Source organism: Streptomyces sp. NPDC101237 (assembly GCF_044767465.1).
GTDB lineage: Bacteria > Actinomycetota > Actinomycetes > Streptomycetales > Streptomycetaceae > Streptomyces > Streptomyces gramineus.
Genome location: NZ_JBIWNY010000012.1, coordinates 56819 through 113881 on the forward strand (window position 1 = coordinate 56819; position 57063 = coordinate 113881).

Below are 57063 nucleotides of genomic sequence, written 5' to 3' on the forward strand. Positions count from 1 at the left end.
GAGGCGGGGGCCCGGTCACGACGGGGGTGCGTCAGCCGCTGCCGACGAAGAGCACCAGCAGCAGCCACACCACCGGAGCCGTGGGAAGCAGCGAGTCCAGCCGGTCCATGATGCCGCCGTGGCCCGGGAGCAGGGTGCCCATGTCCTTGATGCCCAGGTCGCGCTTGATCATGGACTCGCCGAGGTCGCCGAGGGTGGCGCTGGCCGCGACGGCGAGGCCCAGCAGCAGGCCCTGCCACCAGGTGCCGTCGTCGATCAGGAACTCCATGCACAGCGCGCCCGCGGCCATGGCGAACAGCACGGCGCCGACCAGGCCCTCACGGGTCTTGCCGGGGCTGATGCGCGGGGCGAGCTTGTGGGTGCCGAAACGCCAGCCGACCGCGTAGGCGCCGGTGTCGCTGACCACGGTGAGGAGCAGGAAGGTGATCACCCGGCGCGGGCCGTCGTCCGCGGTGAGCATCATGGAGACGAAGGTCGCCAGGAACGGGACGTAGAACGCCGCGAAGAGGCCCGCCGTGACGTCCTTGAGGTAGCCCTCGGGGGGTTCCGTCATCCGCCAGATCAGGACCGCAAGCCCGGTGAGCGCCAGGGCGACCCAGGCTCCCTCGGCCCCGCGGGCGTAGCCGGCGACCACCATCGCGGCTCCGCCGAGCGCCAGCGGGACCAGCGGCGCCTTGATGCCCTTGCGCTCCTGGAGCCTGCTGGTCAGTTCCCACAGACCCACCACGACGGCGACCGCGACGACGCCGACGAAGACGGCCTTGACGACGAACAGGGACGCCACGATCACGACGCCCAGTCCGACGCCGACGCCTATGGCCGCGCCCAGGTCCCGGCCCGCGCTCTTCTTCTGCGGCGCGGGCGCCGGCTGCGGGGCGTCGGGCATGGGCTCCGGATTCTGCGGCGCCGCCGCAGAGGGCAGGGGCTGCGCCGACGAGGTGTCGTTGCGGTATGTCCCGTCGCGGGACGTCCCGTGCTGGAACGTATCGTCCTGGAACAGGGGGCCGCTCAGCCGAGCGGCCCCCCGGTCGTCGTCCTGGTCTCCGCCGTACGCGGGTACGTCGTCGGGCACGATGGGCATGGGGCGAGTCTGCTGCGCGTCATGCGCATCGTACGCGGGACCCGCCGGGGCGGCTCCCTGGACATGACCCTGGCCCCAGCCCTGCGCGTAACCGTGGTCGTACCCCTGGCCGGGAACCTGGCCGTACCCCTGGCCGTGCCGGGAACCGTCGGCGTGACCCGGGCCGTACCCCTGGCCGTGGACCGGACCGTGGTCGTACCCCTGGCCCGGCACGGGACCCTGGCCGTACCCCTGATCGTTCGGTCCCCAGTGGTCGGCCGGTGATCCGGCCTGCGGACCGGCGTGCGGCGGCGCTCCCCAGGATGAGTCGTTCATCAGACTTCGAGAAGCTCCGCTTCCTTGTGCTTGAGGAGCTCGTCCACCTGCGCGACGTACTTCGCGGTGGTGTCGTCGAGCTCCTTCTCGGCGCGACGGCCCTCGTCCTCGCCGACCTCGCCGTCCTTGATCAGCTTGTCGATGGCGTCCTTGGCCTTGCGGCGGACGGAGCGGATGGAGACCCGGGAGTCCTCCGCCTTGCCCTTGGCGACCTTGATGTAGTCGCGGCGGCGCTCCTCGGTGAGCTCCGGGAACACCACCCGGATGATGTTGCCGTCGTTGCTCGGGTTGACGCCCAGGTCCGAGTCGCGGATCGCCTGCTCGATGTTGCGCAGCGCGGTCTTGTCGAACGGGGTCACGACCGCCATGCGCGGTTCCGGCACGGAGAACGAGGCCAGCTGGTTGATCGGCGTCGGCGCGCCGTAGTAGTCGGCCACGATCTTGTTGAACATCGCCGGGTGCGCACGGCCGGTGCGGATCGCGGCGAAGTCCTCCTTGGCGACCACGACGGCCTTCTCCATCTTCTCCTCGGCCTCGAGGAGGGTCTCTTCGATCACCACTTGCTCCTGCGTGTCTTGAGTAAGGCCCGGCTGCGGATCCCGTGCGGGCGGCGGCCGGCTGCGTCGCGTCTTGTTTCCTGCACGGTTCCCGACCGGCAGGACATTGTCCATCCCCCGGCCGGGGTGCGTCAGGCGGTGCGGGTCAGGCCCGGCCGCCCTGGTCACCCACCAGCGTGCCGATCTTCTCACCCTTGACGGCCCGCGCGATATTGCCCTCCACGAGCAGCTCGAAGACCAGGATCGGCAGCTTGTTGTCGCGGCAGAGCGTGATCGCCGTGGCGTCGGCGACCTTGAGCTCGCGGGTGATGACCTCGCCGTAGCCGAGGGAGTCGAACTTGACGGCGTCCGGGTTCTTCTTCGGGTCGGAGTCGTAGACCCCGTCCACGCCGTTCTTGCCCATGAGCAGTGCCTCGGCGTCGATCTCCAGGGCGCGCTGGGCGGCGGTGGTGTCGGTGGAGAAGTAGGGCATGCCCATGCCGGCGCCGAAGATGACCACGCGGCCCTTCTCCAGGTGGCGCACGGCGCGCAGCGGGATGTAGGGCTCGGCGACCTGGCCCATGGTGATCGCGGTCTGCACGCGGCTGTCGATGCCTTCCTTCTCCAGGAAGTCCTGGAGGGCCAGGCAGTTCATCACGGTGCCGAGCATGCCCATGTAGTCCGAGCGGGCCCGGTCCATGCCGCGCTGCTGGAGCTCGGCGCCGCGGAAGAAGTTGCCGCCGCCGATGACGACGGCGATCTCCGCGCCGTCGCGGACGACGGCCGCGATCTCACGGGCGATCTTGTGCACGACGTCGGGGTCCACGCCCAGGCCGCCGCCACCGGCGAACGCCTCCCCGGACAGCTTCAGCAGAAACCGGCCGCGTACTTTGCCGTCGTCGCTCTTCTGAGCCTTGGTGGTCATGGAGATCCCGCCTCTTTCACGTGGTGCACATACGAAGAAGGCCATTGCCGGTGGGGTCGCTTTTCGCTGCCCGTGCGCGGCAATGGCCTCCTCGTCAGATCTGCTGCCGTCCGTCACGACCCTGGGTCTGGCCGGGTACCTGACGGCTGCTGTCGACCGACCCTATCGGGATTTCCCCACGGGTCGCGCGTCGATCGCGGTACGGACTCAGATGCCGACCTTGATGCGCGTGAAGCGCTTCAGGGTGACACCGGCCTCGTCCAGGACCTTCTGGACCGACTTCTTGTTGTCCAGCGCGTAGGGCTGGCCGAGCAGCGTCGCGTCCTTGAAGAAGCCGTTGAGGCGACCCTCGACGATCTTCGGGAGCGCGGCCTCGGGCTTGCCCTCGGCGCGGGTGGTCTCCTCGGCGATGCGACGCTCGGACTCGACGACGTCGGCCGGCACGTCCTCCTTCGCGAGGTACTTCGGCGCGAAGGCGGCGATGTGCTGGGCGATGCCCTTGGCGACCTCGGCGTTCGGCTTGTCCAGCTCGACGAGGACACCGATCTGCGGGGGCAGGTCGGGCATCGTGCGGTGCATGTACGCGAGCACGAAACCGTCGGCGTACTGCGCGAAGCGCTCCAGGACGATCTTCTCGCCCAGGTTGGCGTTGGCCTCGTCCACGAACGCCTGGACGGTCTTGCCGGGCTCGATCTCGGAGGCGAGCAGGGCGTCCAGGTCCGCGTAGGTGGACTTGGTGACGTGCTCGGCGATCGCGTTGGCGGCGGCCTGGAACTTCTCGCCCTTGGCGACGAAGTCCGTCTCGCACTTCAGCTCGACGAGGACGCCGGAGGAGTTGTCGTCGGCGATGATCGAGACGACGGCGCCGTTCTCGGCGGAGCGGCCCTCGCGCTTGGCGACGCCCTTCTGGCCCTTGATGCGGAGCGCCTCGACAGCCTTGTCGACGTCGCCCTCGGCCTCGTCCAGGGCCTTCTTGCAGTCCATCATGCCGGCGCCGGTGAGCTCGCGGAGCTTCTTGACGTCAGCGGCGGTGTAGTTCGCCATGAGTCGTTAAGTCTTTCTCGAAGTCGGGAGATCTGCCCGATCCACGCACCACACGTAGATGTGGAACGCGAACCTATGGGTGAACGGCGGGGGCGTACGGGATGTCGCCGCCCCCGCCGTCAACGCTGACGGGTCAGGCCTGCTCGGCGTCCGCGGCCGGAGCCTCGGCAGCGGCCGGCGCCTCGGCAGCGGCCGGCGCCTCGGCAGCGGCGGGAGCCTCGGCAGCGGCCTCCGCGGCCGGAGCCTCGGCCTGCTCGGCGTCGGCGACCTTCTCGGTCTCGGCGGAGGTCTGGACCTCGGGCTCGTCGGCCTTCTTCTCGCCCTCGAGCAGGTCGCGCTCCCAGGCCGCGAGCGGCTCGCCGGCGGCCTTGTCGCCCTTGCCCTCGGTGGCGACACCGGAGCGGGAGATGAGGCCCTCGGCCACGGCGTCGGCGATCACGCGGGTGAGCAGGGTGACGGAGCGGATCGCGTCGTCGTTACCCGGGATCTTGTAGTCGACCTCGTCGGGGTCGCAGTTGGTGTCGAGGATGGCGACGACCGGGATGTTGAGCTTCCGGGCCTCGCCGACCGCGATGTGCTCCTTCTTGGTGTCCACGATCCAGACGGCGCTGGGCACCTTCTGCATCTCGCGGATACCGCCGAGGGTCTTCTCCAGCTTGGCCTTCTCGCGCGAGAGCACGAGAAGCTCCTTCTTGGTCAGACCGGACGCGGCGACGTCCTCGAAGTCGATCTGCTCGAGCTCCTTGAGGCGCTGCAGACGCTTGTAGACGGTCGAGAAGTTGGTGAGCATGCCGCCCAGCCAGCGCTGGTTGACGTAGGGCATGCCGACGCGGGTGGCCTGCTCCGCGATGGCCTCCTGCGCCTGCTTCTTCGTGCCGACGAACATGACCGTGCCGCCGTGGGCGACGGTCTCCTTGACGAACTCGTAGGCGCGGTCGATGTACGACAGCGACTGGAGCAGGTCGATGATGTAGATGCCGTTGCGCTCGGTGAAGATGAAGCGCTTCATCTTCGGGTTCCAGCGACGGGTCTGGTGACCGAAGTGGACGCCGCTCTCCAGCAGCTCCCGCATCGTGACGACGGCCATGGCCGTATCTCCTTGAATTTCTCGGTTGTGCCGCGGGGACCGGACGGCTCCCGCGCCTGACGCCCGTCTGCGCTGTGCCACGAAGGACCGAGAAGCGCTGACCCAGACCGTTTGACCGACCTGGTGTCGGGGCGTGCGAAGTCGACCCGGTGACCCGGATCGCCAAGGGAAGTGTACGGGACCCGCGAGGCACCGGGTGACGCCGCTGTCCACAACCGGTGAGTAATCCACAGGTACCGGCCATGATCGGCGGTTTGCGGGACGGTTCGGTCATGTGCGTGATGCGACGAACGATGCGGTGGCTGCCGCTGCTCCTCACGGTGACCTGCGCCTGGGTCTGGACCTGGTGCCGGCCGGCGGCCCGGGCGGACGACGCCCCGCCTCCCCCGGCCATGGTCCCGGCGGTCGGCCGGGCCTGGCCGGTGGGGGCACGGCCGCCGGTCCTGCGCGGCTGGGAGCCGCCGGAGACGGTGTACGGCCCCGGGCACCGCGGGGTCGATCTGGGCGCCGCGCCGGGCGCGGAGGTCCGGGCGGTGGCGGCGGGCCGGGTCTTCTTCGCGGGGCCGGTCGCGGGCCGGGGCGTGGTGTCGGTGCTCCTCGCGGGGACGGACCTGCGCACCACCTACGAGCCGGTGACGCCGCGGGTGGAGAAGGGGCAGGAGGTGACGGCGGGGCAGGTGGTGGGCACGGTCGGGCCGGCGGGCCGGCACTGCGGGGCGAGTGCGTGCGTGCACTGGGGCCTGCTCCGCGGCGACGTGTACGTGAATCCGCTGCTGGTGTTGCCGCCGTGGCTGCTGAACGGAGGTCCGGCCAGGCTGCTGCCGGTGCTGGGGGTGCCGGTCCCGGAGGGACGGGGATGAGGAGGGCCGGTCGCGGGCCGCCTCGACGCCGGACGCCGGAGCCGTGGCCCCGGTGCGGCCCGGCGCCGCAGGGGCGCTGTCGTCAGCCCCGGACGCCTCGCAACGCCATGGCCACGGCCGCCTCGGTGATGACCGTGGGATCCTCCGCCGCGCCCAGCTCGATGCGCCGTACCGCCGCGTCGACGACCCCCTGCACCAGCATCGCCGCCAGCCGCGGCTGCTCGTGTCCCAGCTCCGCCAGCGCCTCCACGATCATCGCCACCAGTCCGCCGTGCGCGGCCCGGATCTTCTCCCGGGCCCCCGCGTCCAGCTCGCTCGCGGAGATCGCGACGACCGCGCGGTGCCGTCGGTCGCCGACCAGCGCCAGCTGGTGCCGCACGTAGGCCTCGACCTTGCCCTCGCCGGAGGCCGCGCGCTCCATCGCCGTCTCGACCTCCGCGGCCCACACCGGGAAGTCGACCTCGCACAGTTCCTCGACGACCGCGGCGCGGGAGCGGAAGTACTCGTACACGGACGAGCGGGCGAGTCCCGTCCGCTCGGCGAGCGCGGGGAACGTCAGCGCCTCCGTCCCGCCCTCCGACAGGAGGGACCGCGCCGCGTCCAGCAGGGCGGCTCGCTGCATCGACCGGTGCTCGGCCACGGAGGCCGCTCGAATCCTTGGCACGTCAACCACTCTACGGACGCACCGGGCAGGACGGGAGACAGCACGACCGGGACGCGGGTCACTCCGGCGGTCACGCCCGCGCAGTCCGCAGCTCAGCGGCTGCGGGGCGGCGCTCAGCGGCCGAAACTCGCCAGCTTCGCGCGCAGCTGGAGCACGGACTTGGTGTGGATCTGGCTCACCCGGCTCTCGGTGACCCCGAGGACGTTGCCGATCTCGGCGAGCGTGAGTCCCTCGTAGTAGTAGAGGGTCACCACGGTCTTCTCCCGGTCCGGCAACGTGTTGATGGCCCGGGCCAGGAACCGTCGCAGCTCCCGGTCCTCGGCCACCTCCACGGGGTTGTCCGCGGCGGTGTCCTCCAAGGTGTCCATGACGCTCAGACCGTCGCCGCCCTCTCCCCCGACGTGCAGCAGCTCCTCCAGCGCCACCACGTTGGCCAGCGACAACTGGCTGAAGACGGCGTGCAGTTCTTCGACCTCGATGCCCAGCTCGGCGGCCACCTCGGTCTCCGAGGGCGTCCTGCGCAGCCGGGCCTCCAGCGTGGCGTACGCCCGCTCGACGTTGCGGGCCTTCTGCCGCACGGAGCGGGGGATCCAGTCCAGCGCCCGCAGCTCGTCGATCATCGCGCCCCGGATCCGGGTGATCGCGTACGTCTCGAACTTGATCTCCCGGTCGACGTCGAACTTGTCGATCGCGTCGATGAGCCCGAACACCCCGGAGGAGACGAAGTCGGCCTGTTCCACGTTGGGCGGCAGACCGACACTCACCCGTCCCGCCACGTACTTCACCAGCGGCGAGTAGTGCAGGATCAGCTGTTCCCGCAGCCGGTCGTCCCCCGTCGCCTTGTACGACCGCCACAGCTCGTCGAGCGTCGAGGGAGCGGGCGGCCGCACGCTGCCACCGTCACGGGCGGCTGGGGGGATCGCCGCCCGGTCGGACCCGGAGGTGTGCTGGGGCATTCGTCGCCTTGTGCCGTTCTGCCGTGAAGTGCCAGGAAGTGCCGTGATGTGCGCGGAGAGGACGAGTGGGGGATGTGTGCGGATCGGGTGAGGTGTCGGTCCGGTGTCGGTCGGCGCGTTCTGCGCCAGGGCTTTCGTGAGCGTAGCGTGACTGAGGAGTCGCGGTGTGCGAACACCGAGGCTCCACCCCCGCGCGAACCCCCTGGAGGGCACGTCCGGCCGCGCCCGGCGGATCGCTCTGCGTGATCGGCCCGAAGTGTCAACTCCGGGAATTGGCAAGGGCGTCGGGGGTTCCCCCGGACGGCCGAACACTCTCGGTCAGCACGGACTCCGACCCTCTCGGACCGAGATCATCGCCTGGCGTGTCAACTTCCAGCCGTCGCCGTGTCGTTCGACGTAACCAAGTGCTCGGAGTTCGTACAGCCTGGCGACGGCTTCGTCCTCGGACGTCCGGGCGCCCCGTGCCACCTCTTCGGGTGACGCCGGCCGGTTCCCGGGCAGGGCGGCCAGGACCTGCGCCGCGGCCGGTTCCAGCAGGTCACGCGGGAGGACGGGACCTCGTCTGACCGGTGCCAGCTCGCCCATGTCGCCCACGAGTTCGACGACCTCCGCGGCGTCGGTGACCAGCGCGGCCTCTCCTCTCAGCAGCTCGTGCACCCCGGCCGAGAGGCCGCTGGTGGCGGGTCCCGGCACGCCCATGGTGAACCGGCCGAGCCGCTGGGCCGCCCGGGCGGTGACCAGCGACCCGCTGCGGTGGGCCGCCTCCACGACGACCGTCCCCCTGGTCAGCGCGGCGATCACCCGGTTGCGGAGCACGAACCTGCTCTGCGTCGGATGCTCGCCGGGCGGCAACTCCCCTACCACCAGGCCCTGTTCCGCGATCCTGCCGATCAACTCGGTGTGCCCGCGCGGGTAGGGCCGGTCGACCCCGCTGGCCAGCACCGCGACGGTGGCGCCGCCCGCGCCGAGGGCCCCGCGGTGGGCGGCGCCGTCCACGCCGTAGGCGCCGCCGGAGACCACCACCCAGCCGCGCTCGGCGAGCCCCGCGGCGAGGGCGGCCGCCATGTGCGCCCCGTACTCCGTGCAGGCCCGCGCCCCGACCACGGCGACGGCCCGCAGCGCCCACATCCGCAGGCTGGCCGTCCCCCGCACCCACAGGCCGACGGGACGGGTGTCACCGAGGTCGTCGAGCTGGGTCGGCCACTCGGTGTCACCGGGGGCGACGAAGCGGGCCCCGGCCTGCCGGGCGAGGACGAGGTCGGCGCGCGGGTCGGCCCGCTCCGCCCGGGCGAGCAGACCCGCCCAGCGCTTGTAGCCGACGCCCGGCAGCGGCTCGCCGCCCCTCTTGAGGCGCCGCGCCACCTCGTGCGCGCCCCGCTCCCGGATCCACCGTCCGGCCACCTCGTCTCCTGGCTCCACGACCCGGGCGAGGAAGACCCGGGCCAGCAGGGTCAGCTCGTCGGTCATGTCAGCGCCCCCAGGGCCATCGGCACGCCCCGTGGGACGCCGGTGCGCAGTTGCAGGGCCAGGGCCACGTCCATGGCGTCCGGGCGGTCGTGTCCGACCAGGTCGGCCACGGTCCAGGCGACCCGCAGGACGCGGTCGAGGCCGCGAGCGGTCAGCGCCCCCCGTTCCAGGTTGCGCTCGGCCTCGTCCATGGCTCCCGGGACCGCGTGCCAGCGGCCGCGCAGCTCGCTGCCGGGCACCTCGCCGTTGGTCCGCCAGGGGGTACCGGCCAGGCGGAGGGCCGCGCGCTCCCGGGCCGCCCGCACCCGCTCGGCGACCACCGCCGTGGACTCGCCGCGGACGCCCCGCTCGGTGAGCTGGGCGCGGGTCACCCGGTCCACCTGCACGCGCAGGTCGACGCGGTCGATCAGCGGGCCGGAGAGCCGGGCCTGGTAGCGGCGGACGGCCGAGGGCGGGCACTCGCACAGGGCGTCGGCGAGCGAGAAGCGCCCGCAGGGGCACGGGTTCGCCGCGAGCACCATCAGGAACCTCGCCGGGAACCGCACCACGCCCGCGCTGCGCGCGATCACGACGTGGCCGGCCTCCAGGGGCTGGCGCAGCGCGTCGAGCGCCCGGCTGCCGAACTCCGGGGTCTCGTCGAGGAAGAGGACACCGCGGTGCGCGAGCGAGACCGCTCCGGGGCGGGCGATCCCGGGGCCGCCGCCGACCAGGGCCTGCATGGTGGCCGAGTGGTGCGGGGCGCAGTAGGGAGCGGCGTCGACCAGGGGTTTGCCCGGGGGCAGCAGGCCGGCCACCGAGTGCACCGCGGTGACTTCGAGCGACTCCTCGCGGGTCAGCCGGGGCAGTACGGCCGGGAGCCGCTCCGCGAGCATGGTCTTGCCCGCGCCCGGCGGACCCTCCAGGAACAGGTGGTGGCCGCCGGCCGCGGCCACCTCGACGGCGGTCCGGGCGGAGAGCTGGCCGACGACGTCGGCCAGGTCGTGGCCGTGGTCCTGGTGCGCGGCTCCCGCGCCGTGCAGGGCGGCGGCCGCGCCCGAGCCCGGTACCCGCAGGCCGGCGAGGAGCGGATCGGGGCGCCCCGGGTCGTCGGGCTCCTCGTCGGGCACCGGCTCGTCGGCGAGGATGGCGATGAGCTGGCGCAGGGTGCGCACGCCGAGCACGGAGACGTCGGGCACCAGCGCGGCCTCGCCCGCGGCGCACTCCGGCACGACGACCTGCTCGTAACCGGCGTCGGCGGCCGCCAGCACCGCCGGCAGGGTGCCCCGGACCGGGCGGACCCGGCCGTCCAGGCCCAGCTCGCCGATCATCACGATGTCGGCCAGCACCCTCGGGTCGATCCGTTCGGCGGCCCCGAGCACGGCGCACGCGACGGCGAGGTCGAAGCCGGAGCCCGCCTTGGGCACCGACGCCGGGCTGAGTCCCACCGTCAGTTTCTTCGAGGGCCAGGCGGTCCCGGAGTTCACCACCGCCGCCCGCACCCGGTCCCTGCTCTCCGTCAGGCTCTTGTCCGGCAGCCCCACGAGCGTGAACGCCGCCACGCCCGGCTCCAGGTCGGCCTGGACCTCGACCACCACGCCCTCGACGCCCACCAGCGCCACCGAGCACGTCCGCGCGAACCCCATCTCAGGCCACCCCCCGCGCGTGCTCGACCACGGCCGCGCCGCGCCGCGGCAGGACCACGCCGACGACGTCGATGCGGACGCCGCCCGGCGGTGCTCCTCCGTGGGTGTGGATCCAGTGCGCGGCCAGGCCCCGCAGGCGTTCGGCCTTCCGGGGGGTCACGGCGGCCATGGGGTGTTCGAAGTGACCCGCCCGCCGGGTCTTGACCTCGCAGATCACCAGGACGTCCCCGTCCCGCGCCACGATGTCGATCTCGCCCGTCCTGCCGCAGCGCCAGTTGCGCTCCAGGATCGTCAGACCGGCCTGCGCCAGCCGTCGCGCGGCCAGCGTCTCGCCGTACGCACCGAGTGCCTTGCGTGCCCGATGGGTGTTCATGTCGGCACCACCTCCGGCGCCAACCGTCACGCACCGCCCACCCAGAAGTGGATCTTGGTGGGTTACCCGGTGGTTGTGGACAACTCCGTCACTCGGACGGGTGAGGCTCAGCCGCCCGGGAGCTCCAGATCGGTCTTGTTCAGCTCCTCGATGTTCACGTCCTTGAACGTCAGCACGCGGACCTGTTTCACGAAGCGGGCCGGCCGGTACATGTCCCAGACCCAGGCGTCCGCCATGGACACCTCGAAGAACACCTCGCCCTGAACCGAGTGCACCTGCATCTCGTAGTCGTTGGTGAGGTAGAAGCGCCGCTCGGTCTCGATCACGTATTTGAACAGACCGACGACATCGCGGTACTCCCGGTAGAGCTTCAGCTCCATCTCGGTCTCGTACTTCTCGAGGTCCTCGGCGCTCATGGCATGTTCCCCTTCAGCCGTGCGATCCCACCATTGTGCGCCAGTCCCGCTCGCCCCTAGACGATTTCCGTGTCAAGGGTGACGGGCCTGACGGGGGGACCTTCGTCGAGCAGCCTACGGAACAGCTCGGCGAGTCTGGTCGGATACACCGTCTCACGGGCCCGGGTCAGTTCTCGGCACGTCCACCAACGTGCTCCCGCCACACTGCGCCGCTCCAGCTCGGTCAGGTCGCCGGCACCGGGCGTCACCTCGACCGTACGCGCCGTCCGGGCCAGGTAGTACCACTCGTCCTGGTACCAGCGGCGGCCGGCGAACGGGAAGGAGCACGTCCGGCGCCACAGCAGCGGGCCGAGTTCCACGTCCGTGATGCCGGTCTCCTCGGCGAGTTCCCGCAGAGCGGCCTGCTCACGGGTCTCGTCGCCCTCCAGTCCGCCGCCCGGCGTGAACCACCAGTCGTCCGCCGGGTCGTCCGGTTCGTGGCCGTGCAGGAGCAGGATGCGGTCGTCCGGGTCGAGCAGGACCACCCGGGCCACCTTGCGCGGAGCGCCCGGGACGGCCTCCGGCGGCGCCTCAGCGGGCACCGGCGGCCTCTGTGCGGCCGCGGGTGGGGGAGCGTCCCACCAGGCCGGCGACCGGGCCGTACGCGCCGCCCGCGAGGACCAGCACGGCACCGGCGACGATCATGGACTCGATGAGGCGCACCGGGCCCGGCTGGGAGAGGGCACCGAGCGCCTCGAAGCCGGTCGGGCGCCTGAGCAGGCCCTTCATGGGCCAGACGACGGAGTCCACCCGGGCCGTCACGGCGCTGCGGGCGACGGTGCCCTTCGCCGCGTCCGTAAGGTGGGCGGTGGAGTCCAGGGAGCCCTGGCGCTCGTCGCCGAGGAGGAAGAGACGTCCCTTGGGGACGGTGACGGTCGGGAAGCCCTGGAGCTCGGCCTGGCTGCCCGCCGGCAGGTAGGGCTCGTCGATCTGCTTGCCGTTGACGGTCAGCTTGCCGTCCGTGCAGCAGGCGACGGTGTCACCGCCGACGGCGACCACCCGCTTGACGACGTCCGCGTTGGTGACCCAGCTCGTGTCGTGGAAGACCACCACGTCGCCCCGGCGCACGTCACCGCCGTCGATGCGCTGCCCGAGGACCCGGTCCCCGGCGTCGATCGTCGGCGTCATGGAGGTGGTGGGCACGGTGTACGGCCGGTAGACGACCGCCCCCCAGGCGAACCCGCCGAGGAACAGCACGATGCCGAGGGCGACGGCGATTCCCGACAGGCGGTCTCCGAGCCCGCGGCCGGCCCGCGCCGTGCCGGTACTGCTGCCTCCGCCGCGCGGGGCCGTTCGTATCGTGCTCTCGCCACCCATGAGGCCGCACCCTACCCGGCGGTACCGGGCAGGGGCAGCCCCTCTTCTCCGGCCCTGGTCACAAGCTCCCCAAGGCTTTCACACGGGCAGGTCAGCGCTTGCCCGCGGCGGCCGGGCGCCGCTCGAACTTCGACTGGATCCGCTCGCCCCGCCGGCGGCGCCACACGGCGACCGGCACGACGGCCGCGACGGCGACGCCTTCCGGGGCCACCGACAGGGAGGCCGCGGCCGAGGTGTGCGTGTTGATGCCGCTCTGGTCGAAGGTGTCCGGGACGGGCAGGGTGCCCCAGCGGTTGATCGGCCAGGCCTTGACGATGGCGCGGCCGACGACATCCTTGACCGGGACCATGCCGTGGTGGCTGTCGGACTGGTTGTACCGGGAGTCACGGGAGTTCTGGCGGTGGTCGCCCATCACCCAGATGTAGCCCTTGGGCACCTTCACCGTGAACTGGCCGCCCTGGTCGTCGACGCTGCACGGGGTGTTGCCCGGGTACACGTACGGCTCGTTCAGCGCGTGGCCGTTGACCATGAGGGGGCCGCTGTTCTTGCAGGAGACGGTGTCGCCGCCGACGCCGATGACCCGCTTGATCAGGTCCTTCTCCTCGGCGGACGGCATCAGGCCGATCCAGCTGAGGAACGTCTGGATGGCGTTCGGCTGGGCCGCGGGCTCGCCGGCCAGCCAGTCGTCCGGGTCGTGGAAGACCACGACCTCGCCGCGGTCCGGCTCGGAGCCGAACCACGGGGTGAGCTTGTCGACCAGGACGCGGTCACCCTGCTGGAGGGTGTTCTGCATCGAGTCCGACGGGATCGAGAACGCCTGCACGAGGAACGTCTTGATCAGCAGCGCCAGTACCAGCGCGATACCGATCAGGATCGGCAGCTCCTTCCAGAAGGAGCGGGGCTTCTTCGGTGCGGACGACGCCGAGTCGCCCGCGCCCCCGTCCGTGTCCCCGCCGCCACCGCCGGGGTGAGGGCCGTCCACGGGACCGCCGCTCCCGGCCGGACCACCGTCATAGCCGGAAGGGGAACCACCGTCGACGGGGGTGACATTCTCCTCGGGGCGCCCGCTGTGCTCCTCGCCGTCGTGTCCCGACCGTGCGCCAACCGCCACATCCCCCACGCCAACTCCTTACTCCGTGCCGCCGCCCGCGCCATCCCCGGCGCAGACCCACCACTCCCATAACGAGCGGGAGTTCCGCAGGGCTCGGGAGTTGGATGTATCCGTTCGGATCGTCGGAGGCAACCCTATGCGACAGCCGGGGAGCGGCGGTCGACCCCGACACGGAGTTGGAAACGCTTGCGAAGGTTTTAGGTTCGTCCAGCGAGGCCCAGTGCCCGAACGGCCACCCGATCCACTTGGCCCGGCCCACCACCAGACTCACCGGGACCGTGCCGCCGTAGCCGGTGTCCTGATGGGCCCGTGAGTCGGCTGAGTTGCCACGGTGGTCGCCCATCACCCACAGCCGTCCCTGCGGGACGGTGATGTCGAACTCGGTCGCGGACGGCGCGTTCCCCGGATAGAGATAGTCACCTTCGGTCAGCGGCACGCCGTTGACGGTGACCCGGCCCTGGGCGTCGCAGCACTTGACGCGGTCGCCGCCGACGCCGATGACCCGCTTGATGAGGTCCTTCTCGTCGGCGGAGGGCAGCAGGCCGATGAAGGTGAGCCCTTCCTTGATCTGCTTGACGACGATCGGGTCGTTCGCCTTCGTGGTCTGTTCGCCGTCGAGCCAGCCGCCCGGGTCGTGGAAGACCACGACGTCACCGCGGTGCGGCTCGGAACCGAACCACGGGGTGAACTTGTCGACCAGGACGCGGTCGCCGATACGGATCGTCTCCTCCATCGAGCCGGAGGGGATCACGAAGGCCTGCACGAGGAACGTCTTCAGCACGAGGGCTATCAGGACGGCCACGCCGACCAGCAGCGGTATCTCCCGCACCGCGCTGCGCCGGCGCTTGCGCTTGACCTTGCGCTGCAGCTTGCGCCGCTCGGCGCGGGAGCGGCCGCCGGTCGGTCCGGTGGACCGCCGCAGCCCGGTGGGCAGCAGGTTGGCGGTGGTGTCACTGGACACGCCGCGCGGTTTGCCGCGGTTACCCATGGACCGCTCCCGCCCTCCGCGGCCGCTGCGGGGCCGCCGCGCTCGCCGGCACGCGCGCGTAGGCGGCGGGACGGGTGAGGTGGGTCCGGTGGGCGTACGGCCAGATGATCCAGTCGGCCCGGCCGATCACGTCCCCCACGGGGATCATGCCGCCGCCGGGCGAGCCCAGGTGGTCGCGGGAGTCGCTGGAGTCGCTGCGGTGGTCGCCGAGGACGAAGAGCGTGCCCTCGGGCACCTCGACGTAGAAGGGCACGGTGGACGGGGTGTCCCCGGGGTAGAGGAACGAGGTCTCGTCGACCGGGCGGCCGTTCACTTCGATCCTCCCCTTCTTGTCGCAGCAGACCACGCGGTCTCCTCCCACACCGACGACGCGTTTGATGTAGTCGGCGTCCCCGAAGTACCCGGAGCCGTCGAACACGACGACGTCGCCACGGCGCGGCTGGGCACCGAAACGGTACGCCAACTTGTTTACGAGAACCCGGTCCCCGATCCTCAATCCCTGTTCCATGGATCCGCTGGGAATCTCGAACGGCTGCACCACGAGAGCGTTGAGCACGAGCAGGAACGCCAGGCAGGCGAAGAGGGTCAGGGTGATCCAGCCGCCCGGCAGCCAGTCGGTGACCCGCGTCAGGAACGCGAAACGCGACCGGTCCTCCGTGTCCCCGGGTCCGGGGCCGGAGGAGCGGTCGCGCTCCGTCGGTTGTGCTTCGGTGTCCATCGGAGCCCGATGGTATCCGGCTCCGGTGGGACGCTTTTCCGGCGGCTCGCTCACCGGGGGTTCGCGAGCGCGCGCCGGATCAGTTGTCGCGCTTCTCCTTGATCTTCGCGGCCTTGCCGCGCAGGTCACGCAGGTAGTAGAGCTTGGCGCGACGCACGTCACCGCGGGTGACGAGCTCGATCTTCTCGACGATCGGGGTGTGCACCGGGAAGGTGCGCTCGACGCCGACGGAGAAGGAGACCTTGCGGACCGTGAAGGTCTCGCGGACACCGCTGCCCTGGCGGCGGATCACCACGCCCTTGAACTGCTGCACACGGGAGCGGTTGCCCTCGATGACGCGGACGTGGACGTTGACGGTGTCACCCGGGCGGAAGGCCGGGACGTCGCTGCGCAGCGACGCGGAGTCGACGGTGTCGAGCAGGTGAGCCATTTTTTCTTCTGCTTTCTTCGCTGATGCCACAGGTCATCAACGGAACTAGAGGTTCTCGGGAGGTGGGCCGTGCCGTCGGGGTGGGCGTCGTCTCCCCCTGTGGCAGGGGCGCACACCGGACGGTTCACAGCACAACAGCGGCCTATTCTTCCACGGCGTGGGCCCGGCGCCAAAATCGGCCGTGGGCCGCCCCGTCCGCGTCGGGTTCCCAGCCCAGGATGGAGAGCATCTCGCGGTCCTTCTTGTCGAACGCCTTGGGCTCGCAGCGCTCGATCAGGTCGGGCCGGTGCGCGGTCGTGCGCTTCAGGGCCTCGTCGCGGCGCCAGCGGGCGATCTTGCCGTGATGGCCGCTGAGCAGCACCTCCGGGATGTCACGTCCCCGCCACTCGGGCGGTTTGGTGTAGACGGGACCTTCCAGGAGGTTGGCCATGGCACCGGGCGCGAAGGAGTCGTCGCGGTGCGACTCGGCGTTGCCGAGGACGCCCGGCAGCAGCCTGGCCACGGCCTCGGTCACGACGAGCACGGCCGCCTCGCCGCCGGCCAGCACGTAGTCGCCGATGGACACCTCGTGGACCGGCATCCGGGTGGCGTACTCGTCGATCACCCGCCGGTCGATGCCCTCGTAGCGGGCCGGGGTGAAGATCAGCCAGGGCTGTTCGGAGAGTTCGACCGCGAGGTCCTGGGTGAAGGGCCGGCCGCTGGGGGTCGGCACGATCAGGGCGGGGCGGTGCGCGCCGGTCTCGTAGCCGTCGGCGAGGACGGTGTCGAGTGCGTCGCCCCAGGGGTCGGTCTTCATGACCATGCCGGGTCCGCCGCCGTACGGGGTGTCGTCGACGGTGTTGTGGCGGTCGTACGTCCAGGTCCGCAGGTCGTGCACGCGCACGTCGAGCTGTCCGCGCGCGCGTGCCTTGCCGACGAGCGAGACGTTCAGCGGTTCCAGGTACTCCGGGAAGATGGTGACGACGTCGAGGCGCATCGCTTACGACTCTTCCCGCGCGGACGCGATCTCGGCCCGGTCGTCGATCAGGCCGGGCGGCGGGGTGATGACCGCCCGCTGCTCCTCGAGGTCGATCTCGGTGACGATCTCCTCGACGAACGGGATCATCACCTCGCTGCCGTCGGGCCGCTCCACGATGAACAGGTCCTGCGAGGGCAGGTGCGAGATCTCGGTGATCCGGCCGACCTCGGTGCCGTCCGCGGTGACCACGTCCAGGTCGATGAGCTGGTGGTCGTAGTACTCGTCCTCGTCCTCGGGCAGCACCTCGGGATCGATCTCGGCGATCAGGAGGGTGTTGCGCAGGGCCTCGGCGCCGGTGCGGTCCGCGACGCCCTCGAAGCGCAGGATCAGCCGGCCGCTGTGCACCCGTCCCGTCTCGATGGTCAGCGGCCCCGTCGAGGCGGGATCGGTGGCGAGTACGGCGCCGGGCGCGAGCCTGAGTTCCGGCTCGTCGGTACGTACCTCGACGGTGACCTCGCCCTTGATGCCGTGGGCGCGGCCGATCCGTGCGACTACCAGCTGCACTGTGCCTGTTCTCCTGTTCTGGGACGCGTACGGCCAGCCATACGACTGCGGGCCGGGGACGGCCCAGTGGCCCTCCCCGGCCCGAGCCGGTTGCGATGAAGCGTCAGCGGACGTGATCCACGTCGACGAGGTCGACACGGACACCACGACCGCCGATGGCGCCCACGACGGTGCGCAGGGCGCGGGCGGTGCGGCCGTTGCGGCCGATCACCTTGCCGAGGTCGTCGGGGTGCACCCGGACCTCCAGCACGCGCCCACGGCGCAGGTCGCGCGAGGCGACCTGCACATCGTCGGGGTTGTCGACGATGCCCTTCACGAGGTGCTCAAGCGCCTCTTCGAGCATGGTGCTCAGGCCTCGGTCGACTCGGACTCAGCCGCGGCCTCGTCCTTCTTCTCAGCCTTCTTCTTCTGGGTGATGGCCTCACCCTTGCCCTCGTCGTCACCGCCGAGCGCCTCGAACGTCGGGCGGGTGGCCTTCGGCGCGGCGACGAGCAGCGGCGCCGGGGCGGGCTCGCCCTTGAACTTCTGCCAGTCGCCGGTCTTCTTCAGGATGGCGAGCACGGGCTCGGTCGGCTGGGCGCCGACGCCGAGCCAGTAGGCGACGCGGTCGGCGTCGACCTCCATGACCGACGGGTTGTAGGTCGGGTGGTACTTGCCGATCTCCTCGATCGCACGGCCGTCACGGCGGGTGCGGGAGTCGGCGACGACGATGCGGTAGTGAGGCGAACGGATCTTGCCCAGACGCTTCAGCTTGATCTTGACTGCCACTGGAGTGGGTTCTCCTGGTTTTGACGTGTTTGGGCACGGCGAGATTGCCGCGTGGGGTTGCGGTACCCGAGTGCCCGATGGACGCGTCAGCCGGAGGAGAGAGGGGTCCTGTGCGGCTGTCGAGTACAGCTAGCCATTGTGCCACACCCCGAAGGCCGCTCCGCCCGGCGGCGGGCGCGGGGCGGAGGGCATGCCGCGGGCGCACCCGGCGCGGAGGTGAGGTGCGTCGGGTGCGCTGACGGCGGGCGGCCGGGGTGCGGCGACGGGCCAGGGCTACGACTGCCACGAGCAGCCGTGTGCTCAGCTCGCCGCCGCCCCCACGACCTCCGGGATGCGGAACGGCTTGCCGCAGCCGCCGCACACGATGGGTGCCTGGGCCAGGACCGACGGCACCACCCGGACGTTGCGGCCGCAGTCGCACACCGCCTTGACCCGGACGCCGCCGCCCGAGGAGCCGTGGCGGGCGGCCGGGCCGCGGAAGGTGCGGGAGGTGTCGGCGGAGGTCGCCACCGTGTGGGCCTTGAGCGCGCGCTGCAGCCGCTCGATGGTCGGCCGGTAGCGGCGCTTGGCCTCGGGGTTGAGCGTGACCAGGGAGAAGCCGCTGCTGGGATGCGGCTCGTCGGGGTGGTCCAGGCCCAGCTCCTCGGCGATCGCGAGGAATCTGCGGTTGTGGTAACGGCCGGCCCGCGAGGTGTCGCGCACACCGCGGGCCGCGGCGATGCCGTGGACTGCCTCATGGAGCAGCCGTTCGAAGGAGAGCTCGTGTCCGCACGCGGACGACGACTCTCCGATCAGGGATTCCGGCGCGGCGAGATCCGGCAGCTCGGGGTGGTACCGCTGAATGTCGGCCCACGCCTCTGCCAGCTCCGCGGCGAGAACAGGTGGTGTCTGTGTCGTGCTCACGTAATGAGAACGAGCGGGAGTGCCACTGTGTTCCTATTCCGGGGCATCCCAAATAATTTGCACGTACCCGTCAGTTGGCACTGATGCGTGGAGACGAGCACGGGTGCGCTGATCTGCGGAGAAGCCTCACAGCTCGTACCAAGCCGGTGCGTAGTCTGACGTACGGCCCGACGCCGGTTCCGGCGTAGGGGGCCCGATGGGCGTGACCGGCCGGTGCGCAAGAGGCCTTTCGGTCGCTCTCGTGGCGCAGGACGTCATTTGAGTCAGCGCCCGAAGCGGCTCCGGCGTTACCCGGGTGCCGCCGCCGTCCCGCGCCGGACCGTCCCGGCGGGCGGCCGTCGTCGTGGCCGACCATGGCCGGAACCACCGTGCGGTGGGTCCGATGGTAGAGCCCCACGTTGCCGGGACGTGAAATCTCGCCACAGTCATAGTCCATGCACAAGCGGTGACCCGCGACCTCTGGACGCCGCCGCGAGCCCGGAGTTACCTGGCATACGTGGGAAGTGCGAGCGCACGACACGGGGACCACGGAACCGGTCAGTGCGGAACTCTCGGCGGATTGGGGCGCTTACCTATGACACCTACGCTCGTGCGGCATCACCCGTCTCACGCGGACTCCGCACCCCGCGTGGACCTGGGCGCACGCGCGCGTGACTGGTCCGAGATCCAGGAGCGGATGCTGGTGCCGCTCTACGAGACCGTCCACGAGCGACTCGAAGTGGGCCCGTCCACCCGGCTGCTCGGCCTGAACTGCGGCTCCGGTCTGGCGCTGCTGATGGCGGCGGCCAGAGGGGCCGCGGTGACGGGTGTCGACTCCTGCCCCGAACGCCTCGCCCTGGCCCGCGAGCGCCTGCTGCCCGAGGCGTCCCGCGGGCCACGCGCGCGGGGCGGCGGCCCCCGGGTCGTCGAAGGCCGCCCCGCGGACGCGGCGGACCCGCAGGTGCCGGCGTACAACCTGATCACCGCCTTCGACCCGGTCGGCTGCCGGGCCGGCGACGCCGAGGGGCTCGGCGGGCTGCTCGCCGAGGCGACGCCGCTCGCCGCGCACGGGGCGGCCGTGGTGCTGGCCGGCTGGGGTCCGCCGGAGCGCTGCGCGACCTCGTCGGTGCTGCGGGTGGCCGCGAAGTTGGCCGATCCTTTGCGCAGCGCCGGAAGCTGGCGGCCGGCCTGCCGCGACGACCTGGAGGAGGTGGCCGAGCGGGCCGGGCTGCGGATCGACGGGTCCGGGCGGGTCTCCTGCCCGTTCGGGTACGCCGACGCGGACAGCGCCGTGCGCGGGCTGCTGTCGACCGGGCTGTTCGACGCGGCGATCGCGGCGACCGACCTGGAGCAGGTCGCCAAGGAGATGACCGAGGCGCTCCACCCGCACCAGCGCCCGGACGGCACGGTGTGGATGACGAACGTCTTCCGGTACCTGGTCGCCCGCGTGCGCTGACGTTCCGCCGGGCCGGCCGCTGTTCGTCCGCCGCGCCGTGGGGGCTGGTCGCGACCACGCGGCGGAGCCGCAAGTCGATGCCGCAAGTCGATGCAGCCCCGCGCCCTTTCGAGGCGCTCGGATCCGTGGGCGTCAGGTCTCGTCGGCGTCCTTGGTCAGGCGGGTGATGCCCGCGATGCGGTAGGCGTCCGCCTCCTCCAGGGTCTCGCGCTCCAGCAGCGCCTCGGCGAGCGCGTCCAGCCGGCCCCGGTTCTCGCGGAGCCGGCGGCGGGCCTCCTCGTAGCACTCGTCGACGATCCGGCGCATCTCGGTGTCGATCGCGTCGAGGGTCTGGGGCGCGGCGGCCAGTCCGTAGGCCTGCTGGGCGTCGTTCGGGAGCGCGGAGAGGCGGCCGACCTCCTCGCTCATGCCCCAGCGGGAGACCATCCCGCGCGCGATGTTGGTGACCTGCTCCAGGTCGCTCTCCGAACCGGTGGTGATCACGTCGTAGACCACCTGCTCGGCGGCCATTCCGCCGAGCGCGCCGATGATCCGGCCGCGCAGGTACTCCTCGGTGTACGCGTACTTGTCGGCGTCCGGCGTGGACAGGGTGACGCCGAGGGCGCGGCCGCGCGGCACGATGGTGATCTTGCGGACCGGGTCGGCGCCGGGCTGGAGCATGCCGAGCAGCGCGTGTCCGCTCTCGTGGTAGGCAGTGCGCCTGCGTTCCTCCTCGGGCATCACCAGCGGCCGCTCGGCACCGAGCTGGACCTTCTCCAGGGCCTCCGAGAGGTCGGCCTGCGTCACCTCGTCCTGCTGGCGCTTGACGGCGAGCAGGGCGGCCTCGTTGGCGAGGTTGGCCAGTTCGGCACCAGTCATGCCCGGGGTGGTGCGGGCGACCTGGGCGAGGTCGACGCCCGGGGCGAGCGGGATCTGGCGGGTGTGGATCCGCAGGATGGCCTCGCGGCCGGTGCGGTCCGGAGGCGACACCTGGACCACCCGGTCGAAGCGGCCGGGCCGGGTGAGCGCCGGGTCGAGGATGTCGGCGCGGTTGGTGGCCGCGATGACGATGACGCCCTCGGAGCCGGAGAAGCCGTCCATCTCGGTGAGGATCTGGTTCAGGGTCTGCTCGCGCTCGTCGTGTCCGCCCATGGAGGCGCCGCCGCCGCGGGCCCGGCCGATGGTGTCGATCTCGTCGATGAAGATGATGGACGGGGCAACCTTGCGGGCCTCGGCGAACAGCTCGCGGACCCGGGAGGCGCCGACGCCGACGATCATCTCGATGAACTCGGAGGCGGACGCCGAGAAGAACGGCACCCGGGCCTCGCCGGCGACGGCTCGCGCGAGCAGCGTCTTGCCGGTGCCGGGCGGGCCCGCGAGCAGGACGCCGCGGGGCATCTTCGCGCCCATCCTGCGGTAGGCGTCGGGGTTCTTCAGGAAGTCGACGACGTCGTTCAGCTCGCCCTCGACCTCGTCGATGCCGGCGACGTCCTCGAAGGTGGTCCGCTGCTGGCCGGGTTCCAGTTCGACCGGCCTGGGCGGCGCCTTGCGGCCCAGCATGCCGCCCGGTCCGCCGAGCCCGGCGCTCATCCGGCGGGCGATGAACACCCACACCGCGACCAGGACGATGATCGGCGCGAGCGAGATGAGCAGGTTGGCCAGGAAGCTGCGGTGCTGGACGACCGGTTCGGCGGTGACCGTGACGTCGTGCTTGGTCAGGTTCGCCCACAGGTCGTCCTTGGCGAAGGACGGCCGCTCGGTCTTGAACTTGGTGTAGTTCCCCTCGCCCTCGGGGTTCTTCCGCTCCTTCTTGAGCTGTCCCTGGATCGAGTCGCCCTTGGCGTAGATCTTGTCGACGTTGCCGTCGTCGACCTGCTTGCTGAACTCGGTGTACGAGACCGTCGGCTCGTCGGCCTCGTCGAAGTAGGACAGCACCAGGTTGGCGAGCAGGTAGACCACCAGGGCGGTCATGATCAGCCGCCACCAGCCGCCGCGCATCCTCCGGCCGCCCGGCGACCGCTGGGGCTCCTCGGGAGCGCCCTCGGTACGCCAGGGCTGGTCGGGCGACTTGCGCGGCGGCGCGGGGTTGGCCATACGCGGACGGTACGACACCGGCCAACCCCCGGCACGCGCACGGAGGGGATCAGCCCATGAACTTCTTGAACTCGTCCGGCAGCTCGAAGTCCTGAGCACCCTGCTGCGGCACCCCGAGGGCGTTCCCGCCCTGGGCGGCCGCCTCGCGGCGCTGGGCCTCCTCCAGCTCCTGCTGCTTGCGCTTCATCGGGTTGCCGGAGCGCTGCTTGCCCTTGGCCTTCTTCGGCTGCTTCTTGGCCCGGCCGGGACCGCCGCCCATGCCCGGGATCCCCGGCATGCCCGGCATCCCGCCCTGCGCCATGCGGGACATCATCTTGCGGGCCTCGAAGAACCGCTCGACGAGCCCCTTGACCGCGCTGACCTCGACGCCGGAGCCCTTGGCGATACGGGCGCGGCGAGAGCCGTTGATGATCGTGGGGTCCTGGCGCTCGCCCGGGGTCATCGACTTGATGATCGCGGCGGTGCGGTCGACGTCCCGCTCGTCCAGGTTGTTGATCTGGTCCTTGATCTGGCCCATGCCGGGCAGCAGACCGAGCAGCTTGCTGATGCTGCCCATCTTCCTGACCTGCTCCATCTGGGCCAGGAAGTCGTCCAGGGTGAAGTCCTGGCCCTTCTTGGACGCCAGCTTGGAGGCCATCTTCTCGGCCTCTTCCTGGCTGAACGTCTTCTCCGCCTGCTCGATCAGGGTGAGCAGGTCACCCATGTCGAGGATGCGGGAGGCCATCCGGTCCGGGTGGAAGGCGTCGAAGTCGTCGAGCTTCTCGCCGTTCGAGGCGAACATGATCGGCTTGCCGGTGACCTGGCGGATGGAGAGCGCGGCACCACCGCGGGCGTCACCGTCGAGCTTGGAGAGCACGACACCGTCGAAGCCCACGCCGTCGCGGAAGGCCTCGGCGGTGGTGACGGCGTCCTGGCCGATCATCGCGTCGACGACGAAGAGGATCTCGTCGGGGCTGACCGCGTCGCGGATGTCGGCGGCCTGCCGCATCAGTTCCTGGTCGATGCCGAGGCGGCCGGCGGTGTCCACGATCACGATGTCGTGGACCTTCTGCTTGGCGAACTCGATGGAGTCCTTCGCGACCTTCACCGGGTCGCCGACGCCGTTGCCCGGCTCGGGCGCGTAGACGGCGACCCCGGCGCGCTCGGCGACGACGCTGAGCTGGTTGACGGCGTTGGGGCGCTGGAGGTCGGCGGCGACCAGGAGCGGCGAGTGGCCCTGCTCCTTGAGCCAGTGGCCGAGCTTTCCGGCGAGGGTGGTCTTACCGGCACCCTGGAGACCGGCGAGCATGATCACGGTGGGCGGCTGCTTGGCGAAGCGCAGCCGCCGGGTCTCGCCGCCGAGGATGGTGACGAGCTCGTCGTTGACGATCTTCAGGACCTGCTGGGCCGGGTTCAGGGCCCGGGAGACCTCGGAGCCGAGGGCCCGCTCCTTGACGTTCTTGATGAAGGTGCGGACGACCGGGAGGGCCACGTCGGCTTCGAGGAGCGCGATGCGGATCTCCCGCGCCGTGGCGTCGATGTCCGCTTCACTCAGACGCCCTTTGCCGCGCAGATTCTTGAAGGTCGCTGAAAGGCGATCGGAGAGAGTGTCGAACACGGCGGCGTCGGTCCTCGGAGTCGGGGGCGGTGAGCGTCTTCCAGGGTATCCGGCCGCGCAAGGAAGTGGTCCCCGCCTTGCACAACCGTGCTGTCAGGCCCTGAGCGTCTCCTCCAGCTTGCGCGCCACGGCGGTGGCCTCCCCGGCGGGCAGCGGCGCGTGGTCGGCGCCGGTCACGTAGAAGGCGTCGACGGCGTTGGAGCCGAGGGTGCTGACGTGCGCACTGCGCACCCGTACCCCGGCGTCCTCCAGCGCACGCCCGATCCGGAACAGCAGTCCGGGTGCGTCCTGGGTGCGGACCTCGATCACCGTGGCGTGCCGGGAGGCCGCGGGGGCCACCGTGACCCGCGGCGGCGGCGCCACCCAGCCCCGGCGCCTCGGGTAGGCCGCGTCCCGTTCGGCGAGGCGTCCGGCGATGTCCAGGGAGCCGTCCAGGGCGCGGACCAGGTCGGCGCGGAGGCGGGCGGCCTGGGGCAGGGAGCCGTACTCGGCGGCCACCCGCCAGTCCAGGAGCAGGACGGCGCCGTCGTCGACGTCGTCAGGGAGCCGCAGGGAGCGCAGCTCGGCGGTGCGGACGGTGAGGCGGTGCATGGCCAGGACGCCGGAGACGGCCGGCAGGACGCCGGGCTGGTCGGGTACGGCGATGAGCAGTTCCACGCCGAGCGGTTCGGGCGCGCCGCCCGGCTCCTCGTCCGGGGCGGGTTCGGTCTGGGCGCGGAGGGCGAGCACCGGACCGCCGGTGCGGAAGGCCTCGATGGCCAGCCGTTCCTGCTCCGCGGTGGGCGCGCCGGGCTCGGGCTCGTCGGCACTGTCCCCGGCGAGGACCGCGGAGACCCGTTTGACCAGGTCGGCGACGAGCGAGCCGCGCCAGGACGACCAGGCGGCCGGGCCGGTGGCCTGCGCGTCGGCCTCGGTGAGGGCGTGCAGCAGCTCCAGGGTGCCCTGGGTGCCGACCGCGTCGGCGACCAGCCGGACGGTGGCCGGGTCGTCCAGGTCGCGCCGGGTGGCGGTCTCGATGAGCAGCAGGTGGTGGCGTACGAGCGTCGACAGGACCGCGGTGTCCGCGCGGTCGAAGCCGATCCTGGCGGCCACGTCCTTGGCGATGATCTCGCCGGCCACCGAGTGGTCGCCGGGCCAGCCCTTGCCGATGTCGTGCAGCAGCGCGGCGACCAGGAGCAGGTCGGGGCGGTGGACGCGGCGGGCGAACTCGGAGGCGCGGACGGCCGTCTCGATGAGGTGGCGGTCGACGGTCCAGATGTGCACGGCGTTGCGCTGCGGCCGGCAGCGCACCCGCTCCCAGTCGGGCAGCAGGCGGCTGATCAGGCCTTCCGCCTCCAGGGCTTCCCAGACGTCGACGGTGGGGCGGCCGGAGCCGAGCAGCGTGACCAGCTGCTCGCGGGCCTCGGCGGGCCAGGGCGTGGGCAGCGGGCGGGTGGTGGCGGCCAGGTGCCGTACGGCGTGCAGGGAGAGCGGGAGGCCGGCCTGCGCGGCGGCGGCCGCGGCCCGCAGGGGCAGCACGGGGTCGCGTTCGGGGCGCGCGGCGCGGGCGAGCACCACCTCGCCGTCCTGCTCGACCACGCCCTCGGCGAGCGGGGAGCGCTCGGCGACCGGTTTGCCGCCGCCCAGCATGGCGCGCAGCCGCGGCCGCACGGCCCGCGACCGCAGCACCCGGCCCACCTCGCGCCAGGTGACGTCACTGGCGTACGAGATGACCCGCGCGGACTCGTAGACCTGGCGGAGCAGGGTGTCGGCGTCCAGGAGGTCCAGTTCGGCCGCGACCTGGTCCTGCTCCTGGAGCGCGAGGCGGTCGGTGGCGCGTCCCGTCGCCAGGTGCAGGGCGTCGCGGACGTCCAGCAGGTTGCGGCGGGCGTCGGCGAGGCCTTCGCGGGGCGCGTCGGCCAGCCAGGAGGCGGCTACGGCGCGCAGCGCGGTGGCGTCGCGCAGTCCGCCGCGGGCCTCCTTCAGGTCCGGTTCCAGGAGGTACTGCAGCTCGCCCTGGCGTTCGGCGCGCTCGGCGCAGAGTTCCTGGAGTTCGGGCAGGCGTTTGGGCGCCTGGTTGCGCCAGTCGGCGAGGACCGCGGTGCGCAGTCCCGCGGTCAGGCCCAGGTCGCCTGCGATGTGGCGGGCGTCCAGGAGGCCGAGCTGGACCTTGAGGTCGTCGCCGGCGGTCTTGCGGGCCTCGGCGGGCGTGCGCACGGAGTGGTCCAGGGCCAGCCCCAGGTCCCAGACGGGGTACCAGAGGCGGTCGGCGACGGCGGCCACCGCGCCGGGGTCGCCGCCGTCGTGCAGCAGCAGGAGGTCCAGGTCGCTGCGCGGGGAGAGCTCGCCGCGGCCGTAGCCGCCGACGGCGACCAGGCAGACGCCGCCGGCGACGCCCTCGGTGGCCGCGGCGAACAGGCCGGTCAGCCAGTCGTCGGTGAGTTCGGCGAGGGCGGTACGGCGCGACGGCCCGGACCGCGCCCCCTCGGTGAGGAGGCGCAGCCGGGCCGCCGCGTAGCCGCTGGGTCCCGTGTCCTCTGCGTCGTTCCGAACATCCGTACCCGTCACCCAGCGACTCCTGCCTGTATTCAGATGGTTCTGTTCTACAGTGCGTCCGGCCCGCGCTCACCCGTGCGGACACGGACGGCGGTCTCGACCGGGAGGGACCAGACCTTGCCGTCACCGATCTTGCCGGTGCGGGCCGCCTTGACCACGACGTCGATCAGCTGCTCCGCGTCCTCGTCCTCGGCCAGCACCTCGATGCGGATCTTGGGCACCAGGTCGACCGTGTACTCGGCACCACGGTAGACCTCGGTGTGGCCGCGCTGCCTGCCGTAGCCGCTGGCCTCGGTGACCGTGAGGCCGTGGACGCCGAAGGCCTGCAGGGCCTCCTTGATCTCGTCGAGGCGGTGCGGCTTGACGACCGCGGTGATGAGCTTCATGCGTCCACCTTCTTGCTCGAACCGGCGAGGGCCGCGGCGGAGACGGAGCCGAGGACACCGCCGCCCGCGCCGCTGAAGTCGTATGCAGTCTCGGCGTGCTCGGCCTGGTCGATGCCGGAGACCTCGTCGTCCTCGGAGACCCGCATGCCGATGGTCTTGTCGAGGAGGAAGGCGAGGACGGCGGAAGCCACCAGGGAGTAGCCGAGGACCGCGCCGACACCGGCGAACTGCTTCCACAGCTGGGTGAAGGAGTGGTCGCCGTAGAAGACGCCGGTCGCGGTGGACTGGCCCTTGCCGGTGGCGAAGAAGCCGATGAGCAGGGAGCCGATGATGCCGCCGACCATGTGGACGCCGACCACGTCGAGGGAGTCGTCGTAGCCGAACCTGAACTTGAGGCCGACGGCCGCGGCGCAGGCGACACCCGCGATGGCGCCGACGGCGATGGCGCCGAGCGGCGAGACCGCGCCGCCGGAGGGGGTGATCGCGACCAGACCGGCGACCGCGCCGGAAGCGGCGCCCAGCGTGGTGAACGCGCCGTGCCGGATCTTCTCGTAGGCGAGCCAGGCCAGCATGGCGGCGGCGGTGGCGACCTGGGTGTTGACGAACATCAGCGCGCCCACGCCGTCGTCGTTGCCGAGCCAGGAGCCGGCGTTGAACCCGAACCAGCCGAACCACAGCAGGCCGGCGCCGAGCATGACCAGCGGGAGGCTGTGCGGGCGCATCGGGTCCTTCTTGAAGCCGACGCGCTTGCCGATGACGAGGATCACGCCGAGCGCACCGGCACCGGCGTTGATGTGGACCGCGGTGCCGCCGGCGAAGTCGATCACACCGAGCTTGTAGGCCCAGCCATCGGCGCCCCAGACCCAGTGGGCGACCGGGACGTAGACGATCGTGAGCCACAGGGCGACGAAGAGCGCCCAGGCCGAGAACTTCACGCGGTCCGCGAGGGCGCCGCTTATCAGGGCCGGCGTGATGACCGCGAACATCATCTGGAAGACCATGAAGACGAAGATCGGGATGGTGTAGCCGTCCCACAGCTCCGTCAGCCCGACGTTGCTCATCCCCAGCCAGTCGGAGTCGAACCCGATGAAGCCGTTGCTGGAGCCGAAGGCGAGGGAGAAGCCGTAGAGGACCCACAGGATGGTGACGATCCCGATGCTGACGAAGCTCATCATCAGCATGTTCAGGGTGCTCTTGACGCGGACCATGCCTCCGTAGAAGAAGGCCAGGCCCGGCGTCATGAGCAGCACCAGGGCGGAACAGATGAGCATGAAGCCTGTGTTCGCGGAGGACAGCTTCGGTGCCTCCGCGGCAAGCATGATGGCTGGTGCCATCGGCGTCTCCTCGTCGATTGGTACGGCCCGGGTGCGGGCGATGCCTGAGAGCGGTCCGGTTCAAGCGGGGGGTGGGCCGGTTATGCGCCATGAGACTGGCGCAGCGCGGTTTCGGTCGTTGCCCCTCGTTGTTTCACCGGAGTGACGAAGACGCCCTGTGTGTTACGCGTGGATGAATTGCCGGATTCGGAACGACGGGATCGTTATCGTGGCGCAACCTTCTCCCGGCGGGAGAGAACCGGCCGCGGCGGCCTTCCGATGACCTGGCATGGGGGAGCCGAGTCGGGCAGTTCGGGAGGGCCGGCCGCGGCCGGGGTCTGGGACGGACCGGGATTCAGACCGCCTCGGCGGTCTCCGGCAGGTCGACGGCGAGCTGCTCGGTGAGGTCGACGACCACGGCGAGGTCACCGTGGTCACGCACCGCCGCGTCCACCGTCTTTCGAATACGAGTGTTCACGCGTTCCGAGCGGACCTTCTTGGCGATGCCCATGGCCTCGGAGGCCAGAACCGTGCTCTGCTCGGGCTCGCCCCGCAGCAGGTGCACGGTGGCCATGCCGATGAGGTTGAGCGCGTACGACCGCTGGTGCTCGGTGTCCTTGGCGAACAGGTCCACGGCGCGCTGCATCAGGGGTTCGGCCAGGGAGGCGTAGGTGGGGCTGCGGCCGGCGACGTAGGCCAGGTCGCGGAAGGAGTGGCTGTTCTCGCCGTAAAGCTCGGCCTCGGAGAAGAACCGGATCCAGTCCGGGTCCGGTTCGTCCCACTCGTCGGCATCGGTGAAGGCGTCCTCGGCCATCCGGACGGCGCGTTTGCACTTCCCGGGCTGGCCCATGTTGGCGTAGGCGCGGGCCTCCATCGCATACAGCATCGACTGGGTGCGCGGGCTGGCGCAGTCCCGGCTGCCGTACTGGGCGAGGTGGATCAGTTCCAGGGCGTCGTCGGGCCGGCCGAGGTGGATCATCTGGCGGCTCATGCTGGAGAGGACGTACGACCCGAGCGGCTTGTCGCCGGCCTCCTTCGCCGCGTGCAGGGCCAGCACGAAGTACTTCTGCGCGGTGGGCTGGAGCCCGACGTCGTAGGACATCCAGCCGGCCAGCTCGGCCAGTTCCGCGGCGACCTGGAAGAGCTTGCGGGTGGTGGACTCGGGCTGGGGTTCCTGGAGGAGGTCGGTCACCTCGTGCAGCTGTCCGACGACCGCCTTGCGGCGCAGGCCGCCGCCGCACTGGGCGTCCCACTGGCGGAACATCATCGTGGTGGACTCCAGCAGCTCCAGCTCGGGCCTGGAGAGGCGGCCCGGACGGCGGGAGTCGGCCGCCGGCTCGGCGCCCGGGTGCGGGGCGGCGGGCGAGGGGACGAGCCAGCGCTGCATCGGCTCGACGAGGGACGGGCCCGCCGACAGGATCAGCGACGTTCCGAGGAAGCCGCGCCGCGCCAGCATGAGGTCGCTGCGCGAGAACTCGCTGAGCAGGGCCACCGTCTGCGGGCCCGTCCAGGGCAGGTCGACGCCGGTCGCCGAGGGTGACTGGCGGGCGGCCCGCAGACCGAGATCCTCGACCGAGACCACACAGCCGAAGCGCTCGGAGAACAGCTCGGACAGGATCCTGGGGATCGGCTCGCGCGGGTTCTCCCCGTCGAGCCAGCGGCGCACCCTCGACGTGTCCGTCGAGATGTGGTTGGCCCCCAACTGGCGCGCCCTGCGGTTCACTTGCCGTGCCAGCTCGCCCTTGGACCAGCCGCTGCGCACGAACCACGAGTTGAGCAGCTCATTGGGGCGCTTGTCCGTACTGGTCGCGGTCGTCCCGCTTCCGTCGTTGCCGCCCACTGGAACGCCCCCATCCCTGAGACCACTTGATGCCGGATGCGCCAAGCCCTATCAGAATGCCGGTAAATACGGCCGCCCGTCCGCCACTTCTCACCCTTCGAACGGGATACCGAGTTGCCTCCGGCATACCCACGAGTGCATGTGCCCCGAGGCCTCGTGCACTCAAAGTAATCCTACGATCACTGCTCCAGCCATGGCGATCCCGGAAACGCCACCATTCGCCACCCCTTCGAATGAACTCACGATGGCCTTGGCGCGATTCACTTGACATAGGACGGCCGGGAGTAGGCGGAGCGATGCATTCGGAGGCGTGCACTCCGAGATGCACCACCGGAAGCGCTTCCAGGCGCCGCCTTGATCTTGCGTGCGCGAGGGAAAGCGGAGCCGTAGCGTCACATTCCGTTTCCATCCGCTTCCGTGTCGTAACCACCGGCGCGCCGGACCCGTTGGAGGGGGCATGGGCTTCACGATCGGCGGCATTCGCGAGATCCGCTCCGGTACGCGGCGGCGCGGCCGCTCGTCGGACTGCACCGCCGTCGCCGAGTTCACCGGCCTGTGGGGCTGGGACGTGATCCCGGGGGCCCGGGCCGCGGCCGGCGCCTGCTCGTGCGGGCACGGCGGCTGTCCCGCGCCCGGAGCGCATCCGCTGGACTTCGCGCCCCGGCTGGCCGCCGGGGCCACGCTCGACGAAGTCACCAAGGCCTGGGGCGAGTTCCCCGGCGCCGCGGTGATGCTGCCGGTCGGCCGCGCGTTCGACGTCATCGAGGTCGCCGAGCCCGCCGGACGCCGGGCCCTGGTCCGCCTGGAGCGGATGGGCCTGCCGCTCGGTCCGGTCGCCGCCACCCCGGAGGGCCGCGCCCACTTCTTCGTCGCTCCCGGCGCCGTCGCCGAACTCCCCGGGCTGCTCTACCGCATGGGCTGGGACGACCCGACCTCGCTGGACCTGCGCGGCCTCGGGCCCGGCGCGCACATCACCGCGCCGCCGTCGGACCGCGGCGGCCTGGGCCCGGTGCGCTGGCTGCGGCCGCCGGCCCTGGACTCGGCGACGCGGCCGCCGGCGGCCCGGCTGCTGCTGGGCACGCTCGCCTACCTGGCACACCGCTCACGGGCCTAGTGCGTGTCGCGCAGGCCCGCCCGTCGCACCGCCGCCACCGCGCCGCGAAAGCCGAAGCGCCCGACCCGACTGCACCTCGGGGCGGGCGCTTCTCGCGCTGCGGGGCGGTGCGTCCGCCACCTCGCGGTCAGTCGCCGATCAGGGCGTCCACGAACGCTTCCGGCTCGAACGGCGCCAGGTCGTCCGCGCCCTCGCCGAGTCCGATGAGCTTGACGGGCACGCCGAGTTCACGCTGGACCGCGATCACGATGCCGCCCTTGGCGGTGCCGTCCAGCTTGGTGAGCACGATGCCGGTGATGTCGACGACCTCGGCGAAGACCCGGGCCTGGACCAGGCCGTTCTGGCCGGTGGTGGCGTCCAGGACGAGCAGCACCTCGTCGAGCGGCGCGTGCTTCTCGACGACCCGCTTGACCTTGCCCAGCTCGTCCATGAGGCCGGTCTTGGTGTGCAGCCGCCCGGCGGTGTCGATGAGCACCACGTCGACGCCCATCTCCTTGCCCTCCTTCACCGCGTCGAACGCGACGGAGGCGGGGTCGCCGCCCTCCGGCCCGCGCACGGTGTAGGCGCCCACCCGCTCGCCCCAGGTCTGGAGCTGGTCGGCGGCGGCGGCCCGGAAGGTGTCGGCGGCGCCGAGGACGACGGTGCGGCCGTCGGCGACGAGCACCCGGGCGAGCTTGCCGGTGGTGGTCGTCTTGCCGGTGCCGTTCACACCGACGACCATCACGATGCCGGGCTTGCGGTCCGCGGGCTCGGTCTTCACCTCACGGTCGGCCTCGGTGCCGACCAGCGTGAGCAGCTCCTCGCGCAGCAGCCCGCGCAGCTCCGCGGGGGTGCGGGTGCCGAGCACCTTGACGCGCTCGCGCAGCCGCTCGACCAGCTCGGTGGTGGGCTGCACACCGACGTCGGCGGTGAGCAGGATGTCCTCGATCTCCTCCCAGGTGTCGTCGTCGAGGTGCTCGCGCGAGAGCAGCGTGAGCAGCCCCTGGCCGAGCGCGTTCTGCGAGCGGGAGAGCCGGGCGCGCAGCCGGACCAGGCGTCCGGCCGTGGGCTCGGGGATCTCGATCTCGGGAGCCGGGGGCTCTTCGACGACGACGGGAGCCGTGCCGTCGGGAAGGTCGACCTCCTCTATCGTCCGGCGCGGTTCGTCGCGCGGCGTCTCGGCCTCGTCGCCGACGTGCGGCTCGGCCGGGGGCGCGGTGATGTCGGGCGCTGCGGGGGGCGGCGGGGGCAGCGGCTTCTTGCGCCGGCTGCCGATGACGAGCCCGCCGAGCGCGCCGAGCACGACCACGGCGATGACTACAGCAAGGATGACGGTTTCCATAACGCGTCCAGTATCCATCCCTCCCCCGGGAGGGACTTTGCTCCCTCGCGAGGGAGTTTCCGGACGTTCCCCCGAATCGCGATGCCCGCTTTGTCTGCTTTCGTACAGCTAAAGTACGATGACTGCCCATGAGCTCCACCGCCGACCACGACGGCGCCCTCGAACATCTGGAAGAGTCACTGGAGCGGCACGGCCTGGAGACCCGGGGCATCGAACCGGTCCCGGAAGCGGAGCGCACCGCCACCCCGCGCGGGCTGCTGCCCACCTGGATCGCCGCGAACATCACCGTCCTGCTGCTCACCATGGGCGCGAGCCTCGCGGTCGTGTTCGGACTGAACTTCTGGCAGGCCCTGGGGGCGGCCGTCGTCGCGCCGGTCGTGTCGTACGGCCTGGTGGGACTGGTCGGGGTGGCGGGCAGGCGGGGCGGCGCACCGGGCATGACCCTGTCCCGCGCGGTCTTCGGGCAGCGCGGCAACCTGCTGCCCGGCGCGCTGATCTGGGTGGCGCGCTGGGGCTGGGAGACGATCAACGCGGTGACCGGCGCCTACGCGCTGCTGACGGTCCTGGACATCCTCTTCGGGGTCCGGCGGAACGCCGTCCTGGTCGTCGTGGCCCTGCTGCTCTTCGTGATCAGCACGCTCGTGATCTCGGGCATGGGCATCGGCGCGGTGCGCCGCTGCGGCCGGTGGGCGACCTGGCTGTTCGGCGCCTTCACCCTGCTGGTCCTCGGCCGGCTGATCGTGACGACGGACTGGAACGGGGTGCTCGGGCAGCCGGCCGGCCCCACCGCGTCGATGATCACCGGGGCCGGGCTGATCGCGGCCGGCGGGATGAGCTGGGCACCGGCCTCGCCGGACTTCACGCGGTACCTGCCGGGCACGGCGTCCTCGGCGGCGATCGTGCGCAACACGGTCGGCGGCGCGCTGCTCGTCGTCCTCCCGATGGTCCTGATGGGTGCCGTGATGGCGTCCGGCATGCCGGCGCTGGCCCGGGCCGCCGACCCGGTCGCCTTCCTCGGCGAGATCCTCCCGCTGTGGCTCGCCGTCCCCTACCTCCTCGTCGCCCTGGTCGGCATGCTCCTGATCAACGCGATGTCGATGTACTCGGCGGGCTTCACCGCGCAGACGCTCGGCTTCCGGATCCCCCGCCACCGGGCGGTCGCCCTCAACGCGGTGATCTCGCTGGTGCTCGGCGGGGTGCTGATGCTCGCGGCGACCTCGTTCCTCGGCTCGTTCATCGCCTTCCTGTCCGTGCTGGCGGTGGCGTTCTCGGCGTGGGTCGGCGTCTTCGGGGTCGACATGCTCCGGCGGCGGGAGTACGACGCCGTGGCGCTCCTGGACACGAGCCGCACCGGCGCCTACTGGTACCGGGCGGGCTTCTCCCCCGCCGCCGTCACCGCCTGGGCGCTCGGCCTGCTGGCCGGTGCCCTGTTCACCAGGTCCGACTGGTTCAGCGGGCCGTTCGCCGCGAACAACCCCGTCGGCCGCTGCGGGCTGGGCTGGACCGCGACGATCGCCGTCTCCGCCCTGCTGTACGCGGTGCTGCCGAAACCGGCGGTGGTACCGGCCGCGTCCGGGGAGCGCGCGCCTCTGGCTGTCTGACGCACCGTCAGCTACTGTCCCCGCACACCCGCTCCGCCCAGGTGAAGGGGAACCCTCATGCCCGTCTCGGTCGTTCGCTTCAACCTCGTCGAGCCCGGGGCCTCCCCCGCCTCCCTCGGCGCCCGCTACCGGGCCGCCGTGGAGATGGCCGCGTACGCGGACGAGCACGGGATCACCACGGTCCAGACCGAGGAGCACCACGGGGCCGGCAACAACTGGCTGCCGTCGCCGTTCGTCTTCGCGGGCGCGGTGTTCGGGGCGACCCGGAACATCGCGGTGACCGTGTCGGCGGTGATCGGCCCGCTGCACGACCCGCTGCGGCTGGCGGAGGACATCGCGGTGCTCGACCTGCTCAGCGGCGGTCGGCTGGTGACGGTGGCCGGCATCGGCTACCGGCCCGAGGAGTACGCCCTGTTCGACGTGGAGTGGAAGCGCCGCGGACGGCTGCAGGACGAGGTGCTGGAGACGGTGCTCAAGGCGTGGACCGGGGAGGAGTTCACCTACCGGGGCCGCAGGGTACGGGTCACTCCGCGGCCCTTCACCGAACCGCACCCGCTGCTGCTGGTCGGCGGCTCCTCCCAGGCCGCCGCCCGTCGCGCCGCCCGGCTCGGCCTGCCGTTCTTCCCCAGCGCCCACCTGCCCGAGCTGGAGGCGTACTACAAGGAGAAGCTCACCGAGTACGGCACCGAGGGCTGGACGATGATGCCCACGGAACAGACGCCGCTGCTGCACATCGCCGAGGACCCGGACCGGGCGTGGGCACGGTACGGGGAGCACTTCCTGCACGAGGCCCGGACGTACGCGTCCTGGCAGTCCGGGGACGTCCACTCGGCGGTGCGCTCGTCGGCCACGACGGTGGACGAACTGCGCGCGGAGGGCGTCTACCGCATCCTCACGCCGGAGCAGTGCCTGGAAGCGGGCCTGGACAACCTGGTCCTGCATCCGCTGGCGGGCGGCATGCCGGTGGAGGAGGGGTGGCGCAGCCTGCGGCTGTTCGGGGAGCGGGTGGTTCCGGCGCTCTAGGACCGACCGGCGGAGCCGCACAGGACACCGCCGCCCCGCCCGGGCAGTGACCGGGCGGGGCGGCGGAGGTACGAGGAGAGGGGCAGCGGGGACTTGGCCCCTCTCCCCGAGCCGGGGGCCTCGGGGACCGAGGGTCAGCCCATCTCCTCCAGGGCCTTGCCCTTCGTCTCCTTGACGAACTTGAGGACGAACGGGATGGAGAGGGCCGCGAAGACCGTGTAGATCACGTAGGTCGCGGAGAGGTTCCAGTCGGCGAGCGACGGGAAGCTCGCGGTGATCGCCCAGTTGGCGATCCACTGCGCGGAGGCGGCGACGCCCAGCGCGGCGGCGCGGATCCGGTTCGGGAACATCTCGCCCAGGAAGACCCAGACGACGACACCCCACGACAGGGCGAAGAAGAGGACGAAGATGTGGGCGGCGACCAGCGCGGTCCAGCCCTGCGCGGCCGGGAGCTTGCCGTCGACCAGGTGGTGGGAGAAGGCCCAGGCCTCCAGCGCGAGGCCGACGACCATGCCGACCGAGCCGATGAGGGCGAGCGGCCTGCGGCCGATCCGGTCCACGAAGATCATCGCGATCACGGTGCCGATGATGTTGATGATCGACGTCGTGAAGGAGTAGAAGAACGAGTCCGTCGGGTCCACGCCGACCGACTGCCACAGCGTCGAGGAGTAGTAGAACGCGACGTTGATGCCGACGAACTGCTGGAAGACCGAGAGACCGATGCCGACCCAGACGATCGGCTTGAAGAAGAAGGAGCCGCCGAGCAGGTCCTTGAACGTCGACTTGTGCTCGCTCTTCATCGCGTGCTCGATCTCGGCGACGCGGGCGTCCAGGTCGATCCTGCCGCCCTCGACCTCTTCGAGGATCGCGCGGGCGCGGTCGCGCTTGCCGACCGAGATCAGGAAGCGCGGGGACTCGGGGATGGCGAGGGAGAGCAGGCCGTACAGGACGGCCGGGATCACCATGACGCCCAGCATGACCTGCCAGGCCTCAAGGCCCATCAGCTTGCCGCGCTGGTCGCCGCCGGCGGCGTTGAGCAGACCCCAGTTGACCAGCTGCGAGATGGCGATGCCGACGACGATCGCGGCCTGCTGGAAGGAGCCGAGGCGGCCCCGGTAGGCGGGCGGCGCGACCTCGGCGATGTAGGCGGGGCCGATGACGGAGGCCATGCCGATGGCGAAGCCGCCGACGATCCGCCAGAAGGCGAGGTCCCACAGCGCGAACGGCAGCGCCGAACCGACGGCGCTGATGGTGAACAGCACGGCGGCGATCTGCATGCAGCGGATACGGCCGATCCGGTCGGCTATGCGGCCCGCCGTCGCGGCGCCGATGGCACAGCCGATCAGGGCGACGGCGATGACCTGGGCCAGAGCGGCGGACCCGATGTCGTAGCGGCTCCGGATGGCCTCGACGGCGCCGTTGATGACGGAGCTGTCGTAGCCGAAGAGGAAACCGCCCATCGCGGCGGCGGCCGCGATGAAGATGACATGCCCGAGATGATCGGGGTGAGCCGTCCCGGCTCCTGAGTTGGGTGCCTGCGCGGTGCTGGTCACAAAAAAACTCCTCGGGCCACCCGGCAGCGCTGCCGGGGGTGGGGGTGAGCCCTCTCAGGTTCAAGTGGCGCACAACTCCACACCGCTCACACCTGAAGGTAAAACTAACGTTGCAGAGACTATGCCTTCAAGTTTCGAAGTCAATAGCCGGTGTGATGTGAAGTTGCAGTGACCACGCATCGGAGATGCGTTCACTTCTTGAAGAACGAGAGGAGATGATCTACCTAAGGGCTGGGGAAGCCGCGCGACCAGCCAGAACGCGGCCCGAGCCGGAGCCCGGCAGGGCCCGCCGTCAGCGAAGCCGCTGGCTGATGACCTTCGACACACCGTCGCCCTGCATGGAGACGCCGTACAGCGCGTCCGCGACCTCCATCGTCCGCTTCTGATGGGTGATCACGATCAGCTGCGAGGACTCCTGCAGTTCCTGCATGATGCGGATCAGCCGCTGGAGGTTGGTGTCGTCCAGGGCCGCCTCGACCTCGTCCATCACGTAGAACGGGCTGGGGCGCGCCTTGAAGATCGACACCAGCATCGCCACGGCGGTCAGCGAACGCTCGCCGCCCGACAGCAGGGAGAGCCGCTTGACCTTCTTGCCCGGCGGCCTGGCCTCGACGTCCACGCCCGTGGTGAGCATGTTGTCGGGGTCGGTCAGGATCAGCCGTCCCTCACCGCCCGGGAACAGGCGGCTGAAGACGCCCTCGAACTCGCGGGCCGTGTCCCGGAACGCCTCGGTGAAGACCTGCTCGACGCGCTCGTCGACCTCCTTCACCACGTGCAGCAGGTCGGCGCGGGTCTTCTTCAGGTCCTCCAGCTGTTCGCTGAGGAACTGGTGGCGTTCTTCGAGAGCCGCGAACTCCTCCAGGGCCAGCGGGTTCACCTTGCCGAGCTGCTGGTAGGCGCGCTCGGCCGCCTTGAGCCGGCGTTCCTGCTCGGCGCGGTGGAAGGACTTGGGCAGGTTGCGGGGGTGCTCGGGGTCGTCGGGCAGCACCTCGCCCTCGGCGGGGGGCGAGGGCGGCACCGGCTGGTGCGGTCCGTACTCCTCGACGAGTCCCGCCGGTTCGACACCGAGCTCCTCCAGCGCCTTGGTCTCCAGCTGCTCGATCCGCAGCCGTTTCTCGGCGCCGAGTACCTCACCCCGGTGAACTGAATCCGTGAGTTTGTCGAGTTCCGCCTTGAGATCGCGGCCGGTGCCGCGGGCGGCCGCCAGCTCCTGCTCGCGACGGGCCTTGGCGGCCTCGGCGGCGGCCCGCTCGCGGTCGGCCCGGCCGGCCGAGACCTCGACGTGCGCGAGCAGCTGGCGGGCGCCCGCGGCGACGGCCTCCGCGACCGCGGCCTCGTGGCGCAGCCGGGCGCGGCGCTGTTCGGCACGCGCGCGTGCCTCGCGTTCCGCGCGGGCGGCGCGGTCCAGCGAGTCGGCGCGGCCGGCCAGTCCCTTGACCCGCTCCTCGTGGGTACGGACCTGGAGGCGGGCCTCCATCTCGGTCTGGCGGGCGTTGGCGCCGTCGGCGGCGAGACGGTCCCGTGCCGAGGTGTCCGGTTCCTCCTCGACCGGCATCTCCTCGGCGACGGCCAGCCGCTCGGCCAGCACCTCGACCTCTTCGAGTGCCTTGTCGAGGGACTCCTGGGCGCGGGCGGCGGCCGCCGTGGAGCGTTCCGCCTCGCCGGCCGCGCCGCGCGCCTGTCCGGCGAGCCGGCCGAGCTGCTGGGCGACGGAGGACTTCTCCCGGTCGGCGGCGCGGCGGCGTTCGGCCAGCTCCTCGACCTGGGCGGCGCACGCCCTGCGGTGTTCCTGGGCGGTCAGCTGGGCCTCGGCCAGGGCCTCGCAGCGGACCGCCAGCTCCTCCAGTTCGGCGGCGGCCTCGTCCACGGACGCCTGTACTTCGAGGAGGCTGGGGGCGCCCGCGGAGCCGCCGTGCGCGAAGTGCGCGCCGAGCAGGTCGCCTTCGGCGGTGACGGCGGTGAGATGTGGGTGGCGGTAGACGAGGTCCTCGGCGGATTCGAGGTCCTCGACGACGACGATGTCCGTCAGGAGCCGTCGCACGGCGGGCATCAGGTCCGCGGGGCCCCGGACCAGGTCGGCCGCGAAGGTCCCGGAAGGGAGGGAGGTCGCGGGGTGCCGGTCGGGGGCGGGTGCGTAGGTGCCGCTCCCGCCGTTCCCCGCGCCCCACTCGTGAGCCGCGCCGGCTCCGGCGTGGTCGGCCGCGGGTGACCGGTGGCCGCTCCCGCCGTTCCCCGCGCCCCACTCGTGAGCCGCGTCGGCTCCGGCGTGGTCGGCCGCGGGTGACCGGTGGCCGGTCGCGCCGTTCTCCGCGGCCCTTCCGGGCGCCGCGGGGCGGCCCTCCGGGGCTCCCGCCAGGAGCAGGGCCGCCCGGCCGCCGTCCTGTTTGCGCAGGAGCCTGATCGCGTCGGCCGCGGAGGCCGGGGTGGTCACCGCGACCGCGTCGGCCGCGGCGCCGAAGGCCGCCGCCAGGGCCGTCTCGTGGCCCGGGGTCACCGAGAGCAGTTCCGCCGCGGGCCCGAGGACTCCGGTCAGGCGGTCGCGGGCGCCGAGCAGTATGCCGGTGCCGTCCTTGCGGCGCAGGCCCAGCGCCAGTGCCTCGTGGCGGGCCTGGGTCGCGGCGCGGCTGCGTTCCGCCGCGGTGGTCGCCTCACGGGCCGCGGTCAGCGCCGCCTCCGCCTCGGCGAGCCGCTGTCTGGCCTGCTCGTGCCGGCCGGCCAGTTCCTCGTCACCGGCGTCGAGGCCGTCGACCTCCGCCTTGAGCGCCTCGTACTCCTCCTGCGCCGACACCGCCCGCTCCTGGGCCTCGTCGCGGGCGGCGGCCAGCCGGTCGATCTCCGCCTGGGCCGAACCGGCACGCGATCGGGCCGCGCCCACCTGGCCGTTCAGCCGGGCCAGGCTCTCCCGCCGGTCGGCGATGGAACGGGCCACGTCCTTCAGGCGCCGTTCCTCCATCGCCAGTTCCCGCTCCAGTTCGGCGCGGTGGGCGACGGTGTCGTCGAGGGCGTGCTGGGCCGCCTCCAGAGCGGCCTCCAGCTCGGCCTCCTGCTCACGGACGCGGTGGGCCTCGCGTTCCATGTCCTCCGGATCGCGGCCGCGGCGCTCCTCGGGCGGTGCGGAGGTGGCGCTCTTCACCCGGGCGTCGGCCAGCGAGATGGTGCCGCGCACGCGTTCGGCCAGCTGGGACAGCTCGTACCAGGTCTGCTGGGCGCGCTGCAGGCGCGGGGTGAGCTGCCGTACCTCGTCCTCCAGGAGCGCCTCCCGCTGGAGGGCCTTCCTCAGCTCCTGCTCGGCGGCTTCCTTGCGTTCCTTGAGGGCGGCCTCGTCGGCGATCTCGCCCTGCAGCGCCTGGCGGAGCCGCACGAGGTCGTCGGCGAGCAGGCGAAGACGCGCGTCCCGCAGGTCCGCCTGGATGACGGCGGCCCTGCGGGCCACCGCGGCCTGCCGGCCGAGAGGCTTGAGCTGGCGCCGCAACTCGTCGGTCAGGTCCTGCACGCGCGCGAGGTTGGCCTGCATCGCGTCCAGCTTGCGGAGCGCCTTCTCCTTGCGCTTGCGGTGCTTGAGGACGCCGGCCGCCTCCTCGATGAAGGCCCTGCGGCCCATCGGGTCGGCGTGCAGGACGGAGTCGAGCTGGCCCTGGCCCACGATGACGTGCATCTCGCGGCCGATGCCGGAATCGGAGAGCAGTTCCTGGATGTCCAGGAGGCGGCAGGTGTCGCCGTTGATCTGGTACTCGCTGCCGCCGTTGCGGAACATGATCCGCGTGATGGTGACCTCGGCGTACTCGATGGGCAGCGCGCCGTCGGAGTTGTCGATGGTCAGGGACACCTCGGCGCGGCCGAGCGGGGGACGGCCGGTGGTGCCGGCGAAGATGACGTCCTCCATCTTGCCGCCGCGCAGCGACTTGGCGCTGTGCTCGCCCATGACCCAGGTGAGCGCGTCCACGACGTTGGACTTGCCCGAGCCGTTCGGACCGACGACGCACGTGATCCCCGGCTCGAACCGGAGCGTGGTCGCCGAGGCGAACGACTTGAACCCGCGAAGGGTCAGGGCCTTGAGATGCACGCCGTCGGACTTTACCCGGCGGTGCTATCGCACTCCACGACCCCTCGCAACCTCGCGGTTTCGCGCATGAACACGCAGGGCACACCAGACGTTAAAGAAGGTGAAAGGATGCGCGGGCCTCGAGGGTGCCGCCACGGGGGCCGCGGGGGCGGGAAACGCGGACGGGGAATCGGGGAAAGAGGAGCGAGAAGAAAAGAAGGGACGCCGGGGCGTCCCTTGCAGATCTTGACTACTTAGCGGTTGAAAGGGCTGCCCGACCGCCGCATGTGCTGTTGTGGAGCTGTGCAGCGATCAGGTGAGCGCAGGCTCCGCCTGGTTTGCGTCGATGCTCTCCATGATCCTGTCGGGAGAAGCGGCAGCCGTCAGCGCGTCGTTCTCTGCCTGAATCCGTACCAGCTCGGATTCGAGGTCCTGGACACGCTGCTGGAGCCGTCGCATCTCGGCGAGGAGTCGCGGGTCGGAGCCGCCGACGTAACCGAGAAGCGCCTTTGCCATGATGGATGGTCCTCCACACTGAGTGACCGACCGTAGCGGTGTGGGTCGTGAGGGATTCGCACCCGCGGTGCTTGACACATCCGAGTGTTACTCGCCTGTTGCTCCATGCCAAACAGCTAAGGTGCGCGGGGCTTTCAGCGTCTCACCAAAAAGTTTGACGGTCAACACGATCACGCCCTGTATTGGCGGGTGAACCCGGGCGCGCGCGGCTCGGTAGCGGCGGCGCTGCGATCCCTGCGGGGCCCTGTCGGCGTGTCGATCAGCTGTATCTGCGGAGCCTGCCACGGCGCGCGATTCTTGGCAACCACCAGGCGGTTTCCGCTCCGGGCGGCTGCCTGCGGCCGCCCGGTCCGCCGCCACCTGCGGGACCTCACGGAGCGGAGTCAGCGGATCGCGAACCCGTCGTAGCCGCCGCGCGGTGTGTCCCAGATCTCGGTGACACCCTCCACCCTCCCGGGCGTGTCATCGCCCTGGAGCCAGTCGAGCAGGCCCTCGCAGCCCTCCCGGGCACCCTCCGCGACCACCTGCACGCGGCCGTCGCCCAGATTGAGAGCAAAACCACTCAGGCCCCCGATCTCCAGGGCCTTGGCGCGCGTGAACCAGCGGAAACCGACACCTTGCACCCGGCCGCGGACCCAGGCGACCAGTCGTACATCCTCACTCATGGGTGCAACCTAACCGGGCAATGTCACGCGGGCCCCCTCCGCCCCCACCGCCATGCGGTACCGTCCCCACCCAAAGAATCTCATCTGAAACTCACTCGATCGAGTGAGGGTGGTTGACCAGAAGGAGTCATCGGCCGCACCGGCCCCTGGTCGACCCGACCGCGAGGACGAGGGAAGAAGGCAAGGACATGGGACGCCACCGACGCTCCGCCGCCGGCCGCGCCGCCACGAGCCGCGCCATGGGGGGCACGGACGACGACGGCCCGTACCCGGGCGGCCACGACCCGCAGGACTCGTACGCGGGGCTCCGCTTCGGCACGGGGACCGCCGCCTACCTGCACCAGGAGGAGTACGCCGACGCCAACGCGCGCAGCTCCGCCTATCTGTACGCACCCCAGGAGGACTACGCCCGGGCCGACGACACCGCCGTCTTCTCCACCGAGGAGTTCGCCCCGGTGACCGGCGGCTCCCCCGCGGGCGGCCACCGGCGCAGGAAGAAGGCCGCGCGGCCCATGCGCACCGGGCTGCTCGGGGTCTCGGCCGCCGTCGCCATCGGCACCGTCGCGGTGGCCACCGGCTTGGTGCCGGGCCTGGAGAACTACAAGCTCGGCGGCACCTCCGGCACCACCGGCGGGGACCAGGTCCAGGCCGACGGGGTGCCCGGCAACACCGCCGCCGAGCAGGGCGGCACCTCCGGCGACGCCGACGGCCAGGGCACCGGCCAGAGCGCCGGCTCCACCACGGGCGGGGACAGCCAGCGCTCCGGAGCGCCCACCGGGACGGCGTCCGCCGCCGCTCCGGCCCCCGTCTCCTCCTCTCCCGCCCCGTCGAAGACCGCGTCCGAGAAGCCGTCGCCCAGCACCAGCGCCGGCACGCCGTCCGCCAAGACGACCCCCTCGGCCGCCCGGACGGCGACCAGGGCACCGGTGAGGACCACCGCGCCGGTCGCCGTGTCCGAGGCGGCGGCCGCCGAGGCCGAGGTGCTCAAGCTGGTGAACGAGGAGCGGGCCAAGGTCGGCTGCAGCGCGCTGTCCGCCAGCTCCTCGCTGGCCGGCCTCGCCGAGTCGTTCAGCGAGGACATGGCCGCGCGGGACTTCTTCGACCACACCGACCCGGACGGCAAGACGCCGTGGGACCGGGCCGCGGCCGCCGGCATATCCAACCTGGGCGGCGAGAACATAGCCCGGGGACAGGCCACGGCCGAGGCCGTGATGGACGCCTGGATGAACAGCGAGGGCCACCGCGCCAACATACTGAACTGCGACTTCAAGACCCTCGGGGTCGGGGTGCACTTCGGTTCGGGCGGCCCCTGGTGGACGCAGGACTTCGGCTACTGAGCCGCGTCGGACGGTCCCGGGTGCGCTAACCGATGGTTAGCGCACCCTGTCGGTTAGCGCTGTGGTCACTTACCCTGGACACATGACCACCAGCATCGAGGGCCGTCCCGAGGAGACGCATCCTCCGTACGACGCCTTCGCGCGGGCCTGTCCCTCGCGCGGCACGCTCGACCATGTCATGGGCCGCTGGGGCGGGCTGACCCTGAGCGCGCTGCACGAGGGGTCGTTCCGGTTCAACGAGTTGCGCCGGCGCGTGGACGGCGTCAGCGAGAAGATGCTCTCCCAGACCCTCCAGGCCCTGGAGCGCGACGGTCTGGTGCACCGCGAGGCGCAGCCGACCAACCCGCCGCGAGTGGACTACGAACTCACCCCGCTCGGCCGCGGCGTCGCCGAACGCCTGCTGTCCGTCGTCCACTTCGTGGAGAGCCGGATGGACGAGGTGCTGGCGGCCCGCGAGGCCTACGACGACACGCGCGGCGCCCGCTGACAGGCCGGGCAGAAGTAGCTGGACCGGTTCATCCAGGGCCGCCTGCGCATCGGCGTCCCGCACCGCCGGCAGGGCAGGCCCTCCCGTCCGTAGGCGTCCAGTGAGCGGTCGAAGTAGCCGGACTCGCCGTTGACGTTGACGTAGAGGCTGTCGAAGCTGGTGCCGCCGACGGACAGGGCCGCGTTCATCACGTCCCGTACGTGGCCGAGGAGTTCGGCGGTGCGCGGCCGGGTGAAGCCGGCCGTCGGGCGTTCGTAGTGGATCCGGGCCCGCCAAAGGGCCTCGTCCGCGTAGATGTTGCCGACTCCGCTGATCAACGACTGGTCGAGCAGTGCCCTCTTGATGGTGGAGCGCTTGCGGCGCAGCGCCTGGTGGAAGGCCTCGTCGTCGAAGAGCGGGTCGAGGGGGTCGCGGGCGATGTGCGCGATGACGTCCGGCAGCCCGTCGAGGGTGTTGTCGTGCAACGACAGCCCGCCGAAGGTGCGTTGGTCGACGAACCGGAGTTCGGTCCCCAGGCCGTCGGCGAACCTGACGCGGATCCTGAGGTGTTTCTCGTCGGCCGCCTCGTGCGGCTGCACCAGCAGCTGGCCGCTCATGCCGAGGTGGGCGAGGACCGACTGGCCGGTGTCCTCCAGCGGCAGCCACAGGTACTTGCCGCGCCGGCTGGGCGTGCCGACGCGGTGACCCTTGAGCCGGTGCGTGAAGTCGTCGGCACCGGCGAGGTGCCGGCGCACGGCACGCGGGTGCAGCACCTCGGTCTCGGCGACGACCCGATGGGCGACCCATCGCTCCAGACCCCGCCGTACGACCTCGACCTCGGGCAATTCGGGCATCGCGTCTCCCGTGCAGGACCCTGGACGAATCCGAGCGCCCGGGCCCTGTGCGGGGCCGGGCGCTCGGATCGTCGCGCTGTTCGTCAGGCGGAGGCGGCGGACGACGAGCCGTCGTCCTCCTGGACCGCGGCGGCCTGTTCGGCTGCCGCCGCCGTGGCGGCCTTGGCCCGCTCGTCCGCGGCGGCGCGGATGGCGCGCCACGCGGACTCGGCGGCCTGCTGCTCCGCCTCCTTCTTGCTGCGGCCGGTGCCGGTGCCGTACGAGACGCCTCCGACGCGGGCGGCAGCAGTGAAGGTCTTCTCGTGATCGGGGCCGGTCTCCGTGACCAGGTACTCGGGCACGCCGAGGCCCTCCGTCGCGGTGAGCTCCTGGAGACTGGTCTTCCAGTCCAGGCCGGCTCCGAGGTTCGAGGACTTCTCGATCAGCGGGTCGAAGAGCCGGTGCACCAGCTCGGACGCCGAATCGAGGCCCTGGTCGAGATAGACCGCGCCGATCACCGCTTCCAGGGTGTCGGCGAGGATGGACGCCTTGTCCCGGCCGCCCGTGCCCTCTTCACCGCGGCCGAGCCGGATGAAGGAGCCCAGGTCGAGACCACGGCCCACCTCCGCGAGCGCACGCGAGTTCACCACCGCTGCCCGGAGCTTGGCCAGCTGGCCCTCGGGCAGATCCGGATGGGTGTTGTACAGCGTGTCCGTGACGACGAGGCCGAGGACGGAGTCACCGAGGAACTCCAGCCGCTCGTTCGTCGGCAGGCCGCCGTTCTCGTACGCGTAGGAACGGTGGGTCAGCGCACGCACCAGAAGGGCGGACTCGAGCCGATAGCCGAGCCGCCCTTCCAGAAGCGTGTGGGACGAGGCCGTGCTGTCCGTTTTCTTCTTGGCGGATGGATCCGCCTTGGCGTCATCCGCCTTCTTGGAACTGGACACAGTGCCTCTCACCTGGCCGCTCAGACTTCGAGGACCTGGCGCTTGTTGTAGGTGCCGCACGACGGGCACGCGATGTGCTGCAGCTTGGGCTCGTGGCAGCGCTCGCACGCAACCAGGGTGGGGACCGCAGCCTTCCACTGCGACCGGCGGTGGCGCGTGTTGCTGCGCGACATCTTCCGCTTCGGAACAGCCACGGCTACTTCTCCTGCTTCTCGTCGACGCCCGCTTCCGCGTCAGCGCCGCTCATCTCGTCCTTCTCGCCGTCCCTCGTGGAACTGGCGAGTCCCTGCAAAGCCGCCCAACGGATGTCGACGGCGTCGTGGTGGTGGTCCGGGTCGTCCGCGAGCCGGGCTCCGCACTCGGAGCACAGGCCTGCACAGTCGTCCTGGCACACCGGCTGCATCGGCAGTGCGAGCACCACCGCATCGCGCAGCACGGGTTCGAGGTCGAACAGGCCGTCCTCGATGAAGAACCTGTCCTCGTCGTCCTCGGCGTCGTCGCCCGGTTCCGCGGTCACGCGGCCCCGGTCGTCGGCGTCAGGGTACGAGAACAGTTCCTGGAAGTCCGCTTCGAGCTCCTGCCCGACCGGCTCCAGACACCTTACGCACTCCCCCTCAGCCCGTGCACGGGCGGTGCCTGTGACGAGCACCCCTTCCATGACCGACTCGAGACGGAGGTCGAGTTCCACCGGCGCGCCCAGCGGCACTCCGATGACTCCCTTGATCCCGAAGTCCTCCGGGGCGTCGATCATGCGGGTCAGGCGCTGCAGCGCGCCAGGACGCCGCCCCAGCTCGTGTGTGTCGAACACGAAAGGGTTGCGGTGGTCGAGGCGTGCGTGAGGAGCCATTCCTGCTTTCGATCTCCGAGTCCAGAGGGAAGCCGTCCGGAAGACTTCTCCAGGCAGCTGTGATCGCGCACGTAGTCGCGACCGAAGAGCCAGGATACTGGACCTTTCGCTGTCGGCCCAATCCGGCGGCCGCGGCCGCCTCCGCTACTGGCCCCGGCCCTGCTCGTAGGCCCTCAGCTGCTCCGGCGTGATCATGCCGGTGTCGAAGAGGCTGGTCTCGTCCAGGGCGTAGGCCTGCTGGTGCTGGGCCGCCTGCTGCCGGGGGTCGTAGGCGGGCTGCTGACCGGTGTCGTAGCCCTGGAAGGGGGCCCCTCCCGCCGGAGCGTAGCCGGAGGTGGGGGAGGAGTACGGGTCGGCCTGCTGGTAGCCGTAGGGGTCCTGCTGGGCGTAGGCGGGCTGCTGCTGCGGGTAGTTGCCGTAGGGGTCCTGCTGCTGCGGGTAGCCGTACGGGTCCTGCGTCACGGGCTGCTGCACCGGCTGCGGATCGTACTGCGGCTGCTGCGGGACGGCGGCGGGCTGCGGCTCGGCCTGCGCGGCCTGCGCGTCCTGGTCGGCGAGGGCCGCGAGGTCGGCGAGGTAGTCGGCGTCGCTGGAGTGCTGGAAGGTCGTGTTGTCGTCGGACAGGGCGCCGAGGGCGTCGGAGGCGATCCGGCCGTGCAGCTTGGCCCGGCCCTTGCCGACGGCCTCCAGGGTCTTGGCGAGGACCGCCTCGAAGGCGCCGAGCTTCACGTCGACGTAGGCGTCGGCGTCGCGGCGCAGGGTCTCGGGGTCGTGGCTGCGCTCGGGGGCGTCCTCGTCCTCGTAGCCCTGCTCGTCGAGGCCGGGTCCGGTGCCGAGGAGCTTCTCGCGGCCGCGGCCGACCGAGCCGAGGGTCTTGGTGAGGACGACCTCGAAGTTGGCGAGCTTGGAGTCGACGTAGTCGTCGGCTTCGGCGCGGACCTCCTCGGCCTCGCGGCGCGCCTCGCCGAGGATCCGGTCGGCCTCCGCCTGGGAGCGGCGGGCCACCTCGGTGTCGGAGATCAGCGAGCCGCGCTCGGCGTGCGCGGTCTCGATGATCCGCTCGGCCTCCATACGCGCCTGCTCGACCATCTGCTCGCGGTCGCCGATCAGCTCCTGGGCCTGGGCGAGGGAGCCGGGCAGCGCCTGGCGCAGTTCTTCGAGCATCGCGAGCAGGTCGGCCCGGTTGACCACGCACGACGCCGACATGGGCATGGCCCGGGCACCGGTGACGGTGGCCACGATCTCGTCGAGCTTGTTCTGTACGTCCACCCTGCGCTCGCCACTCTCTACAGCCGTGTTGGAGACCGACGGGACGACTGTAGCCCCATCAGTCCCGGCGGATACGCTTGTTGAGGGCCTCGATCACGGCCGGCGGCACCAGGTGCGAGACGTCGCCGCCCCACTGGGCGACCTCCTTGACCAGGGAGGACGACAGGAAGCTGTAGGTGGGGTTGGTCGGCACGAAGAGCGTCTCCACGCCCGAGAGGCCGATGTTCATCTGCGCCATCTGCAGCTCGTAGTCGAAGTCGCTGACCGCCCGCAGGCCCTTGACGATGGCGGGGATCTCGCGCTGCTTGCAGAAGTCGACGAGGAGGCCGTGGAAGGACTCCACGCGGACGTTCCCGCAGTCGGCGGTGACCTGGCGGATCAGGTCGATCCGCTCGTCGATCTCGAACAGGCCCTTCTTGGACTTGTTGATCATCACCGCGACGTAGACCTCGTCGTAGAGACGGGACGCTCGGGCAATGATGTCGAGGTGTCCGTTGGTGATCGGGTCGAACGACCCGGGACAGACGGCGCGGCGCACTTGTGATCCCTCGCTCTCCGGTCCGGTCATCGTGCGTCTTCGCACGTAGCGGCGGCGCGACCGTACCAAAACGTTCCCTCGCCGTAGCGACGGGACCGGAGGGCCTCGAAGCCGGTCGGCCAGCGGAAGTCGCCGCCTCTGGTGCTGCGCTCCACGGTGACGAGCGCCCCGGGCGCTAGCCAGCCCCCCGAGGCGAGTGTGAGGAGAATCTCCCGAAGATCGTCGTCGGAGACGGCGTAGGGAGGGTCGAGGAAGACGATGTCGTACGGCCGCTCGGGCGCCGGTGACTGGATGATCTGTTGCGCTTTGCCCGCTCTGACCTCGGCGCCGGGCAGGCCCAGGTTCTTCACGTTCTCGCGGACGACGCGGGCGGCGCGCGGGTCGGCCTCCACGAGGAGGGTGTGGCCGGCGCCGCGGGACAGGGCCTCCAGGCCCACGGCCCCCGAACCGGCGTAGAGGTCGAGGACGCGGTCGCCGTCCAGGGGGCCGCCGAGGAGGGACTGCCAGGTGGAGAAGAGGCCTTCGCGCGCACGGTCCGAGGTGGGACGGGTTCCGGTGCCGGGCGGCACCGTCAGCCGACGTCCACCGGCCGCGCCGGCGATCACGCGGGTCATGGGGGGGGTCCTTCTTCGAGGGCGGCTTACGGGTTCAGTCTGGCAGGCCCGCCGGGGTGGGTGTTCGGTGCGCCGCGGCGGCGGCGGGCGCGCGGTGGCCGGCCGCGCGGTTCACCGCGCCCCTTTCACGGCGCCGCCCGTCAGCCCTTTTCCAGGTACTGCTCTCTCTCCTCGTCCAGGAGGGCGTCCAGAGCTGTCCGCAGGCCGGGGAAGGCGGTCAGCTCCGGGTCCTCGGCCACCAGGGCCGTCGCCTCCTCGCGGGCCTCGGCGATGATCTCCTCGTCCTCGATGACCGCCAGCACGCGGAGGCTGGAGCGGACTCCGGACTGGGCCTGGCCGAGGACGTCGCCCTCCCTGCGCTGTTCGAGGTCGATGCGGGACAGCTCGAAGCCGTCCAGGGTCGAGGCGACGGCGGTCAGGCGCTGGCGGGCCGGACTCGCCTCGGGCATCTCGCTGACCAGGAGACACAGGCCCGGCGCGGAGCCGCGGCCGACCCGGCCGCGCAGCTGGTGCAGCTGGGAGACGCCGAAGCGGTCGGCGTCCATGATCACCATGGCGGTGGCGTTGGGCACGTTCACGCCGACCTCGATGACCGTGGTGGCGACCAGGACGTCCGTGTCGCCGGCCGCGAAGCGGCGCATCACCGCGTCCTTGTCGTCCGGATGCATGCGGCCGTGCAGGACCTCGACGCGCAGGCCCGCGAGCGGGCCCTTGGCGAGGTGGTCGGCCACGTCCAGGACGGCCAGCGGGGGACGCTTCTCCGCCTCGTCCTCGGCGGACTTCTTGGCCTTCTTCGGGTCCTCGTCCTCGTCGCCGATGCGGGGGCAGACCACGTAGGCCTGATGGCCGTTGCCGACCTCCTCGCGGACCCGTTCCCAGGCGCGGGCCAGGAAATGGGGCTTGTCGGCGGCGGGGACGACGTGCGTGGCGATCGGGGAGCGGCCGGCCGGCAGCTGGTCCAGGACCGAGGTCTCCAGGTCGCCGAAGACCGTCATGGCGACGGTGCGGGGAATGGGGGTCGCCGTCATGACGAGGAGGTGCGGAGGCTGACTGCCCTTGCCCCGCAGGGCGTCGCGCTGTTCCACGCCGAAGCGGTGCTGCTCGTCCACGACCACCAGGCCCAGGTCGTGGAACCGGACCTTGTCCTCGATCAGGGCGTGGGTGCCGATCACCAGTCCGGCGTCCCCGCTGACGAGGTCCAGCATGGCCTGGCGGCGGGCGGCGGTGCCCATGGAGCCGGTCAGCAGGACGACCTTGGTGGCGTGCTCGGCGCCGCCCAGCATGCCGCCCTCGGCCAGCTCCCCCATCATCTCGGTGATCGAGCGGTGGTGCTGCTGGGCCAGCACCTCGGTGGGCGCGAGCATGGCCGCCTGGCCGCCCGCGTCGACCACGGCGAGCATGGCGCGGAGGGCGACCAGCGTCTTGCCGCTGCCGACCTCGCCCTGCAGCAGCCGGTGCATGGGGTGTTCGGTCGCCAGGTCGTCGAAGATCTCCCTGGAGACCTTCCGCTGGCCGTCCGTGAGCGTGAAGGGAAGACGGTCGTCGAAGGCCGTGAGGAGACCGTCGGGACTCGGCCGCCGGGCCACCGCGGGAAGGTGGGCGTCCGCGTGGCGGCGCCGCGCCAGGGCCGTCTGGAGGACGAAGGCCTCGTCCCACTTGAGGCGGTCGCGGGCCTGCGCGATGTCCGCCTTGGTGTGCGGGCGGTGGATCTTCAGCAGGGCCTCGGGCAGGGAGACCAGGCCACGGCCCTCGCACAGGGCGGGCGGCAGCGGGTCCAGGGCCTCCTGGACGCTCGGCAGCACCGTCTGGACGGCCTTGCCGATCTTCCAGGACTCCAGCTTCGCGGTGGCCGGGTAGAGCGGGATCAGGGTTCCGGCCCAGGTCTCCACCGACTCCTCGGGGTCGTCGCCGCTGAGCAGTTCGTAGGCCGGGTGGGCCAGTTGGAGGCGGCGGTTGAAGACGGAGACCTTCCCGGCGAACATCGCGCGGGTGCCCGGCAGGAGTTCCTTGTGGGGCTTGTGCACGCCGTTGCCGAAGAAGACCAGTTGGAGCCGGCCGCTGCCGTCGGTGATCGTGACCTCCAGCCGCTGGCCCTTGCCGCGCGGCGCCTTGGCGGAGGCGAACGTGTGCAGCCGGGCGTCGGCCACCATGGCGACCACCGTGACGTGTTCGTCCATCGGCAGGTCGGCGAGGTGGGTGAGCTGGCCGCGCTCCTCGTATCTGCGCGGGTAGTGGTGCAGGAGATCGCCTACCGTGTGCAGGCCGAGGTGCTCGGCCATCACCTTGGCGGTGGCGGGGCCGAGCACCTTCTTCAGTGGTTCTTCCAGGGCGGGCACGAGATCCATTGCACACCACACCACTGACAATGCCGTATATGTCTCGGGAAACCCCTGGTCAGGCGGCCGTTTTGGGTCATAGGATGGCGCGCTCCGGCCATCCTTCCGCGGTCACCGCCCCACCAGGGACCGCCCGACCCCGCGCCGACCACGTCTCCCCCCTCCGGCGCTGCGACGATGGACTCCCAGACCTCACAGTCATCCCAGGCACCACAGCCTCCCCATACGTTCCAGGTCGACCTGCGCGGTCTGGTGGACCTGCTCTCCCACCACCTCTACTCCAGCCCCAAGGTCTACCTGCGCGAACTGCTGCAGAACGCGGTGGACGCCATCACCGCCAGACGGGCCGAGCAGCCCGACGCCCCGGCGCGCGTACGCCTGTACGCCGACGGCAGTGCCCTTCGGGTGGAGGACAGCGGCGTCGGGCTCACCGAGGCGGACGTGCACAGCCTGCTCGCGACCATCGGGCGCAGCTCCAAGCGGGCGGACGGGCTGCAGGAGGCCCGGTCCGACTTCCTCGGCCAGTTCGGCATCGGGCTGCTGGCCTGCTTCGTGGTCGCCGAGCGGATCCGCGTGGTCAGCCGCAGCGCCCGCACCCCGGACGCGCTCCCGGTGGAGTGGACGGCCCGTGACGACGGCTCGTACACCGTGCGGACGCTGCCGCCCGAGGCACGGCCCGAGCCCGGCACCACCGTGCACCTGGTGGCGCGGGCCGGCGCGGCGGAGTGGCTGGAGGAGCGGCGCGTGCTGGCGCTGGCCCGTGACTTCGGCTCGCTGCTGCCCTACGACGTCCGGGTGGGCGACGAGGCGGTCACCGACCTGCCCGCGCCCTGGGACCGGCCCTACCCCTCCCCCGGCACCCGCCGGGTCGCCCTCGCCCGGCACTGCCACGATCTGTTCGGGTTCGCGCCGCTGGACTCGATCGCCCTGGACGTGCCGGTGGCCGGGATCCGCGGGGTGGCCTACGTGCTGCCGTCCGCGGTGAGTCCGGCGCAGCGGGCCGGCCATCGCGTCCACCTCAAGGGCATGCTGCTCACCGAGCGGGCCGAACAGCTGCTGCCGGACTGGGCGTTCTTCGTGCGCTGCGTCCTGGACACGGACAGTCTCCGGCCGACCGCCTCGCGCGAGTCGCTGTACGAGGACGAGACGCTGGCGGCGGTGCGGGAGGCGCTCGGCGAAAGGATTCGGTCCTGGCTGACCGGGCTGGCCGCGGGTGATCCGGAACGCCTCTCCGCGTTCCTCTCGGTGCATCACCTCGGGGTGAAGTCGCTGGCCCGGCACGACCGGGAGATGCTGCGCACGATGCTGCCGTGGCTGCCCTTCGAGACCACCGACGGCCAGCTGTCCCTGGAGGAGTTCGCGCAGCGCCACCCGGTGGTGCACTTCACCAGGACGGTCGAGGAGTACCGGCAGGTCGCGCCGATCGCCTCCGCGCAGGGCGTCGGCGTCGTCAACGGCGGTTACACCTACGACAGCGAGCTGGTCGAGGCACTGCCGTCGGTGCGGCCCGGGACGGTGGTCGCGGAGCTGGACGCGGACACCGTGACCGCGCACCTGGACGCGGTGGATCCGGCGGAGGAGCTGGTGCTCGCCGGGTTCCTCGCGGCCGCGCGGGCCAAGCTGGACCCGCTGGGCTGCGACGTCGTGCTGCGCGCCTTCCACCCGCTGTCCGTGCCCGCGCTGCACCTGGACGACCGGGCCGCACGGCACGAGCAGGCACGCGCGGAGGCCGAGGAGCAGGCCGACGACCTGTGGGCGGGCATCCTGGGCTCGCTGCGCGGCAGTGCGCCCCGGGCCCGTCTGGTGCTCAACCATCTCAACCCGCTGATCCGGCGGATCAGTTCCCTGACCGACCCGGAGCTGATCGGCACCGCGAGCGAATCGCTCTACGGGCAGGCGCTGCTGATGGCCCAGCGTCCGCTGCGGCCCGCCGACTCGGTCCTGATCAACCGCTCGTTCATCGGCCTCCTGGAGTGGGCCACGCATGGGGAGGGTGACCGCTGATGGGCGCAACCGGCGGCATCGCCGACTTCGACGCGCTGCGCCGCGCGATGGCCGAGAACTCGGAGGAGCCGGAGGGTCCCGCGCGCAACGCGCGCGCGGAGCAGCTGCTGGCGGAGGCCGAGAAGCTGAACGTCCCGCTCGCCGTGGTCGAGGCGCTCGGACACCAGCTGAAGGTCTACAACTACAGCTCCGAGAAGGACAAGATGTTCGTCCCCTTCGCGCGGCTGCTGCGCCTGTGGGACGAACGGCCCGGGGACTTCGACGAGTACGAGACGCACTCCCTGTACTGGGTCTTCAAGTGGATGTCGGCCGGCATGCTCGACCAGCCGCACATACCGCTCGCCTCGATCGAGAAGTGGCTGGGCGAGATGGAGCACCGCTACCGGCTCGCCGGGCACTCCGAGCGGGCGGTGCGCAGCGCCGAGTTCAGCGTGGCCGCGCACATCGGTGACCTCCCGCGCGCGGAGCGGGCGTACGCGGCCTGGCTGGCGGCGGACCGGGACCGGATGGCCGACTGCCATGCGTGCGAGCTGCACGGACAGGGCGGCTGGCAGCTGCGCAACGGCCGGGACGCCGAGGCCCTGGAGCTGTGGGGGCCGGTTCTGGAGGGCGAGTACAGCTGCGCGCACGAACCGCACACGGTCCTCGCGTCGTCCCTGGTCCCGCTGCTGCGGCTGGGCCGGGCCGACGAGGCCCGCGCCCACCATCTGCGCGGTTTCCGGCTGGTGCGCCCCATGGAGAGCATGCGGGGCGCGTACGCGGACCACGTGGAGTTCTGCGCGCTGACCGGCAACGAGGCGCGCGGACTCGAACTGCTCGCGGAACGTCCCGCCTACTTCACCGACACCGGGCAGCCGCGCAGCCGGATGGACTTCCTGGCGGTGGTGACGCTGCTGATGGAGCGGCTGACCGGGCTGGGCCTCGGTGAGCAGCGGGTGCCGGGTCCGGCCGGGCGGGCGTGGAGCGCCGCGGAACTCGCCGGGCACGCGCGCGCGGAGGCCCTGGAGCTGGCGGCCCGGTTCGACGCCCGCAACGGCACCTCCTACGTCGGCGACCGGGTGCGCGAGCGCATGGACCAGCGGCCGCTGGTCGACCGCCTGCCCCTGGGAGTGCGGGCGGCACGGACGGCGCCCGCCGGGCCGGTCGCGCCGGTGGTGCGGGCGCCCGCGCAGGAGCCGCGGTCGCTGTCCGCGCTGCTCGCCGAGGCGCGCCGGCTGTCGGACACGCTCCAGCCGCACGCCCTGGAGGCCTGGGCGGCGGTCGCCGAGGCGGTCGAGGGCGCCGAGGACACCGAGGTGGACGCCTACGTCCGCGCGGAGGTGGCCGACCACACGGCGATGGGCCGCGGCCCCGAGGGCGCCGAGCTGTTCGAGCGTGCGGCCGAGCTGTACGCGCGGGCCGGTGACGAGGGCGAGGCGATCGCGGCACGCGCGCGTGCGGCCTACGTCCGCGCGCTGGCCGGCGAACTGGACGCGGCGACGGCCGCGATCGGCGAGCCGTACGACCGGATCCTCGCGCTGTACGCCGACGAGGCCACCGGCGTGCGGCAGACGGCGTCCGTGCTGATGAGCCGGGCGCGGATCCTGATGCGGCGGGTGCACGAACGGTCGGAGGGCGCGGCCGAGGCCGAGCAGGCCGTACGGGAGCTGCTGGCGCTCGTCGGCGGGCGCGGCGGGTCCGACGTCCGGCTGGTGTCACGGGCGGCCGAGGGGCGGGCGATGCTCGCCGAACTGGCCGAGCACGCCGGCGACGGGGAGCGGGCGGCCGAGCTGTTCCGCCAGGCGTCGGCGCAGTTCGTGGGCGCGCAGCTGCCGTGGTTCGCGGTGGAGTACGAGGTGCGGGTGGCCGCGCTCGCCCATGAACAGGGCGACATGACCGAGGCGGAGCGGGCGCTGCGCGCGGCCCTGGAGCACGGCGGGCCGCACGTGGAGGCGGTCGGGCGGGCCCAGCTGCACCTCCAGCTGGCCGAGGTGCTCGGTGGCCGGGGCGCGGCGGAGGAGGCCGCCGAGCACGCCCTCCAGGCGGCGCACTGGGCCGACGAGGCCGGGGAGAGCTCCACCCTGGGTGCGTGGGCGCGCCACCAGCTGGGCGGCCTGCTGCTGCGGCAGGGGCGGTTCGCGGAGGCCGCCGAGGTGCTGGAGTCGGCGCTGGCGGACCTGAGCGCCGAGACGCACGGCGACGGCGCGGTGGTCCAGACCCAGTGGTGGCTCGGGGACTGCCTCAGCGAACTCGGCGAGCATCACGCGGCGGCCGAACGGCGGCTGCAGGCGGCCGAGATCGCCCGGCACTGGCCCGAGCAGCACGACCACGCCACGCTCGCGCACCTGGCAGCCGAGTCGCTGGGCAACGCGGGGCTGGCCGCCGACGCGGACCGGGCGTACGCGCGCGCGGGCGAGCTGTGGCGGGCGATGGGCAACGTGCACTTCCTGGTGCGGTCGTTGCGGGCCCGCGCGTGGCTGGCGCTGCGCACGGAGGCCGGGACGGCGGGCGCGCGGCGGCTGATGACGGCGGCGGTGACGGAATGCGAGACGGCGCTGACGGGGCTGCGGGATCCGGCGGCCCGGGAGCGGCTCACCGGTGAGCTCGGCCACACCCACCGGCAGTTCGGCGACCTGCTGGCCCGGTCCGTGCCGGAGGACGCGCAGGACGCGGCGATCCAGGACGCGTTCGAGGCGGCGCTGGCCGAGACGACGGCGGCGATCGCCGTCTTCGCCGAGCTGGGCGCGGACGGTCTGCACAGCCGTACCGGCGCGGAACTCGCGGCGGCCTGGCTGGAGGCCGACCTGAGCCGGCCGGCCGACGCGGCGGCACGCGCGCGTGCGGTGCTGGACGCCTACCGGGACGCGGACCCCGAGGACGACACGGTCCGGGCCCGGCGGGCGGAGGCACGGCAGTTGCTGGAGCCCGCGCAGGCGTGAACACGGGCGGGCGGGGGGCTCATTCGACGCCGATGAGCAGCGGGGCCCCCTGCCGGCCGCCGTCGTAGACGACCGTGTCGACGGCGAGGTAGGCCTCGCGCACCCGTGCCTGAAGGCGTTCGGCGACGCCCTCGGGCGCCTCGTCGCCGAGCACGAGGGTGACCAGCTCGCCGCCCGCCTGGAGCATGCGGTCAAGGACGCTCTCGGCGGTGGCGGTCACGTCCGAGCCGATCACCGCCACGTCACCGTCGATCAGGCCCAGCACGTCCCCGGCCTGGCAGATGCCGGCCATCGTCCAGGACTGCCGCTCGGCGACCACGACCTCGGCGTAGCGGGTGGCGCCGGCCGCCGAGGTCATCTGGACGACGTCCTCGTCGAAGCGGCGGTCCGGCTGGTGCACGGCGAGCGCGGCGATGCCCTGGACCGCGGAGCGGGTCGGGATCAGGGCGACCCGGATGCCCTCGGCGCGGACCTGCTCGGCGGCCGCGGCCGCGGTGTGCCGCAGGTCGGCGTCGTTGGGGAGCAGCACCACCTCGCGCGCGTGCGCCCGCCGTACGGCGTCGACCAGCTCGCCGCTGGCGGGCGGCTCCCCGGGACGCGCGAGCACGGTGGTCGCGCCGGAGTCGCCGTACAGCCCGACCAGTCCCTCGCCCGGCACGACGGCCACCACGGCCCGCTGCACCCGCTCGCGCGGCGGTTCCGCGCCGGTGTGCACGTCCCCGGCACCGAAGTGCGTGATCCGGATCCGGTACGGCCGCCCGGCCTCGACGCCCGCCTCCACCGCGGCACCGGCGTCAT

General features: G+C 71.8%; 50 protein-coding genes and 1 pseudogene (1 of these 51 running past the window's edge). 9 read left to right on the forward strand and 42 right to left on the reverse strand.

Annotated features, from left to right (window positions below; genetic code table 11):
* Positions 1 to 31: 31 nt before the first annotated feature.
* From ACIRQ9_RS19815 to rpsB, 5 genes are all read right to left on the reverse strand, one after another.
* Entirely contained in the window at positions 32 to 1396 is a 1365-nt protein-coding gene (locus tag ACIRQ9_RS19815; protein WP_404174682.1) for a phosphatidate cytidylyltransferase, read from the reverse strand.
* Positions 1396 to 1953, reverse strand: coding sequence for a ribosome recycling factor (frr, locus tag ACIRQ9_RS19820; RefSeq protein ID WP_132889831.1), 558 nt, complete (start codon positions 1951 to 1953; stop codon positions 1396 to 1398). The genes ACIRQ9_RS19815 and frr overlap by 1 nt, the downstream gene beginning before the upstream one ends.
* A gap of 145 nt (positions 1954 to 2098) precedes the next feature.
* Entirely contained in the window at positions 2099 to 2857 is a 759-nt protein-coding gene (gene pyrH / locus ACIRQ9_RS19825) for a UMP kinase (RefSeq protein WP_363016140.1), read from the reverse strand.
* A gap of 207 nt (positions 2858 to 3064) precedes the next feature.
* Positions 3065 to 3901 (reverse strand): translation elongation factor Ts, encoded by an 837-nt coding sequence (tsf, locus tag ACIRQ9_RS19830; RefSeq protein WP_351323559.1) that lies wholly within the window; start codon positions 3899 to 3901, stop codon positions 3065 to 3067.
* 133 nt (positions 3902 to 4034) lie between these two features.
* The gene (gene rpsB / locus ACIRQ9_RS19835) at positions 4035 to 4988 is read right to left on the reverse strand and encodes a 30S ribosomal protein S2 (protein ID WP_404174687.1); all 954 of its coding nucleotides are present in this window, start codon (positions 4986 to 4988) and stop codon (positions 4035 to 4037) included.
* Between the two features lie 281 nt (positions 4989 to 5269).
* On the opposite strand from rpsB, the gene ACIRQ9_RS19840 reads away from it, so the two are divergent.
* A complete protein-coding gene (locus ACIRQ9_RS19840; protein WP_404175123.1) occupies positions 5270 to 5848 on the forward strand; it encodes a murein hydrolase activator EnvC family protein in 579 nt (192 codons plus the stop codon).
* A gap of 82 nt (positions 5849 to 5930) precedes the next feature.
* On the opposite strand, the gene ACIRQ9_RS19845 is transcribed toward ACIRQ9_RS19840, so the two are convergent.
* The 17 genes from ACIRQ9_RS19845 to ACIRQ9_RS19925 form a co-directional block, all read right to left on the reverse strand.
* The gene (locus tag ACIRQ9_RS19845) at positions 5931 to 6488 is read right to left on the reverse strand and encodes a TetR/AcrR family transcriptional regulator (protein WP_404175126.1); all 558 of its coding nucleotides are present in this window, start codon (positions 6486 to 6488) and stop codon (positions 5931 to 5933) included.
* Positions 6489 to 6625: 137 nt separating this feature from the next.
* Entirely contained in the window at positions 6626 to 7468 is an 843-nt protein-coding gene (gene whiG / locus ACIRQ9_RS19850; protein WP_351323556.1) for an RNA polymerase sigma factor WhiG, read from the reverse strand.
* A 318-nt stretch (positions 7469 to 7786) separates the two neighbouring features.
* Positions 7787 to 8935, reverse strand: a complete 1149-nt coding sequence (gene dprA / locus ACIRQ9_RS19855) for a DNA-processing protein DprA (RefSeq protein ID WP_404174690.1) — start codon at positions 8933 to 8935, stop codon at positions 7787 to 7789.
* Positions 8932 to 10557 (reverse strand): YifB family Mg chelatase-like AAA ATPase, encoded by a 1626-nt coding sequence (locus ACIRQ9_RS19860; RefSeq protein WP_404174693.1) that lies wholly within the window; start codon positions 10555 to 10557, stop codon positions 8932 to 8934. Before ACIRQ9_RS19860 ends, dprA begins: the two co-directional genes overlap by 4 nt.
* A gap of 1 nt (position 10558) precedes the next feature.
* On the reverse strand, positions 10559 to 10930 hold the full coding sequence (locus tag ACIRQ9_RS19865; RefSeq protein ID WP_404174695.1) for a YraN family protein: 372 nt from the start codon (positions 10928 to 10930) through the stop codon (positions 10559 to 10561).
* 107 nt (positions 10931 to 11037) lie between these two features.
* The gene (locus ACIRQ9_RS19870; RefSeq protein WP_008745401.1) at positions 11038 to 11346 is read right to left on the reverse strand and encodes a DUF2469 domain-containing protein; all 309 of its coding nucleotides are present in this window, start codon (positions 11344 to 11346) and stop codon (positions 11038 to 11040) included.
* Positions 11347 to 11402: 56 nt separating this feature from the next.
* Positions 11403 to 11927 (reverse strand): NUDIX hydrolase, encoded by a 525-nt coding sequence (locus tag ACIRQ9_RS19875; RefSeq protein WP_404174698.1) that lies wholly within the window; start codon positions 11925 to 11927, stop codon positions 11403 to 11405.
* Entirely contained in the window at positions 11917 to 12702 is a 786-nt protein-coding gene (gene lepB / locus ACIRQ9_RS19880; protein WP_404174701.1) for a signal peptidase I, read from the reverse strand. Before lepB (ACIRQ9_RS19880) ends, ACIRQ9_RS19875 begins: the two co-directional genes overlap by 11 nt.
* 91 nt (positions 12703 to 12793) lie before the next feature.
* Positions 12794 to 13822 carry a signal peptidase I gene (gene lepB, locus ACIRQ9_RS19885; RefSeq protein WP_404174704.1) on the reverse strand — a complete coding sequence of 343 codons (1029 nt, stop codon included), beginning with the start codon at positions 13820 to 13822 and terminating at the stop codon, positions 12794 to 12796.
* A complete protein-coding gene (lepB, locus tag ACIRQ9_RS19890) occupies positions 13713 to 14801 on the reverse strand; it encodes a signal peptidase I (protein WP_404174707.1) in 1089 nt (362 codons plus the stop codon). Before lepB (ACIRQ9_RS19890) ends, lepB (ACIRQ9_RS19885) begins: the two co-directional genes overlap by 110 nt.
* On the reverse strand, positions 14794 to 15519 hold the full coding sequence (gene lepB / locus ACIRQ9_RS19895; protein ID WP_404174710.1) for a signal peptidase I: 726 nt from the start codon (positions 15517 to 15519) through the stop codon (positions 14794 to 14796). The genes lepB (ACIRQ9_RS19890) and lepB (ACIRQ9_RS19895) overlap by 8 nt, the downstream gene beginning before the upstream one ends.
* A 79-nt stretch (positions 15520 to 15598) precedes the next feature.
* The gene (gene rplS / locus ACIRQ9_RS19900) at positions 15599 to 15949 is read right to left on the reverse strand and encodes a 50S ribosomal protein L19 (protein WP_362718966.1); all 351 of its coding nucleotides are present in this window, start codon (positions 15947 to 15949) and stop codon (positions 15599 to 15601) included.
* 142 nt (positions 15950 to 16091) lie between these two features.
* Entirely contained in the window at positions 16092 to 16925 is an 834-nt protein-coding gene (gene trmD / locus ACIRQ9_RS19905) for a tRNA (guanosine(37)-N1)-methyltransferase TrmD (protein ID WP_404174714.1), read from the reverse strand.
* A 3-nt stretch (positions 16926 to 16928) separates the two neighbouring features.
* Complete coding sequence (gene rimM / locus ACIRQ9_RS19910) at positions 16929 to 17471, reverse strand: ribosome maturation factor RimM (RefSeq protein ID WP_404174717.1); 543 nt, start codon at positions 17469 to 17471, stop codon at positions 16929 to 16931.
* A 103-nt stretch (positions 17472 to 17574) separates the two neighbouring features.
* A complete protein-coding gene (locus tag ACIRQ9_RS19915) occupies positions 17575 to 17814 on the reverse strand; it encodes an RNA-binding protein (RefSeq protein WP_005479813.1) in 240 nt (79 codons plus the stop codon).
* Positions 17815 to 17819: 5 nt separating this feature from the next.
* Positions 17820 to 18239, reverse strand: a complete 420-nt coding sequence (rpsP, locus tag ACIRQ9_RS19920) for a 30S ribosomal protein S16 (RefSeq protein ID WP_351323544.1) — start codon at positions 18237 to 18239, stop codon at positions 17820 to 17822.
* Between the two features lie 300 nt (positions 18240 to 18539).
* The gene (locus ACIRQ9_RS19925; protein ID WP_351323543.1) at positions 18540 to 19142 is read right to left on the reverse strand and encodes a hypothetical protein; all 603 of its coding nucleotides are present in this window, start codon (positions 19140 to 19142) and stop codon (positions 18540 to 18542) included.
* 574 nt (positions 19143 to 19716) lie between these two features.
* On the opposite strand from ACIRQ9_RS19925, the gene ACIRQ9_RS19930 reads away from it, so the two are divergent.
* On the forward strand, positions 19717 to 20577 hold the full coding sequence (locus ACIRQ9_RS19930; RefSeq protein WP_404174721.1) for an SAM-dependent methyltransferase: 861 nt from the start codon (positions 19717 to 19719) through the stop codon (positions 20575 to 20577).
* Positions 20578 to 20709: 132 nt separating this feature from the next.
* Here the strand turns inward: ACIRQ9_RS19930 and ftsH are convergent, their stop codons facing one another.
* The 6 genes from ftsH to ACIRQ9_RS19960 form a co-directional block, all read right to left on the reverse strand.
* The gene (gene ftsH, locus ACIRQ9_RS19935; protein ID WP_404174724.1) at positions 20710 to 22650 is read right to left on the reverse strand and encodes an ATP-dependent zinc metalloprotease FtsH; all 1941 of its coding nucleotides are present in this window, start codon (positions 22648 to 22650) and stop codon (positions 20710 to 20712) included.
* Positions 22651 to 22699: 49 nt separating this feature from the next.
* Positions 22700 to 24247: a signal recognition particle protein gene (gene ffh, locus ACIRQ9_RS19940; RefSeq protein WP_404174727.1), complete on the reverse strand. Its 1548-nt coding sequence runs from the start codon at positions 24245 to 24247 to the stop codon at positions 22700 to 22702.
* A 93-nt stretch (positions 24248 to 24340) separates the two neighbouring features.
* Positions 24341 to 26794 carry a [protein-PII] uridylyltransferase gene (locus ACIRQ9_RS19945; RefSeq protein WP_404174730.1) on the reverse strand — a complete coding sequence of 818 codons (2454 nt, stop codon included), beginning with the start codon at positions 26792 to 26794 and terminating at the stop codon, positions 24341 to 24343.
* A 35-nt stretch (positions 26795 to 26829) separates the two neighbouring features.
* Positions 26830 to 27168: a P-II family nitrogen regulator gene (locus ACIRQ9_RS19950; protein ID WP_329414046.1), complete on the reverse strand. Its 339-nt coding sequence runs from the start codon at positions 27166 to 27168 to the stop codon at positions 26830 to 26832.
* The gene (locus tag ACIRQ9_RS19955) at positions 27165 to 28502 is read right to left on the reverse strand and encodes an ammonium transporter (RefSeq protein WP_404174734.1); all 1338 of its coding nucleotides are present in this window, start codon (positions 28500 to 28502) and stop codon (positions 27165 to 27167) included. Before ACIRQ9_RS19955 ends, ACIRQ9_RS19950 begins: the two co-directional genes overlap by 4 nt.
* A gap of 334 nt (positions 28503 to 28836) precedes the next feature.
* Positions 28837 to 30321: a hypothetical protein gene (locus tag ACIRQ9_RS19960; RefSeq protein ID WP_404174737.1), complete on the reverse strand. Its 1485-nt coding sequence runs from the start codon at positions 30319 to 30321 to the stop codon at positions 28837 to 28839.
* A gap of 457 nt (positions 30322 to 30778) precedes the next feature.
* Between ACIRQ9_RS19960 and ACIRQ9_RS19965 the strand changes: the two genes are divergently transcribed.
* Positions 30779 to 31435 carry a bifunctional DNA primase/polymerase gene (locus ACIRQ9_RS19965; protein ID WP_404174740.1) on the forward strand — a complete coding sequence of 219 codons (657 nt, stop codon included), beginning with the start codon at positions 30779 to 30781 and terminating at the stop codon, positions 31433 to 31435.
* Positions 31436 to 31562: 127 nt separating this feature from the next.
* On the opposite strand, the gene ftsY is transcribed toward ACIRQ9_RS19965, so the two are convergent.
* Entirely contained in the window at positions 31563 to 32756 is a 1194-nt protein-coding gene (gene ftsY / locus ACIRQ9_RS19970; RefSeq protein ID WP_404174743.1) for a signal recognition particle-docking protein FtsY, read from the reverse strand.
* A 128-nt stretch (positions 32757 to 32884) separates the two neighbouring features.
* On the opposite strand from ftsY, the gene ACIRQ9_RS19975 reads away from it, so the two are divergent.
* Positions 32885 to 34357: a purine-cytosine permease family protein gene (locus tag ACIRQ9_RS19975; protein WP_404174746.1), complete on the forward strand. Its 1473-nt coding sequence runs from the start codon at positions 32885 to 32887 to the stop codon at positions 34355 to 34357.
* Between the two features lie 57 nt (positions 34358 to 34414).
* The gene (locus ACIRQ9_RS19980; protein ID WP_404174749.1) at positions 34415 to 35380 is read left to right on the forward strand and encodes an LLM class flavin-dependent oxidoreductase; all 966 of its coding nucleotides are present in this window, start codon (positions 34415 to 34417) and stop codon (positions 35378 to 35380) included.
* A gap of 134 nt (positions 35381 to 35514) precedes the next feature.
* Here ACIRQ9_RS19980 and ACIRQ9_RS19985 read toward each other — a convergent pair whose 3' ends face one another.
* The 4 genes from ACIRQ9_RS19985 to ACIRQ9_RS20000 form a co-directional block, all read right to left on the reverse strand.
* Entirely contained in the window at positions 35515 to 36933 is a 1419-nt protein-coding gene (locus ACIRQ9_RS19985) for a sugar porter family MFS transporter (protein ID WP_404174751.1), read from the reverse strand.
* 292 nt (positions 36934 to 37225) lie between these two features.
* Positions 37226 to 40996, reverse strand: a complete 3771-nt coding sequence (locus tag ACIRQ9_RS19990) for an AAA family ATPase (RefSeq protein ID WP_404174754.1) — start codon at positions 40994 to 40996, stop codon at positions 37226 to 37228.
* Between the two features lie 291 nt (positions 40997 to 41287).
* Positions 41288 to 41491, reverse strand: coding sequence for a hypothetical protein (locus ACIRQ9_RS19995; protein WP_093498859.1), 204 nt, complete (start codon positions 41489 to 41491; stop codon positions 41288 to 41290).
* A gap of 383 nt (positions 41492 to 41874) precedes the next feature.
* Entirely contained in the window at positions 41875 to 42156 is a 282-nt protein-coding gene (locus tag ACIRQ9_RS20000) for an acylphosphatase (protein WP_404174756.1), read from the reverse strand.
* A gap of 188 nt (positions 42157 to 42344) precedes the next feature.
* On the opposite strand from ACIRQ9_RS20000, the gene ACIRQ9_RS20005 reads away from it, so the two are divergent.
* Both ACIRQ9_RS20005 and ACIRQ9_RS20010 read left to right on the forward strand, forming a co-directional pair.
* A complete protein-coding gene (locus ACIRQ9_RS20005) occupies positions 42345 to 43493 on the forward strand; it encodes a CAP domain-containing protein (RefSeq protein WP_404174759.1) in 1149 nt (382 codons plus the stop codon).
* Positions 43494 to 43575: 82 nt separating this feature from the next.
* Complete coding sequence (locus tag ACIRQ9_RS20010) at positions 43576 to 43980, forward strand: winged helix-turn-helix transcriptional regulator (RefSeq protein ID WP_404174762.1); 405 nt, start codon at positions 43576 to 43578, stop codon at positions 43978 to 43980.
* On the opposite strand, the gene mutM is transcribed toward ACIRQ9_RS20010, so the two are convergent.
* The 8 genes and pseudogenes from mutM to recG form a co-directional block, all read right to left on the reverse strand.
* Positions 43953 to 44813 carry a bifunctional DNA-formamidopyrimidine glycosylase/DNA-(apurinic or apyrimidinic site) lyase gene (gene mutM / locus ACIRQ9_RS20015; protein ID WP_351932079.1) on the reverse strand — a complete coding sequence of 287 codons (861 nt, stop codon included), beginning with the start codon at positions 44811 to 44813 and terminating at the stop codon, positions 43953 to 43955. The genes ACIRQ9_RS20010 and mutM overlap by 28 nt on opposite strands.
* A gap of 83 nt (positions 44814 to 44896) precedes the next feature.
* Positions 44897 to 45751, reverse strand: coding sequence for a ribonuclease III (gene rnc / locus ACIRQ9_RS20020; protein WP_404174766.1), 855 nt, complete (start codon positions 45749 to 45751; stop codon positions 44897 to 44899).
* An 8-nt stretch (positions 45752 to 45759) separates the two neighbouring features.
* Positions 45760 to 45933 (reverse strand): 50S ribosomal protein L32, encoded by a 174-nt coding sequence (gene rpmF / locus ACIRQ9_RS20025; protein WP_007493396.1) that lies wholly within the window; start codon positions 45931 to 45933, stop codon positions 45760 to 45762.
* A 2-nt stretch (positions 45934 to 45935) separates the two neighbouring features.
* Positions 45936 to 46586: a YceD family protein gene (locus tag ACIRQ9_RS20030; protein ID WP_404174769.1), complete on the reverse strand. Its 651-nt coding sequence runs from the start codon at positions 46584 to 46586 to the stop codon at positions 45936 to 45938.
* 144 nt (positions 46587 to 46730) lie between these two features.
* Positions 46731 to 47855, reverse strand: coding sequence for an ATP synthase F0 subunit B (locus ACIRQ9_RS20035; protein ID WP_404174772.1), 1125 nt, complete (start codon positions 47853 to 47855; stop codon positions 46731 to 46733).
* Between the two features lie 58 nt (positions 47856 to 47913).
* Complete coding sequence (gene coaD / locus ACIRQ9_RS20040) at positions 47914 to 48393, reverse strand: pantetheine-phosphate adenylyltransferase (protein ID WP_351932366.1); 480 nt, start codon at positions 48391 to 48393, stop codon at positions 47914 to 47916.
* Between the two features lie 26 nt (positions 48394 to 48419).
* Positions 48420 to 49010: pseudogene (gene rsmD / locus ACIRQ9_RS20045) on the reverse strand (16S rRNA (guanine(966)-N(2))-methyltransferase RsmD); the annotation flags it as partial.
* Between the two features lie 137 nt (positions 49011 to 49147).
* Entirely contained in the window at positions 49148 to 51352 is a 2205-nt protein-coding gene (gene recG / locus ACIRQ9_RS20050; RefSeq protein WP_404174775.1) for an ATP-dependent DNA helicase RecG, read from the reverse strand.
* A gap of 168 nt (positions 51353 to 51520) precedes the next feature.
* Here recG and ACIRQ9_RS20055 point away from each other — a divergent pair, with 168 nt between their 5' ends.
* Entirely contained in the window at positions 51521 to 53347 is a 1827-nt protein-coding gene (locus ACIRQ9_RS20055; protein ID WP_404174779.1) for an HSP90 family protein, read from the forward strand.
* Entirely contained in the window at positions 53347 to 56265 is a 2919-nt protein-coding gene (locus ACIRQ9_RS20060) for a tetratricopeptide repeat protein (RefSeq protein ID WP_404174781.1), read from the forward strand. The genes ACIRQ9_RS20055 and ACIRQ9_RS20060 overlap by 1 nt, the downstream gene beginning before the upstream one ends.
* A 19-nt stretch (positions 56266 to 56284) precedes the next feature.
* On the opposite strand, the gene ACIRQ9_RS20065 is transcribed toward ACIRQ9_RS20060, so the two are convergent.
* Positions 56285 to 57063 carry the 3' end of a DAK2 domain-containing protein gene (locus tag ACIRQ9_RS20065; RefSeq protein WP_404174784.1) on the reverse strand. The gene runs 895 nt beyond the window's last position, so 779 of the gene's 1674 nt are visible here — the last part of the coding sequence; its start codon lies off the right edge, out of view; the stop codon is at positions 56285 to 56287.

Excerpts from the sequence above, each read along its gene's own strand:
- lepB (WP_404174707.1), bottom strand. The coding sequence starts at position 14,801 with ATGGGTAACCGCGGCAAACCGCGCGGCGTGTCCAGTGACACCACCGCC.
- ACIRQ9_RS19870 (WP_008745401.1), bottom strand. The coding sequence starts at position 11,346 with ATGAGCGCCGAGGACCTCGAGAAGTACGAGACCGAGATGGAGCTGAAG.
- ACIRQ9_RS19975 (WP_404174746.1), top strand. The coding sequence starts at position 32,885 with ATGAGCTCCACCGCCGACCACGACGGCGCCCTCGAACATCTGGAAGAG.
- ACIRQ9_RS20030 (WP_404174769.1), bottom strand. The coding sequence starts at position 46,586 with ATGGCTCCTCACGCACGCCTCGACCACCGCAACCCTTTCGTGTTCGAC.
- ACIRQ9_RS19860 (WP_404174693.1), bottom strand. The coding sequence starts at position 10,557 with ATGGGGTTCGCGCGGACGTGCTCGGTGGCGCTGGTGGGCGTCGAGGGC.
- pyrH (WP_363016140.1), bottom strand. The coding sequence starts at position 2,857 with ATGACCACCAAGGCTCAGAAGAGCGACGACGGCAAAGTACGCGGCCGG.
- ACIRQ9_RS19915 (WP_005479813.1), bottom strand. The coding sequence starts at position 17,814 with ATGCTCGAAGAGGCGCTTGAGCACCTCGTGAAGGGCATCGTCGACAAC.
- ACIRQ9_RS19980 (WP_404174749.1), top strand. The coding sequence starts at position 34,415 with ATGCCCGTCTCGGTCGTTCGCTTCAACCTCGTCGAGCCCGGGGCCTCC.
- ftsY (WP_404174743.1), bottom strand. The coding sequence starts at position 32,756 with ATGGAAACCGTCATCCTTGCTGTAGTCATCGCCGTGGTCGTGCTCGGC.
- ACIRQ9_RS19815 (WP_404174682.1), bottom strand. The coding sequence starts at position 1,396 with ATGAACGACTCATCCTGGGGAGCGCCGCCGCACGCCGGTCCGCAGGCC.
- dprA (WP_404174690.1), bottom strand. The coding sequence starts at position 8,935 with ATGACCGACGAGCTGACCCTGCTGGCCCGGGTCTTCCTCGCCCGGGTC.
- ACIRQ9_RS20055 (WP_404174779.1), top strand. The coding sequence starts at position 51,521 with ATGGACTCCCAGACCTCACAGTCATCCCAGGCACCACAGCCTCCCCAT.
- ACIRQ9_RS19950 (WP_329414046.1), bottom strand. The coding sequence starts at position 27,168 with ATGAAGCTCATCACCGCGGTCGTCAAGCCGCACCGCCTCGACGAGATC.
- rpsB (WP_404174687.1), bottom strand. The coding sequence starts at position 4,988 with ATGGCCGTCGTCACGATGCGGGAGCTGCTGGAGAGCGGCGTCCACTTC.
- lepB (WP_404174710.1), bottom strand. The coding sequence starts at position 15,519 with ATGGACACCGAAGCACAACCGACGGAGCGCGACCGCTCCTCCGGCCCC.
- ACIRQ9_RS19955 (WP_404174734.1), bottom strand. The coding sequence starts at position 28,502 with ATGGCACCAGCCATCATGCTTGCCGCGGAGGCACCGAAGCTGTCCTCC.
- ftsH (WP_404174724.1), bottom strand. The coding sequence starts at position 22,650 with ATGGCCAACCCCGCGCCGCCGCGCAAGTCGCCCGACCAGCCCTGGCGT.
- ACIRQ9_RS20005 (WP_404174759.1), top strand. The coding sequence starts at position 42,345 with ATGGGACGCCACCGACGCTCCGCCGCCGGCCGCGCCGCCACGAGCCGC.
- ACIRQ9_RS20060 (WP_404174781.1), top strand. The coding sequence starts at position 53,347 with ATGGGCGCAACCGGCGGCATCGCCGACTTCGACGCGCTGCGCCGCGCG.
- tsf (WP_351323559.1), bottom strand. The coding sequence starts at position 3,901 with ATGGCGAACTACACCGCCGCTGACGTCAAGAAGCTCCGCGAGCTCACC.
- mutM (WP_351932079.1), bottom strand. The coding sequence starts at position 44,813 with ATGCCCGAATTGCCCGAGGTCGAGGTCGTACGGCGGGGTCTGGAGCGA.
- ACIRQ9_RS19995 (WP_093498859.1), bottom strand. The coding sequence starts at position 41,491 with ATGGCAAAGGCGCTTCTCGGTTACGTCGGCGGCTCCGACCCGCGACTC.
- ACIRQ9_RS19930 (WP_404174721.1), top strand. The coding sequence starts at position 19,717 with ATGACACCTACGCTCGTGCGGCATCACCCGTCTCACGCGGACTCCGCA.
- ACIRQ9_RS20000 (WP_404174756.1), bottom strand. The coding sequence starts at position 42,156 with ATGAGTGAGGATGTACGACTGGTCGCCTGGGTCCGCGGCCGGGTGCAA.
- whiG (WP_351323556.1), bottom strand. The coding sequence starts at position 7,468 with ATGCCCCAGCACACCTCCGGGTCCGACCGGGCGGCGATCCCCCCAGCC.
- recG (WP_404174775.1), bottom strand. The coding sequence starts at position 51,352 with ATGGATCTCGTGCCCGCCCTGGAAGAACCACTGAAGAAGGTGCTCGGC.
- ACIRQ9_RS19840 (WP_404175123.1), top strand. The coding sequence starts at position 5,270 with ATGCGACGAACGATGCGGTGGCTGCCGCTGCTCCTCACGGTGACCTGC.
- trmD (WP_404174714.1), bottom strand. The coding sequence starts at position 16,925 with ATGCGCCTCGACGTCGTCACCATCTTCCCGGAGTACCTGGAACCGCTG.
- rplS (WP_362718966.1), bottom strand. The coding sequence starts at position 15,949 with ATGGCTCACCTGCTCGACACCGTCGACTCCGCGTCGCTGCGCAGCGAC.
- ACIRQ9_RS20010 (WP_404174762.1), top strand. The coding sequence starts at position 43,576 with ATGACCACCAGCATCGAGGGCCGTCCCGAGGAGACGCATCCTCCGTAC.
- ACIRQ9_RS19865 (WP_404174695.1), bottom strand. The coding sequence starts at position 10,930 with ATGAACACCCATCGGGCACGCAAGGCACTCGGTGCGTACGGCGAGACG.
- lepB (WP_404174701.1), bottom strand. The coding sequence starts at position 12,702 with ATGGGTGGCGAGAGCACGATACGAACGGCCCCGCGCGGCGGAGGCAGC.
- ACIRQ9_RS19965 (WP_404174740.1), top strand. The coding sequence starts at position 30,779 with ATGGGCTTCACGATCGGCGGCATTCGCGAGATCCGCTCCGGTACGCGG.